We start from the raw sequence: 55,126 nt of genomic DNA, 5'->3' as shown, positions 1-55,126 counted from the left end.
CTGCGCATGGCTGAAGATGCTCTGAACGAGCAGCTCGAGAAGGCTCAGGCCTACATCGTTGATCGCCGCCGTCTGCTGGACGACAAGTTCGAAGACAAGAAGCGCAAACTGCAGCAGGGCGATGACCTGGCTCCGGGCGTGCTGAAAATCGTCAAGGTTTACCTGGCAATCCGTCGCCGCATCCAGCCGGGCGACAAGATGGCCGGTCGTCACGGTAACAAAGGTGTGGTCTCCGTGATCATGCCGGTTGAAGACATGCCGCACGATGCCAATGGCACCCCGGTCGACGTCGTCCTCAACCCGTTGGGCGTACCTTCGCGTATGAACGTTGGTCAGATCCTCGAAACCCACCTGGGCCTCGCGGCCAAAGGTCTGGGCGAGAAGATCAACCGTATGATCGAAGAGCAGCGCAAGGTCGCTGACCTGCGTAAGTTCCTGCACGAGATCTACAACGAGATCGGCGGTCGCAACGAAGAGCTGGACACCTTCACCGACCAGGAAATCCTGGATCTGGCGAAGAACCTGCGCGGCGGCGTTCCAATGGCTACCCCGGTGTTCGACGGTGCCAAGGAAAGCGAAATCAAGGCCATGCTGAAACTGGCAGACCTGCCGGAAAGCGGCCAGATGCAGCTGTTCGATGGCCGTACCGGCAACAAGTTCGAGCGCCCGGTTACTGTTGGCTACATGTACATGCTGAAGCTGAACCACTTGGTAGACGACAAGATGCACGCTCGTTCTACCGGTTCGTACAGCCTGGTTACCCAGCAGCCGCTGGGTGGTAAGGCTCAGTTCGGTGGTCAGCGTTTCGGGGAGATGGAGGTCTGGGCACTGGAAGCATACGGTGCTGCATACACTCTGCAAGAAATGCTCACAGTGAAGTCGGACGATGTGAACGGTCGTACCAAGATGTACAAAAACATCGTGGACGGCGATCACCGTATGGAGCCGGGCATGCCCGAGTCTTTCAACGTGTTGATCAAAGAAATTCGTTCCCTCGGCATCGATATCGATCTGGAAACCGAATAACACGTGACGCGAATCGAGAGCGAGGCCGTTTGGCCCGCTCTCTGCTCCGCCAGGAGGAAAGGCCTTGAAAGACCTACTGAATTTGCTGAAAAACCAGGGTCAAGTCGAAGAGTTCGACGCCATCCGTATTGGGTTGGCATCGCCTGAGATGATCCGTTCGTGGTCGTTCGGTGAAGTTAAAAAGCCGGAAACCATCAACTACCGTACGTTCAAACCTGAGCGTGACGGCCTGTTCTGCGCCAAGATCTTTGGCCCGGTAAAGGATTACGAGTGCCTGTGCGGTAAGTACAAGCGCTTGAAGCACCGTGGCGTGATCTGCGAGAAGTGCGGCGTTGAAGTTGCACTGGCCAAGGTTCGTCGTGAGCGCATGGCGCACATCGAACTGGCTTCGCCGGTTGCCCACATCTGGTTCCTGAAATCGCTGCCGTCCCGTATCGGCTTGCTGATGGACATGACCCTGCGTGATATCGAACGCGTTCTCTACTTCGAGAGCTACGTCGTTATCGATCCAGGCATGACCACCCTTGAAAAAGGTCAGCTGCTGAACGATGAGCAGTACTTCGAAGCGCTGGAAGAGTTCGGTGACGATTTCGATGCCCGCATGGGTGCCGAAGCTGTCCGCGAACTGCTGCACGCTATCGACCTGGAGCACGAGATTGGCCGTCTGCGCGAAGAAATTCCGCAAACCAACTCCGAAACCAAGATCAAGAAGCTGTCCAAGCGTCTGAAGTTGATGGAAGCCTTCCAGGGTTCCGGCAACCTGCCAGAGTGGATGGTGCTGACCGTTCTGCCGGTTCTGCCGCCAGACCTGCGTCCGCTGGTACCGTTGGACGGTGGTCGTTTCGCGACGTCCGACCTCAACGACCTGTACCGCCGCGTGATCAACCGTAACAACCGCTTGAAGCGCCTGCTTGATCTGTCCGCTCCGGACATCATCGTGCGCAACGAAAAGCGTATGTTGCAGGAAGCCGTCGACGCCTTGCTCGACAACGGTCGTCGTGGCCGTGCTATCACCGGTTCCAACAAGCGTCCTCTGAAATCCCTGGCTGACATGATCAAGGGTAAGCAGGGTCGTTTCCGTCAGAACTTGCTCGGTAAGCGTGTTGACTACTCCGGTCGTTCGGTAATTACCGTAGGCCCGACCCTGCGTCTGCACCAGTGCGGTCTGCCCAAGAAGATGGCACTCGAGCTGTTCAAGCCGTTCATCTTCGGCAAGCTGGAAATGCGCGGTCTGGCGACCACCATCAAAGCGGCCAAGAAAATGGTCGAGCGCGAACTGCCAGAGGTTTGGGACGTTCTCGCTGAAGTGATTCGCGAACACCCGGTTCTCCTCAACCGTGCACCGACCCTTCACCGTCTGGGTATCCAGGCGTTTGAACCGGTACTGATCGAAGGTAAGGCTATCCAGCTGCACCCTCTGGTCTGTGCTGCGTACAACGCCGACTTCGACGGCGACCAAATGGCCGTGCACGTACCGCTGACACTGGAAGCCCAGTTGGAAGCGCGCGCGTTGATGATGTCGACCAACAACATTCTGTCGCCAGCCAACGGTGAGCCAATCATCGTTCCGTCGCAGGACGTTGTATTGGGTCTGTACTACATGACCCGTGAAGCGATCAACGCCAAGGGCGAAGGTCGCGTATTCGCTGACCTGCAGGAAGTTGACCGTGTGTTCCGTGCCGGCGAAGCCGCACTGCACGCCAAGGTTAAAGTGCGGATCCACGAAACCGTCAACGACCGTGATGGCGGCAGCGTGAGCAATGTCCGTATTGTCGACACTACTGTCGGCCGTGCGCTGTTGTATCAAGTTGTGCCAAAAGGTCTGTCGTACGACGTCGTCAACCTGCCGATGAAGAAAAAGGCGATCTCCAAGCTGATCAACCAGTGCTACCGCGTGGTTGGTTTGAAAGAGACCGTTATCTTCGCTGACCAGTTGATGTACACAGGTTTCGCTTACTCGACTATCTCCGGCGTTTCCATCGGCGTTAACGACTTCGTTATCCCGGATGAAAAAGCTCGCATCATCAGTGCCGCCACTGACGAAGTGAAAGAGATCGAGAGCCAGTACGCCTCCGGCCTGGTAACCCAGGGCGAGAAGTACAACAAAGTGATCGACCTTTGGTCCAAGGCCAACGACGAAGTGTCCAAGGCGATGATGGCCAACCTCTCGAAAGAGAAAGTCATCGACCGTCATGGCGTCGAAGTCGATCAAGAGTCTTTCAACTCGATGTACATGATGGCCGACTCGGGCGCACGGGGTTCTGCTGCGCAGATCCGTCAGCTCGCCGGTATGCGTGGCCTGATGGCCAAGCCGGATGGCTCCATCATCGAAACGCCGATTACCGCGAACTTCCGTGAAGGTTTGAGCGTACTTCAGTACTTCATCTCCACTCACGGTGCTCGTAAAGGTCTGGCGGATACCGCGTTGAAAACCGCTAACTCCGGTTACCTGACGCGCCGTCTGGTAGACGTTGCACAAGATCTGGTTGTAACCGAGATCGATTGCGGCACCGAGCACGGCCTGCTGATGACTCCGCACATTGAAGGCGGTGACGTTGTAGAGCCACTGGGTGAGCGCGTATTGGGTCGTGTGATTGCCCGTGACGTGTTCAAGCCAGGTACCGAGGAAGTTATCGTTCCTGCCGGCACCCTGGTAGACGAGAAGTGGGTCGAGTTCATCGAACTCAACAGCATCGACGAAGTGATCGTTCGCTCGCCGATCAGCTGCGAAACCCGCTACGGCATCTGCGCCAAGTGCTACGGCCGTGACTTGGCTCGTGGTCACCAGGTGAACATCGGTGAAGCGGTCGGCGTTATCGCTGCCCAGTCCATCGGTGAGCCGGGTACCCAGCTGACCATGCGTACGTTCCACATCGGTGGTGCGGCAAGCCGGACCTCCGCAGCCGACAGTGTTCAGGTGAAGAATGGCGGTACCGTCCGCCTGCATAACCTCAAGCACGTTGAGCGAGTGGATGGCCACCTGGTCGCTGTGTCCCGTTCCGGTGAGCTGGCAATCGCTGATGACTACGGTCGTGAGCGTGAGCGTTACAAGCTGCCGTACGGTGCTGTGATTTCGGTCAAGGAAGGTGACAAGGTCGACGCTGGCGCAATCGTGGCCAAGTGGGACCCGCACACCCACCCAATCGTTACCGAAATGAAAGGTACCGTGACCTACGTGGGCATGGAAGAAGGCATCACGATCAAGCGTCAGACTGACGAATTGACCGGTATGACCAACATTGAAGTACTCGACGCCAAAGACCGTCCAGCTGCCGGCAAAGACATCCGTCCTGCCGTGAAGATGGTCGACGACAACGGCAAGGATCTGTTGCTGCCAGGCACTGACGTAATCGCTCAGTACTTCCTGCCAGCCAACGCCCTGGTCGGTGTAGCGGATGGTGCGAAGATCGCGATCGGTGATGTTATCGCGCGTATCCCGCAAGAAACGTCGAAAACTCGCGACATCACCGGTGGTCTGCCGCGTGTTGCCGACTTGTTCGAAGCGCGTCGCCCGAAAGAAGCGTCGATTCTGGCTGAAGTCAGCGGCACCATCGCGTTCGGTAAAGAGACCAAGGGCAAGCGCCGTCTGGTCATTACCCCGAACGACGGTAGCGATCCGTACGAAGAGCTGATTCCGAAGTGGCGTCACCTGAACGTCTTCGAAGGCGAACAGGTAAACCGCGGCGAAGTTATCTCCGACGGCCCGAGCGATCCACACGACATCCTGCGTCTGCTGGGTGTGAGTGCGCTGGCCAAGTACATCGTTAACGAGATCCAGGACGTTTACCGCCTGCAAGGCGTGAAGATCAACGACAAGCATATCGAGACCATCCTGCGTCAGATGTTGCGTAAAGTTGAAATCGCTGAATCCGGCGATTCCAGTTTCATCAAGGGCGACCAGATGGAACTGACTCACGTACTGGTGGAAAACGAGCGCCTGGCGAACGACGAGAAATTCGTTTCCAAGTTCACTCGCGTGCTGCTGGGTATCACTAAGGCGTCGTTGTCCACTGAGTCGTTCATCTCGGCGGCCTCCTTCCAGGAGACCACTCGTGTACTGACCGAAGCAGCGGTAACCGGCAAGCGCGATTACCTGCGCGGCCTGAAAGAAAACGTAGTCGTGGGTCGTTTGATCCCGGCCGGTACCGGTTTGGCTTACCACAGCGAGCGCAAGCGCCGCCGTGATGCTGACAAGCCGTTGCGCGTGAGCGCCAGTGAAGTGGAAGCTGCACTGACCGAAGCGCTGAACTCAAGCGGTAACTGAGTTCTGCGATAGATGAGGCCGGGCCCTGACACCCCCATTCGTCGGATCGAGGCATATATGCCCCGATTCGACGAGAGGGGAGGTCGGGGCCTTGCCTTGACTGGGGACAAGATCCTCTTTAGACTCTTGTACCCCTAAATTTGGCGGGAATTCGTTCCTGCCATTTTGCTTTTCTTGCAAGACAATAGCGTCGCAAGACAACAGTGGAGCTAGTAGATGGCAACTATCAACCAGCTGGTACGTCAGCCGCGTAAGCGTATCGTCGAGAAATCCGACGTGCCTGCGCTGCAGAACTGCCCGCAACGTCGTGGCGTATGCACCCGTGTGTATACCACCACGCCGAAAAAACCTAACTCGGCACTGCGTAAAGTATGCCGTGTGCGCCTGACCAACGGTTTCGAGGTTTCCTCGTACATCGGCGGTGAAGGCCACAACCTGCAAGAGCACAGCGTGGTACTGATCCGCGGCGGTCGTGTAAAAGACTTGCCAGGTGTTCGTTACCACACCGTACGCGGCTCCTTGGATACTTCCGGCGTTAAAGGTCGTAACCAGGGTCGTTCGAAGTACGGTACCAAGAAGCCTAAGTAGTAGCGGCTTTTTGTAAAAAAACTGAATCATCTTATTTTCTGAGTCGATAAGAGTAAGGTCGGACGCGTCCCGAAAGGGCACCGATTCCGAGCGAACCTGAAGACCGTTTGAGGGCTTATCCATGCCAAGAAGACGCGTAGCAGCCAAGCGCGAAGTGCTTGACGATCCAAAATACGGAAGCCAAATTCTGGCCAAGTTCATGAACCACGTGATGGAAAGCGGCAAGAAAGCCGTTGCCGAGCGTATCGTTTATGGCGCGCTGGAAAAGGTTAAAGAACGCAAGAACAGCGACCCCCTGGAAATCTTCGAGAAAGCTCTCGACGCCATCGCTCCGCTGGTCGAAGTGAAGTCGCGCCGTGTAGGCGGTGCTACTTACCAGGTTCCGGTTGAAGTTCGTCCGTCCCGTCGTAACGCCCTGGCAATGCGCTGGTTGGTAGACTTCGCCCGTAAGCGCGGCGAGAAGTCTATGGCTCTGCGTTTGGCCGGCGAACTGTTGGACGCTGCTGAAGGTAAAGGTGCTGCTGTTAAGAAGCGTGAAGACGTGCACCGTATGGCTGAAGCCAACAAAGCTTTCTCGCACTACCGCTTCTAATTTTAGCTTCACTAATTTTGCGAGGGCTTTATGGCTCGTACTACTCCGATTAGCCGCTACCGTAACATCGGTATCGTCGCTCACGTGGATGCTGGTAAAACCACCACCACCGAGCGCGTACTGTTTTACACCGGCAAAAGTCACAAGATGGGCGAGGTGCATGATGGCGCCGCGACCACAGACTGGATGGTTCAGGAGCAGGAGCGTGGTATTACCATTACTTCTGCTGCCATTACCGCCTTCTGGAAGGGTTCCGAGAAGCAGTACAAAGATGAGCACCGCTTCAACGTAATCGATACCCCGGGCCACGTAGACTTCACCATTGAAGTTGAGCGTTCCCTGCGCGTACTCGACGGCGCTGTCGTTGTGTTCTGCGGTACCTCGGGTGTTGAGCCACAGTCGGAAACCGTATGGCGTCAAGCCAACAAATACGGCGTTCCACGTCTTGTTTACGTAAACAAGATGGACCGTGCCGGTGCGAACTTCCTGCGCGTGATCGGTCAGATCAAGCAGCGCTTGGGTCACACCCCGGTGCCAATCCAGTTGGCTATCGGTTCCGAAGATAATTTCCAGGGTCAGATCGATCTGTTGACCATGGAAGCTGTCTACTGGAACGATGCCGACAAAGGTATGGTTCCTGTTCGCAAGCCTATCCCTGCTGAACTGCAGGAACTGGCTGACGAATGGCGTAACAACATGGTTGAAGCTGCGGCCGAAGCCAACGAAGAGCTGATGAACAAGTACCTCGAAGGTGAAGAACTCACCAACGTGGAAATCAAGGCCGCTCTGCGTCAGCGTACTATCGCTGGCGAAATCGTCCTGGCTGTTTGCGGTTCCTCGTTCAAGAACAAGGGCGTTCCCCTGGTTCTCGATGCTGTGATCGACTACCTGCCGGCACCGGTTGATATTCCTGCCATCAAGGGTACTGACCCGGATGACGAGACTATCGAGCTGGAGCGTCATGCAGACGACGCAGAACCGTTCTCCGCTCTGGCATTTAAAATTGCCACCGACCCATTCGTGGGTACCTTGACCTTCGTCCGCGTTTACTCGGGCGTGTTGAACTCCGGCGACGGCGTGATCAACTCGGTTAAAGGCAAGAAAGAGCGCGTGGGTCGTATGGTGCAAATGCACGCAAACGCCCGTGAAGAGATCAAGGAAGTACGCGCTGGTGACATCGCGGCCTTGATCGGCATGAAGGACGTCACCACCGGTGAAACCTTGTGCAACGCTGACAAGCCAATCATCCTGGTTCGCATGGACTTCCCGGAGCCGGTTATTTCGGTTGCCGTTGAGCCAAAGACCAAGGATGACCAGGAAAAAATGGGTATCGCTCTGGGCAAGCTTGCTCAGGAAGATCCATCTTTCCGCGTCAAGACTGATGAAGAGACTGGTCAAACGATCATCTCCGGCATGGGCGAGCTGCACCTGGACATCCTGGTTGACCGGATGCGCCGTGAGTTCAACGTCGAAGCCAACATCGGTAAGCCTCAGGTTTCCTATCGTGAGCGCATCACGAAGAACTGTGAAATCGAAGGCAAGTTCGTTCGTCAGTCCGGCGGTCGTGGTCAGTTCGGTCACTGCTGGATCCGTTTTGCTCCTGCTGACGAAGGTCAGGAAGGTCTGCAATTCGTGAACGAAGTAGTAGGTGGTGTTGTTCCTAAGGAATACATCCCTGCTATCCAGAAGGGTATCGAAGAGCAGATGAAGAACGGTGTTGTTGCCGGCTATCCGCTGATCGGCCTGAAAGCAACCGTTTTTGACGGTTCTTACCACGACGTCGACTCCAACGAGATGGCGTTTAAGGTGGCTGCCTCCATGGCAACCAAGCAACTGGCCCAGAAGGGCGGTGGTGAGTTGCTTGAGCCAATCATGGCGGTAGAAGTTGTTACACCTGAAGACTATATGGGTGATGTCATGGGCGACCTTAACCGTCGTCGCGGCATGATCTTGGGTATGGAAGACACGGTTTCCGGCAAAGTGATTCGCGCCGAGGTTCCGTTGGGTGAGATGTTCGGTTATGCGACCGACGTTCGCTCCATGTCCCAGGGTCGCGCAAGCTACTCTATGGAATTCAAAAAATACAACACAGCTCCGGCGCACATCGCTGAAACTGTATCCAAAAAACAAGGCTGATTCAGTCCTTTAGGCAAGGAGTTAATTGTCGTGGCTAAAGAAAAATTTGATCGTTCCCTACCGCACGTCAACGTTGGCACCATCGGTCACGTTGACCACGGTAAAACCACTCTGACTGCTGCTCTGACTCGCGTTTGCTCCGAAGTATTCGGTTCCGCAATCGTTGATTTCGATAAAATCGACAGCGCACCAGAAGAGAAAGCTCGTGGTATCACCATCAACACCGCGCACGTTGAATACAACTCGCTGATCCGTCACTACGCTCACGTTGACTGCCCAGGTCACGCTGACTATGTGAAGAACATGATCACCGGTGCTGCCCAGATGGACGGCGCAATCCTGGTTTGCTCGGCCGCTGATGGTCCGATGCCACAAACCCGTGAGCACATCCTGCTGTCCCGTCAGGTTGGCGTTCCGTACATCGTGGTTTACCTGAACAAGGCTGACCTGGTAGACGACGCTGAGCTGCTGGAACTGGTTGAGATGGAAGTGCGCGACCTGCTGAGCACTTACGACTTCCCAGGTGACGACACTCCGATCATCATCGGTTCTGCTCGTATGGCTCTGGAAGGCAAAGACGATAACGAAATGGGCACCACGTCCGTTCGTAAACTGGTTGAGACTCTGGACAGCTACATCCCAGATCCAGTCCGTGTTATCGACAAGCCGTTCCTGATGCCAATCGAAGACGTATTCTCGATCTCCGGTCGCGGTACTGTTGTAACTGGTCGTATCGAGCGCGGTATCGTCAAGGTTCAAGATCCACTGGAAATCGTTGGTCTGCGTGACACTACCGTCACCACCTGCACCGGTGTTGAAATGTTCCGTAAGCTGCTCGACGAAGGTCGTGCTGGTGAGAACTGCGGCGTTCTGCTGCGTGGTACCAAGCGTGACGACGTTGAGCGTGGCCAGGTTCTGGTCAAGCCAGGTTCGGTTAAGCCGCACACCAAGTTCGAAGCTGAAGTGTACGTGCTGAGCAAAGAAGAAGGCGGCCGTCACACTCCGTTCTTCAAAGGCTACCGTCCACAGTTCTACTTCCGTACTACCGACGTAACTGGTAACTGCGAACTGCCGGAAGGCGTAGAAATGGTAATGCCAGGCGACAACATCAAAATGGTTGTCACCCTGATCAAAACCATCGCTATGGAAGACGGTCTGCGTTTCGCAATCCGTGAAGGCGGCCGTACCGTTGGTGCTGGCGTTGTAGCTAAAATCATCGAGTAATTATCTCTTCTGAGATAGCTCTGATGTTTTGAAAAGGCCCCCGCTCAGCGGGGGCCTTTTTTATTGGGTTGACACCTATCAGGGCCGTCTATAGAATTGCGCCTCCTTTTAACGGGCGTATTGCGCTCGCTGGGAATAGCAGCCGGAGTCTGAAATCCAATGCAAAATCAGCAAATCCGTATCAGGTTGAAGGCTTTTGACCATCGCCTGATCGACCAATCCACCCAGGAAATCGTGGAAACCGCGAAACGTACTGGTGCTCAAGTGCGTGGTCCAATTCCACTGCCTACCCGTAAAGAGCGGTTCACCGTTCTGGTCTCCCCGCACGTCAACAAAGACGCGCGTGACCAGTACGAGATCCGCACTCATAAGCGCGTACTGGACATCGTCCAGCCAACGGATAAAACCGTTGATGCACTTATGAAGCTTGATCTGGCGGCCGGTGTGGAAGTACAGATCAGCCTCGGCTAAGACTTGGGTCTTAGTCGTGTAACGCTCTGAAATGGGCGGCCATAGCGGGTGAAAGCCCCGTACACTCATGAGGTTTACAACATGACTATTGGTGTAGTCGGTCGTAAATGCGGTATGACCCGTATTTTCACCGAAGAAGGTGTCTCCATTCCGGTCACGGTCATTGAGATCGAACCGAATCGCGTCACCCAGTTCAAAACTGAAGAAACCGATGGCTATCGTGCAGTGCAAGTCACTGTCGGCGAGCGTCGTGCTTCGCGCGTGACTGCTGCTCAAGCAGGTCACTTCGCTAAAGCAAACGTTGCAGCTGGTCGCACCGTCATGGAGTTCCGTCTTGAAGACGGCGACTACCAGGCTGGCGATCTGATCAACGCTGAAATCTTCGCCGCTGGTCAACTGGTTGATGTAACCGGTCAGTCCAAGGGTAAAGGCTTCCAGGGTACGATCAAGCGTTGGAATTTCCGTGGTCAAGACAACACTCACGGTAACTCCGTTTCCCACCGCGTCCCGGGCTCTATTGGCCAGTGCCAGACTCCTGGTCGTGTATTCAAGGGCAAAAAAATGTCCGGTCATATGGGCGCTGAGCGCGTGACCGTGCAGTCCCTCGAAGTAGTGCGCGTCGACGCTGAACGCAATCTGTTGTTGGTCAAGGGTGCTGTTCCTGGCGCTACTGGCGGCAACCTGGTTGTACGTCCAGCGGCCAAGGCTCGCGGTTAAGGGGAAGCTGACATGCAATTAAATGTAAATGACGCTCAAGCGATCGAAGTTTCCGAACTGACATTTGGCGGCGAATTCAACGAGACGCTCGTTCACCAAGCAGTCGTGGCCTACATGGCCGGCGGCCGTCAAGGTAGCAAGCAGCAAAAGACCCGTTCCGACGTACGTGGTGGCGGTAAGCGCCCTTGGCGTCAGAAAGGCACTGGCCGTGCTCGTGCCGGTACTATCCGTAGCCCAATCTGGCGTGGCGGCGGTACCACTTTCGCAGCTCGTCCACAGGATCACTCGCAGAAGCTCAACAAGAAGATGTACCGCGCAGCACTGCGCTCCATCCTTGCTGAACTCGTGCGTACCGATCGTCTGGTCGTGGTTCAGGACTTCGCTGTTGAAAGTCCAAAAACCAAAGAACTGCTGGGCAAACTGACCAACATGAGCCTGACCGACGTTTTGATCGTGTCCGAAGCTGTTGATCAGAACCTGTACCTGGCTGCTCGCAACCTGCCACACGTTGATGTACGTGACGTGCAAGGTTCCGATCCAGTTAGTCTGATCGCATACGACAAGGTGTTGATCACCGTGTCGGCCGTGAAGAAATTCGAGGAGCTGCTGGGATGAACCAGGAACGCGTATTTAAAGTTCTGCTTGGCCCGCACGTTTCCGAAAAGGCTACGGTTCTGGCTGACAAGAAAGGCCAGTTCGTTTTCAAGGTTGCAACTGACGCAACCAAGCTGGAAATCAAGAAGGCCGTCGAAAGCCTGTTCAGCGTGAAAGTAGAGCGTGTTACTACCCTGAATGTTCTGGGTAAGAGCAAGCGCACTGCTCGCGGTCTGGGCAAGCGTAATGACTGGAAGAAGGCGGTTATCTCCCTTCAGCCAGGCCAAGATCTCGATTTCAGCAGCAGTGCTGAGTAAGGAAGGGGTGCATCATGGCAATCGTTAAATGCAAACCGACTTCCCCTGGCCGCCGTTTTGTGGTCAAGGTGGTCAACCAGGAGCTGCATAAAGGCGCTCCTCACGCACCGCTGCTCGAGAAAAAATCGAAGACTGGTGGTCGTAACAACAATGGTCGCATTACCACTCGTCACATCGGTGGTGGCCATAAGCAGCATTATCGTCTGGTCGATTTCCGTCGCAACGACAAAGATGGCATCTCCGCCACTGTCGAGCGTATTGAATACGATCCAAACCGTACTGCTCACATCGCTCTGCTGCTGTACGCAGATGGCGAGCGTCGCTACATCATCGCCCCTAAAGGCGTGAGTGCTGGCGACCAGCTGATCGCAGGTGCCTTGGCACCGATCAAGCCGGGCAACGCTCTGCAACTGCGCAACATTCCAGTTGGTAGCACCGTACACGGCATCGAATTGAAGCCAGGTAAAGGCGCGCAAATCGCTCGTTCCGCTGGTGCTTCGGCTCAGCTGATCGCCCGTGAAGGTGTCTACGTGACCCTGCGTCTGCGTTCTGGTGAGATGCGTAAAGTGCTGGCTGAATGCCGTGCGACCCTGGGCGAAGTCTCGAACTCCGAGCACAGCCTGCGTTCGCTGGGTAAAGCTGGTGCCAAACGCTGGCGTGGCGTTCGCCCAACCGTTCGTGGTGTTGCCATGAACCCGGTTGACCACCCACACGGTGGTGGTGAAGGTCGTACCTCTGGTGGTCGTCATCCGGTATCGCCATGGGGCTTCCCGACTAAGGGCGCGAAGACTCGTGGTAATAAGCGTACCGACAAAATGATCGTCCGTCGTCGCAAGTAAATAGAGGGATACGACAGTGCCACGTTCTCTGAAAAAAGGTCCTTTTATTGATCTTCACCTACTGAAGAAGATCGAAGTGGCGGCGGAAAAGAACGATCGCAAACCAGTTAAAACCTGGTCGCGTCGTTCGATGATCCTGCCACAAATGGTCGGTTTGACCATCGCAGTACACAACGGTCGTCAACACGTCCCAGTTCTCGTTAACGAAGACATGGTCGGCCACAAACTGGGCGAGTTTGCCGGTACCCGCACTTATCGTGGGCACGTGGCAGACAAGAAAGCCAAGCGTTAAGGGGTTAGGAAATGGAAGTAGCCGCTAAGTTGTCGGGCGCTCGAATCTCCGCCCAGAAAGCCCGCTTGGTCGCCGACCAGATCCGCGGGAAGAAGGTGGGCGAAGCGCTCAACCTGTTGGCTTTCAGCAGTAAGAAAGCCGCCGAGATCATGAAGAAAGTGCTGGAGTCGGCCGTAGCCAACGCCGAGCATAACGAAGGCGCAGACGTTGATGACCTTAAAGTCAGCACCGTTTTCGTCAACGAAGGGCGTTCGCTGAAGCGAATCATGCCACGTGCCAAAGGCCGTGCTGATCGCATCGTCAAGCGGTCTTGCCATATCACTGTCAAGGTTGCTGACAAGTAACGGAGTCGAAGAGATGGGTCAGAAAGTACATCCCATTGGCATTCGCCTGGGAATCGTCAAGGAACACACCTCCGTCTGGTACGCAGACGGCCGGACTTATGCGGACTATTTGTTCGCTGATCTGAAGGTGCGTGAGTATCTCCAAGACAAACTAAAAAGCGCGTCCGTAAGCCGTATCGATATCCATCGCCCGGCGCAAACCGCACGTATCACCATCCACACCGCTCGTCCAGGTATCGTTATCGGGAAGAAAGGTGAAGATGTTGAGAAACTGCGTCAGGACCTGACCAAGCAAATGGGTGTGCCTGTGCACATCAATATCGAAGAGATCCGCAAGCCGGAGCTCGACGGTATGCTGGTTGCGCAGAGCGTAGCTCAGCAGCTGGAGCGTCGTGTAATGTTCCGTCGCGCTATGAAGCGCGCTGTACAGAACGCTATGCGCATTGGTGCCAAAGGCATCAAAATCCAAGTGAGCGGTCGTCTCGGCGGTGCTGAAATCGCACGTACTGAATGGTATCGCGAAGGTCGTGTGCCACTGCACACCCTGCGTGCCGACATCGACTATGCCAACTACGAAGCTCACACCACTTACGGTGTGATCGGTGTAAAGGTTTGGATCTTCAAAGGCGAAGTAATTGGTGGTCGCCAAGAAGAACTGAAACCACAAGCACCAGCGCCTCGTAAAAAAGCTGCTAAGTAAGGGGTACGCCAAATGTTGCAACCTAAGCGTACGAAGTTCCGCAAGCAGATGACAGGCCACAACCGTGGTCTGGCTCAGCGCGGTAGCAAAGTCAGCTTCGGCGAGTTCGCGCTGAAGTCTGTAGCTCGTGGTCGTCTCACCGCTCGTCAGATCGAGTCAGCGCGTCGTGCTCTGACCCGTCACGTAAAACGTGGCGGCAAGATCTGGATCCGTGTATTCCCGGACAAGCCGATCTCCAAAAAACCTCTCGAGGTTCGTATGGGTAAAGGTAAGGGTAACGTGGAATACTGGGTAGCCCAGATTCAGCCAGGCAAAGTCCTGTATGAAATCGAGGGTGTAACTGAAGAGCTGGCGCGTGAGGCTTTTGCCCTGGCTGCTGCAAAGCTGCCGCTCGCCACCGCCTTTGTTAAACGGACGGTGATGTGATGAAAGCGAATGAACTTCGTGAAAAATCCGCACAGCAGCTGAACGAGCAACTGCTCGGCCTGCTGCGCGACCAGTTCAATCTGCGTATGCAGAAAGCAACTGGCCAGTTGGGGCAGTCTCATCTGCTCTCGCAAGTTAAGCGTGACATCGCTCGCGTGAAGACTGTGCTCAACCAGCAGGCAGGTAAGTGATCATGGCTGAAGCCGAAAAGACTGTCCGTACGCTGACTGGCCGTGTTGTCAGCGACAAGATGGACAAAACCATCACCGTTTTGATCGAGCGTCGCGTTAAGCACCCGATCTACGGTAAATATGTTAAGCGTTCGACTAAGCTGCACGCGCACGACGAAACCAATCAGTGCCACATCGGCGACAAAGTCACTATTCGTGAAACTCGTCCGCTGGCCAAGACCAAGTCTTGGGCACTGGTTGATGTTCTCGAACGCGCTGTGGAAGTCTAAGGACTAGGGGTCGGAGAAATTATATGATTCAGACTCAATCCATGCTCGATGTGGCCGATAACAGCGGCGCTCGCCGCGTTATGTGCATCAAGGTGCTGGGTGGCTCCCATCGTCGTTACGCTGGTATCGGTGACATCATCAAGGTTACCGTCAAGGAAGCAATTCCTCGCGGTAAAGTGAAAAAAGGCCAAGTGATGACTGCTGTTGTAGTCCGCACTCGTCACGGCGTACGCCGTGCTGATGGCTCCATTATCCGCTTTGATGGCAACGCTGCTGTTCTTCTGAACAACAAGCAAGAGCCTATCGGCACCCGTATCTTTGGGCCAGTGACCCGTGAACTTCGTACTGAGAAGTTCATGAAGATCGTCTCGCTCGCCCCAGAAGTGCTGTAAGGAGATCCGACATGCAAAAGATTCGTCGTGACGACGAGATCATCGTGATCGCCGGCAAAGACAAAGGTAAGCGCGGTAAGGTGCTTAAGGTTCTCGCTAATAACCGTCTGGTTATCGGTGGTCTGAACCTGGTCAAGCGTCATACCAAGCCTAACCCGATGTCGGGCGTGCAAGGCGGTATCGTCGAAAAAGAAGCTCCATTGGACGCTTCTAACGTCGCCATTTTCAACGGCGAAACCAACAAGGCTGACCGCGTTGGTTTCAAAGTAGAAGATGGCAAGAAAATTCGTGTCTTCAAGTCGACCCAAAAAGCGGTTGATGCTTGAACACTGCTAGGTAGAAGACCATGGCACGACTAAAAGAGATTTACTGGAAAGAAATCGCACCGAAACTTAAGGAAGAACTTAAGCTTTCGAACGTGATGGAAGTTCCACGCGTTACCAAAATCACCCTGAACATGGGTTTGGGCGAAGCGGTCGGTGACAAAAAAGTCATCGAGCACGCTGTTGCTGACCTGGAAAAGATCACCGGTCAAAAAGTCGTTGTGACTTACGCTCGGAAATCCATCGCAGGCTTTAAAGTCCGCGAAGGCTGGCCGATCGGCGTCAAAGTGACTCTGCGCCGTGAGCGTATGTACGAATTCCTGGATCGTCTGCTGTCGATCTCCCTGCCTCGGGTCCGCGACTTCCGCGGCCTGAATGCCAAGTCCTTCGATGGTCGTGGTAACTACAGCATGGGCGTGAAAGAGCAGATCATTTTCCCGGAAATCGACTACGACAAGATCGATGCTCTCCGCGGTCTGGACATCACCCTGACCACCACTGCCAAGAACGATGATGAAGGTCGCGCCCTGTTGCGTGCTTTCAAATTCCCGTTCCGCAACTGATTGGAGTAGGACCATGGCCAAGATGAGCATGAAAAACCGCGAGCTGAAACGTCAGCTCACGGTTGCCAAGTACGCCAAGAAGCGTGCAGCACTGAAAGCAATCATCGTTGATCTGAACGCAAGTCCAGAAGCGCGTTGGGAAGCTACAGTTGCTCTGCAGAAGCAGCCACGTGACGCAAGCGCTTCGCGCATGCGTAACCGCTGCCGCCTGACCGGTCGTCCACACGGCGTTTACCGCAAGTTTGGCCTCGGCCGTAACAAACTGCGTGAAGCGGCAATGCGTGGTGACGTACCAGGTCTGGTTAAAGCCAGCTGGTAAGTACTTTCAACGTCAAGGTGGTCGGTTTCGCAAGATACTGACCGCCGGTGGCCTTGAATCTGGAACAAGCCCCTTTTGGGGCTTGTTTCATTTCCGGACTGTGTCTAAAATACGCGGCTCGCCTGAGCCCGTGTTTTTTACGCTCGGAAGATTCTCGGCGACATATGTAGCCGCAAGGCTAATTTTTTTGTATTAGGAGCGTCTAGCCCATGAGTATGCAGGACCCGTTAGCGGACATGCTAACTCGTATCCGTAATGCCCAGATGGCTGAAAAGTCCGTCGTAAGCATGCCATCTTCCAAGTTGAAGGTAGCTGTTGCCAAAGTCCTGAAAGACGAAGGCTACATTGCGGGTTATCAGATCAGCAGCGAAATCAAGCCACTGCTGTCCATCGAGCTGAAGTACTTCGAAGGCCGTTCGGTCATCGAGGAAGTGAAGCGCGTTAGCCGTCCAGGCCTGCGTCAGTACAAGTCCGCTGAAGATCTGCCGAAAGTTCGTGGCGGTCTGGGCGTGTCTATCGTCTCCACCAACAAAGGTGTGATGACGGATCGTGCTGCGCGCGCTGCCGGTGTCGGCGGCGAAGTTCTTTGCACTGTGTTCTAAGGGGGGATAAGCATGTCTCGCGTCGCTAAGAACCCCGTTAAGCTGCCAGCCGGTGTCGAAGTCAAATTCGCAGGCCAACAGCTTTCGGTGAAGGGTGCCAAGGGCACTCTTGAACTGAACATCCATTCGTCCGTTGAGATCGTTGAAGAAGCTGGTGAGCTGCGTTTCGCTGCTCGCAATGGCGATCAACAAACTCGCGCAATGGCCGGTACCACGCGTGCGTTGGTAAACAATATGGTCCAAGGCGTAAGCCAAGGCTTCGAGCGTAAGCTCCAGCTGGTCGGTGTTGGTTACAAAGCGCAAGCAAAAGGCACGGTTTTGAACCTGGCCCTTGGCTTCTCGCACCCAGTGGATTACGAACTGCCGGAAGGCATCACCGCTGAGACCCCTAGCCAAACCGATATCCTGATCAAGGGCATCGATAAGCAGCTGGTAGGTCAGGTGGCCGCTGAGATCCGCGACTTCCGTCCACCAGAGCCGTACAAAGGCAAAGGTGTGCGCTACGCGGACGAAGTCGTCCGTCGTAAAGAAGCCAAGAAGAAGTAGGGCATAGCAAATGACCGACAAAAAAGTTACTCGACTGCGTCGCGCTCGCAAAGCACGCCTGAAAATGCACGAACTCGAAGTCGTGCGTCTCTGCGTGTATCGCTCGTCGCAGCACATCTACGCCCAGGTCATCTCGGCCGACGGCAACAAAGTCCTGGCAAGCGCCTCGACTTTGGATAAAGAACTGCGTGATGGTGCCACCGGCAACATCGACGCGGCCACAAAGGTTGGCCAGCTGGTCGCTACACGTGCTAAGGCCGTGGGCGTCTCGCAAGTGGCTTTCGACCGCTCTGGCTTCAAGTACCACGGCCGCGTTAAAGCGCTGGCTGATGCTGCTCGTGAAGCTGGGCTGGAGTTCTAAGTTATGTCAAATAACGACCAAAAGCGCGACGAAGGCTACATTGAGAAGCTGGTTCAAGTTAACCGCGTAGCCAAAACCGTTAAAGGCGGCCGTATCTTCACTTTCACCGCGTTGACCGTGGTGGGTGATGGTAAAGGGCGTGTTGGCTTCGGCCGTGGCAAGTCACGTGAAGTGCCTGCTGCGATCCAGAAGGCAATGGAAGCTGCTCGTCGCAACATGATCCAGGTTGATCTGAACGGCACTACCCTGCAGTACGCAATGAAGTCTGCCCATGGCGCTTCGAAGGTGTACATGCAGCCTGCTTCTGAAGGTACCGGTATCATCGCTGGCGGCGCTATGCGTGCTGTCCTCGAGGTTGCTGGCGTTCAGAACGTTCTGGCCAAGTGCTACGGCTCGACTAACCCGGTAAACGTGGTTCACGCCACTTTCAAGGGTTTGAAAGCTATGCAATCTCCTGAGTCCATCGCTGCCAAGCGTGGCCTGACTGTGAAGGAGATCTTCTGATCATGGCTACCGTTAAAGTAACGCTGATCAAAAGCATGACCGGCCGCATTCCTAACCACAAACTGTGCGTTAAGGGTTTGGGTCTGCGTCGCATCGGTCACACTGTAGAAGTCCAGGATACTCCCGAGAATCGCGGGATGATCAACAAGGCTTACTACATGCTGCGTGTAGAGGGTTAATCGATGAAACTCAATGATCTGAGTCCAGCGCCGGGTTCCCGTCGCGAAAAGCATCGTCCGGGCCGTGGTATCGGTAGCGGTTTGGGTAAGACTGGTGGCCGTGGCCACAAAGGTCAGACCTCCCGCTCCGGTGGCACCATCGCTCCAGGCTTTGAAGGCGGTCAACAGCCGCTGCATCGTCGCCTGCCTAAGTTCGGTTTCGTATCCCTGAAAGCCATGGACCGCGCAGAAGTGCGTCTGTCCGAGCTGGCTAAAGTGGAAGGCGACATCGTTACTGTGCAGACCCTGAAAGATGCCAACGTGATCAACGTCAACGTACAGCGTGTGAAAATCATGCTGTCCGGTGAAGTGACTCGCGCTGTCACTATCGGCAAGGGAATCGGCGCCACCAAAGGTGCGCGTTCGGCTATCGAAGCAGCTGGCGGCAAGTTCGAGGAATAAATGGCTAAGCAAGGTGCTCTCTCAGCGCTCGGCAAAGGCGGTATGTCTGAACTTTGGGCTCGTCTGCGTTTTCTGTTCCTGGCGATTATCGTCTACCGAATAGGCGCACACATCCCGGTTCCAGGTATCAACCCGGACCGACTCGCAGACCTGTTTCGACAGAATGAGGGGACCATTCTTAGCTTGTTCAACATGTTTTCCGGCGGCGCGCTGGAACGGATGAGCATCTTTGCACTGGGGATCATGCCGTACATTTCGGCATCGATCATCATGCAACTGATGACCGCCGTCAGCCCGCAGCTGGAGCAGTTGAAGAAGGAAGGTGAAGCTGGCCGTCGCAAGATTAGCCAGTACACCCGCTACGGCACTGTCGTCCTCGCTCTGGTTCAAGCTATCGGCATGTCCGTTGGCCTGGCAGGGCAGGGCGTTGCGTTCACTGGTGACTTTGGCTTCCATTTCGTCGCGGTATCCACGTTTGTGGCTGGTGCGATGTTCATGATGTGGCTGGGTGAGCAGATTACTGAGCGTGGTGTTGGTAACGGTATCTCGATGTTGATTTTCGCAGGTATCGTCGCCGGTCTTCCGAGAGCAATTGGGCAGTCTTTCGAGTCTGCGCGTCAGGGGGATATCAATATCTTCGCCCTGGTTGCTATCGGTTTGCTGGCAGTAGCGATTATCGGTTTTGTGGTGTTCATTGAGCGTGGTCAGCGTCGTATTGCTGTTCACTACGCCAAGCGTCAGCAGGGCCGTAAGGTGTTTGCTGCGCAGACCAGCCACTTGCCGCTGAAGGTGAATATGGCCGGCGTTATTCCGGCAATTTTCGCGAGCAGCATCTTGCTGTTTCCGGCTTCGTTGGGTACCTGGTTTGGTCAGTCTGAAAATATGGGCTGGCTGCAGGACCTCTCTCAGTCGATCGCTCCTGGTCAGCCGTTGAATATTCTGCTGTTTAGTGCAGGGATTATTTTCTTCTGCTTCTTCTATACGGCGTTGATGTTCAATCCGAAAGACGTAGCGGAAAACCTGAAGAAGTCCGGTGCCTTTATTCCGGGTATTCGTCCGGGTGAGCAGTCTGCGCGCTACATTGATGGCGTTCTGACTCGTTTGACCCTGTTCGGTGCTCTATATATGACGGCCGTCTGTTTGCTTCCCCAGTTCCTGGTGGTTGCGGCAAACGTTCCGTTCTACCTTGGCGGGACCTCGTTGCTGATCGTGGTCGTGGTTGTGATGGACTTCATGTCCCAAGTACAATCGCACCTCGTTTCGCACCAGTACGAATCCCTGATGAAGAAAGCCAACCTGAAGGGCTACGGCAGCGGCATGTTGCGCTGAGTACCCCATAAGGTTCGAGGAGTTGGTGATGAAAGTTCGTGCATCGGTGAAAAAGCTGTGCCGTAACTGCAAGATTATTCGCCGCGAAGGTGTTGTTCGAGTAATTTGCAGCGCGGAACCGCGTCACAAACAGCGCCAAGGCTGAGTGTGATCCGCTTGAAGCCCGGCAGCTAGTGCGCTGCCGGGTTGATTATTTGTTATTACAGCGATATTATCTCGCGCCCTATTTCTTGGCTTCCGGGGCGTAGGTAGCTGTCAATTGGAGTCCCACTGAATGGCCCGTATTGCAGGCGTTAACATTCCAGATAACAAGCACACTGTTATCTCGCTGACCTACATCTATGGTGTTGGTCGCACTACTGCGCAGAAAATTTGCGCAGACACTGGGGTAAACCCAGCCGCAAAGATCAAGGATCTGAGCGACGAGCAGATTGAGCTGTTGCGTGGCGAAGTGGCGAAGTTCACCACTGAAGGTGACCTGCGTCGCGAAATCAACATGAAAATCAAGCGTTTGATGGACCTCGGTTGCTACCGTGGTCTGCGTCATCGTCGTGGTCTTCCAGTGCGCGGTCAGCGTACCAAGACTAACGCGCGTACCCGTAAAGGTCCGCGTAAGCCGATCCGCAAGTAATCGCCCACGCGAATCGACAGGAAAATTATCATGGCAAAACCTGCTGCTCGTCCTCGTAAAAAAGTTAAAAAGACAGTGGTTGATGGCATCGCCCACATCCATGCTTCTTTTAACAACACAATCGTGACCATCACCGACCGTCAAGGTAACGCGCTTTCTTGGGCTACCTCCGGTGGTTCGGGTTTCCGCGGTTCCCGCAAGTCCACCCCGTTTGCTGCTCAAGTAGCTGCTGAACGTGCTGGCCAAGCTGCGCTGGAATACGGCCTGAAAAACCTCGACGTTAACGTCAAAGGTCCAGGTCCAGGTCGTGAGTCTGCTGTCCGTGCTTTGAACGGCTGTGGCTATAAGATCGCCAGCATCACCGACGTGACGCCAATCCCGCACAACGGGTGCCGTCCGCCGAAGAAGCGCCGCGTGTAATCCAGGAGATTGTAAAGAATGGCTCGTTACATTGGTCCAAAATGCAAACTCGCTCGTCGTGAAGGCACCGATCTCTTCTTGAAGAGCGGCGTGCGCGCGATCGAATCGAAGTGCAACATTGAAGCAGCACCTGGTATCCACGGCCAACGCCGCGGTCGCCAGTCCGATTACGGCACCCAACTGCGTGAAAAGCAGAAGGTCCGTCGTATCTACGGCGTTCTCGAGCGTCAGTTCAGCGGCTACTACAAAGAAGCTGCTGGCAAGAAAGGTGCAACCGGTGAAAACCTGCTGCAACTGCTCGAATGCCGTCTGGACAACGTTGTATACCGTATGGGCTTTGGTTCGACTCGCGCCGAATCCCGTCAGCTGGTATCGCACAAATCCGTCAGCGTAAACGGCCAAACCGTTAACGTACCGTCTTACCAGGTTCGTGCTGGTGATGTGGTCGCGATTCGCGAGAAAGCAAAAAACCAACTTCGCATTGTCCAAGCTCTCGATCTGTGTGCCCAACGTGGCCGCGTAGAATGGGTAGAAGTAGACACTGAGAAGAAGTCGGGCGTTTTCAAGAACGTTCCTGCTCGCAGTGATCTGTCCGCCGACATCAACGAAAGCCTGATTGTCGAGCTCTACTCCAAGTAAGGGCTAGAAAATAGGTGCATCCATGCAGATTTCGGTAAATGAGTTCCTGACACCCCGCCACATTGATGTGCAGGTTGTCAGTCCAACCCGCGCTAAAATTACTCTCGAGCCTCTCGAGCGTGGTTTTGGCCACACCCTGGGCAACGCGCTGCGCCGCATCCTGTTGTCCTCAATGCCCGGCTGTGCAGTAGTCGAGGCCGAGATTGACGGTGTGCTCCACGAGTACAGCGCCATCGAAGGTGTACAGGAAGACGTAATTGAAATCCTGTTGAACCTTAAAGGTCTGGCTATCAAGCTGCACGGCCGTGACGAAGTTACGCTGACCTTGTCGAAGAAGGGTTCGGGGGTGGTTACCGCTGCCGATATTCAGCTGGATCATGATGTCGAGATCGTTAATCCCGATCACGTAATCGCTAACCTGGCGTCTAACGGCGCCCTGAACATGAAGCTCACCGTAGCTCGTGGTCGTGGTTATGAACCGGCCGACTCGCGTCAGAGCGATGAAGACGAAAGCCGCAGCATTGGTCGCTTGCAGCTTGACTCTTCGTTCAGCCCGGTTCGCCGTATCGCATACGTGGTGGAAAACGCCCGTGTCGAGCAGCGTACTAACCTGGACAAGCTGGTTATTGATCTGGAAACCAACGGTACTCTGGATCCTGAAGAGGCTATCCGCCGCGCTGCAACCATTCTGCAACAGCAGTTGGCTGCGTTCGTCGACCTCAAGGGTGACAGCGAACCAGTGGTAATCGAGCAGGAAGACGAGATCGATCCGATCCTGCTTCGCCCGGTTGACGATCTGGAACTGACTGTACGTTCGGCTAACTGCCTTAAGGCGGAAAACATCTACTACATCGGCGACCTGATTCAGCGTACCGAAGTAGAGCTGTTGAAGACTCCGAACCTTGGCAAGAAATCCTTGACTGAAATCAAGGACGTTCTGGCCTCCCGCGGTCTGTCCCTCGGCATGCGCCTCGACAACTGGCCGCCTGCAAGTCTTAAGAAGGACGACAAGGCGACTGCCTGATCGTCGTAATCACCGAACGTGAGTTTGGTAAGGAATGAACCATGCGTCATCGTAAAAGTGGTCGTCACCTGAGCCGTACCAGCTCGCACCGCAAGGCCATGTTCCAAAACATGGCGGTGTCGCTGTTCGAGCACGAGCTGATCAAAACTACACTGCCGAAAGCTAAAGAACTGCGTCGCGTTGCTGAGCCGCTGATCACTTTGGCCAAGACAGACAGCCTGGCTAACCGCCGTTTGGCTTTCGACCGTACTCGTTCGAAAGCTATCGTTGGTAAGCTCTTCAACGACCTGGGCAAGCGTTATGCTACCCGTGAGGGTGGCTACCTGCGCATCCTCAAGTGCGGCTTCCGCACTGGCGACAACGCGCCTATGGCGTACGTCGAGTTGGTTGATCGTGCTACTGCCGGCGAAGCTGTAAGCGCCGAGTAACACGACAGTCTGCAACGAAGAACCGGGCCTGGCGCCCGGTTTTTTGTGCGCGTAATAAAAGCGCATTAGGTCCAGGTTTCCCGGGGACGCTGGGCGAGATGGACGTTGGCTCGGTTGGTAGTAATTTTCTATTGAAGCCTACAATTTAATAAATTTGTAGGTGTCATGTTGTTGATTGATACTCCCTCCAAGCCGATTAGCCGGCAGTTCCAAGCCAGACCTGAGGAAATTGCGCATGAGCCAGAATAAAGTCCTTACCACCGCCAGCGGTGCACCCGTTGCGGATAATCAGAATTCCCGTTCTGCCGGCCCCCGTGGCCCGCTGCTGCTCGACGACTTCCACCTGATCGAGAAGCTCGCTCACTTCAACCGTGAAAATATTCCGGAGCGCCGTGTACACGCCAAAGGTTCGGGCGCCTACGGTACGTTCACCGTCACCCGAGACATCACTCAATACACCAGCGCCAAGCTGTTCGAGTCAGTGGGTAAGCAAACCCCAACGTTCCTGCGGTTCTCCACTGTAGGTGGTGAGCGCGGTTCGGCTGACACTGAGCGCGACCCACGCGGCTTCGCCTTGAAGTTCTATACCGAGGAAGGCAACTGGGACATCGTTGGCAACAATACGCCTGTGTTCTTCATCCGTGACCCGCTGAAATTCCCGGATTTCATCCACACCCAAAAGCGTCTGCCGCAGAGCAACCTGAAAAGCGCACAGATGATGTGGGACTTCTGGTCGCACTCCCCAGAGGCGCTGCACCAGGTCACCATCCTGTTCTCGGACCGTGGCATCCCTGATGGCTACCGCCACATGCACGGCTTCGGCAGTCACACCTACAGCCTGATCAACGCCAACGGCGAGCGTCACTGGGTGAAATGGCACTACAAGACCAAGCAAGGCATCAAGAACCTGGCGCCGGCTGAAGCTGCGCGCCTGGCGGGTACCGATCCTGACTATGCCCAGCGCGATCTGTTTGGCGCCATTGAACGTGGTGATTTCCCAAAATGGCGCGTTTGCATCCAGATCATGACCGAGGCTCAAGCGAACGCTCACTACGAAAACCCGTTTGACGTCACCAAGACCTGGTCGCAAAAAGAATTCCCACTGATCGAGGTGGGCGAGCTGGAACTCAACCGCAACCCGCAGAACTACTTCGCCGAAGTGGAACAGGCCGCGTTCGGCCCAAGCAATATGGTCCCAGGCGTTGGCCTGTCGCCGGACCGTATGCTGCAAGGTCGCGTCTTTGCCTACGCAGATGCTCACCGGTACCGTGTTGGCACCAATCACCAGCAACTGCCGGTGAATGCTCCACGTAACCCGGTCAACAGCTACCAGCGTGACGGTTCGATGGCCTTTGGCAGTAATGGTGGGGCTGCGCCTAACTACGAGCCAAACAGCTACGGCGATGCGCCAAAGCAGGCGCCACAGTACGCGGAGCCTGCACTGGCCTTGAGCGGCGCAGCTGATCGTTACGATCACCGCGAAGACACTGATTACTACAGCCACGCCGGTGCACTGTTCCGCTTGATGAATGACGAGCAGAAAGCGCTGCTGACCAGCAACATCGCCGGTGCGATGGGCGGTGTTTCCAGTGATGTGGTCCAGCGTCAGTTGCAGCATTTTTACAAAGCGGATCCCGCTTATGGAGAAGCAATCGCAAATGCACTGGGTGTATCGCTTAACTGACTCTAAACGATAAGCAGAACCGCCCTCATTTGGGCGGTTTTTGCGTTATTTCAGCTACTTTTCTCCGGAAATCTTCGCTTTTCTGCCGTTGATCCCGTGACCTTCAGGTCAGCATGGTTCAAACTACAGACTTTCAAGCAGGGAGATGTAGGGCGATGCAAGGTCACCCCGACGTAATCGATTACCTCAACACGTTGCTGACGGGCGAACTGGCAGCTCGTGACCAATATTTCATCCATTCGCGTATGTACGAAGACTGGGGCTTTACCGAGCTCTATGAACGTATTAACCATGAGATGGAAGAAGAGGCGCAGCACGCTGACGCACTGATGCGTCGTATCCTCATGCTCGAAGGCACGCCGCGCATGCGTCCCGACGACCTGGATGTGGGCACCACAGTGCCGGATATGCTCGCTGCCGACCTTCGTCTCGAATACAAGGTCCGTGCCGCGCTCTGCAAGGGCATTGAGCTGTGCGAGCAGCACAACGACTATGTCACTCGCGAGATCCTGCGCGTGCAGTTGAATGACACCGAAGAAGATCATACCTACTGGCTGGAAAAGCAGTTGGGTCTGATCAAGCTGATTGGCCTGGAAAACTACCTGCAATCGCAGTTCTGATTCCGGCTACGAAAAAGCCCCTGCCACCGATGAGGTGACAGGGGCTTTTTATCGGGCCCGGTAAATCAGGCCCGGTCGCGCTCCAGCAACGGCTTCAGATAGTAGCCAGTATGGGATTGCGACATCTCGGCAACTTGCTCCGGTGTACCCACAGCAATGATCTGCCCGCCCTTGGAACCGCCTTCCGGCCCCAGGTCCACCAGCCAGTCCGCGGTCTTGATCACATCCAGGTTGTGTTCAATCACCACCACCGTATTACCGTGATCGCGCAAGCGATGCAGCACGTCCAGCAGTTGCTGAATATCGGCAAAGTGCAGGCCAGTGGTTGGCTCATCAAGGATATACAAGGTTTTGCCTGTATCCCGTTTGGACAACTCACGCGACAACTTCACCCGCTGGGCTTCACCACCCGACAGCGTGGTCGCCGACTGCCCCAGCTTGATATAAGACAGGCCGACATCCATCAATGTCTGCAGCTTGCGCGCCAACGCCGGAACCGCGTCGAAGAACACCCGAGCTTCCTCGATGGTCATCTCCAGGGTTTCGTGAATGTTCTTGCCCTTGTATTTGATTTCCAAGGTTTCACGGTTATAGCGCTTGCTCTTGCACACATCGCACGGCACATAGATATCCGGCAGGAAGTGCATCTCGACCTTGATCAAGCCATCGCCCTGGCAGGCTTCACAGCGACCGCCCTTGACGTTGAACGAGAACCGGCCCGGCCCGTAGCCGCGAGAGCGGGATTCCGGAACACCGGCGAACAACTCGCGAATCGGCGTGAACAGCCCGGTGTAAGTCGCCGGGTTGGACCGCGGCGTACGGCCAATCGGGCTCTGGTCGATGTCGACCACCTTGTCCAGATGCTCCAGGCCCTTGATGCTGTCGTGGGCCGCCGCTTCCAGGGTGGTAGCGCCGTTCAGGGCGGTGGCACTGAGTGGGAACAACGTGTTGTTGATCAGCGTCGACTTGCCCGAGCCGGAAACCCCGGTCACACAGGTCAGCAGGCCCAGGGGGATTTCCAGATCCACATTGCGCAAGTTGTTGCCACGAGCACCCTTGAGGTGCAACGCCATCTTCTTGTTGCGCGGCGTGCGCTTGGCCGGCACCGCAATTTTCACGCGGCCCGACAGGTACTTGCCGGTCAGTGAATCCGGATGCGCCATGACTTCGGCAGGCGTGCCCTCGGCGACAATATGTCCGCCATGCACACCCGCGCCAGGGCCGATATCGACCACGTAATCCGCCAGGCGAATCGCGTCCTCGTCGTGCTCGACCACAATCACCGTGTTGCCGATATCCCGCAGGTGTTTCAACGTACCCAGCAAGCGATCGTTGTCGCGTTGATGCAAGCCGATCGACGGCTCATCGAGGATGTACAACACGCCCACCAGTCCCGCGCCGATCTGGCTGGCCAGGCGAATCCGCTGGGCCTCGCCGCCCGACAGGGTATCGGCACTGCGGTCCAGCGACAGATAGTCCAGGCCAACGTTGACCAGGAACTGCAGGCGCTCGCGGATTTCCTTGAGGATCTTGTCGGCAATCTCCCCACGGCGGCCGGTCAGCTTGAGCACACCAAAGTACTCACAGGCATCGCCGATTGGCAAGTTGGTCACCGCCGGCAACGTCTTCTCGCCAACCCACACATGCCGCGCTTCGCGGCGCAGGCGAGTGCCACGGCAATCAGGGCAAGGTTGGGTGCTGAGGAATTTCGCCAGCTCTTCGCGCACGCTGGCCGATTCGGTCTCGCGGTAACGGCGCTCAAGGTTCGGCACGATGCCTTCGAACGGGTGGGAGCGCTTGACGATGTCACCACGGTCGTTCAGATACTTGAAGTCGACGTTCTGCGAGCCGCTGCCATTGAGGATGACCTTCTGCTGGTCCGCCGGCAGTTGGTTGAACGGCACTTCGAGGCTGAACTTGTAGTGCGACGCCAACGACCCCAGCATCTGGAAGTAGTAGACGTTGCGCCTGTCCCAGCCACGAATCGCCCCCTCCGCCAACGTCAGGTCGCCGTTGACCAGGCGCTTGATGTCGAAGAACTGCTTGACGCCCAGGCCGTCACAGGTCGGGCAGGCGCCGGCCGGGTTGTTGAAGGAAAACAGCTTGGGTTCCAGTTCGCTGATGGCATGGCCGCAGATCGGGCAGGCAAAGCGCGCGGAGAAGATGATCTCTTCGCCCGGCTCGTCGTCCATGGGCGCGACCAGGGCAATACCGTCGGCCAGCTTCAACGCGGTCTCGAAGGATTCCGCCAGGCGCTGCTGCAGGTCGGCACGCACCTTGAAACGGTCGACCACCACGTCGATGGAGTGCTTCTTCTGCTTGTCGAGCTTGGGCGCTTCATCCAGCTCATAAAGCTTGCCGTTGATGCGGGCGCGCACGAAACCTTGCGCCCGCAGCTCTTCAAAGACCGAGAGATGCTCGCCCTTGCGCTCGCGGATGACGGGCGCCAGCAGCATCAGCTTGGCGCCCTCCGGCTGGGCCAGCACCAGGTCAACCATCTGGCTGACGGTCTGGGCTTCCAGCGGAATATCGTGGTCCGGGCAGCGTGGAATACCCACGCGTGCATACAGCAGACGCAGGTAATCGTAGATTTCGGTAATGGTGCCCACGGTGGAGCGCGGGTTATGGGACGTCGATTTCTGCTCGATGGAAATGGCCGGCGACAAACCTTCGATGGTGTCGACGTCGGGCTTTTCCATCATGGACAGGAACTGGCGGGCATAGGCCGACAGCGATTCCACATAGCGGCGCTGGCCTTCGGCATACAGCGTGTCGAACGCCAGGGACGATTTGCCCGAACCGGACAGGCCGGTGATGACGATCAGTTTGTCCCGGGGCAGGGTCAGGTCGATGTTCTTCAGGTTGTGGGTTCTAGCCCCACGAATCAGGATCTTGTCCAAGATGGCCTCGCACGGCGGGCGTAAATAATGCCGGAGTATACGGCTAAAGACTGGATGAATATACACTGTCAAAAGGCCGCTTGCAGCCTTACATGAAAGCTGCGCGGCAAAGCGCCGCATATACCCTCTCAATCGATGGGACTGGTAGAATCGCCGCCGGTTCACACGAGGTTTTTCCATGCACGATCCCCACAGCGAACGCATGAGTAGCGGCGAGACCCGAGCGGCAAGCGGTCTGGCCCTGGTGTTCGCCTTCCGTATGCTGGGCATGTTTATGGTGTTGCCGGTGCTGGCGACCTATGGAATGGATCTCGCAGGCGCGACCCCCGCATTGATCGGCCTGGCGATTGGCGCCTATGGCCTGACCCAGGCCATCTTCCAGATACCGTTCGGTATCATTTCCGACCGTATAGGCCGTCGCCCGGTGATTTACCTGGGGCTGATCGTGTTCGCCCTCGGCAGTGTGCTCGCGGCGCAGTCCGATTCGATCTGGGGCGTGATCGCCGGACGTATCCTGCAAGGCGCCGGGGCGATTTCGGCTGCGGTGATGGCGTTGCTGTCGGACCTGACCCGCGAACAGCATCGCACCAAGGCCATGGCCATGATCGGCATGACCATCGGTTTGTCATTTGCCGTGGCGATGGTGGTCGGCCCGCTGCTGACTCGCGCTTTCGGCCTGCACGGGTTGTTCCTGGCCACCGGCGGCATGGCGTTGATCGGTATCGTGATCGTGGCCTTCATGGTGCCGCGCTCGACCGGCACGCTGCAGCACCGTGAGTCCGGCGTCGCGCGCAAGGCGCTGTTGCCGACGCTCAAGCACCCGGACCTGCTGCGCCTGGATTTAGGTATCTTCGTGTTGCACGCAATGCTGATGTGCAGCTTCGTCGCCTTGCCCCTGGCGCTGGTGCAGAAAGCCGGTTTGCCCAAGGAGCAGCACTGGTGGGTCTACCTGACCGCCCTGTTGGTTTCGTTCTTCGCCATGATCCCGTTCATCATCTACGGCGAGAAGAAACGCAAAATGAAACGAGTTCTGCTCGGCGCCGTCGCGACATTGATGCTCACTGAACTATTCTTCTGGCAGTTCGGCGACAGCCTGCGGGCGCTGGTGATCGGCACGGTGGTGTTCTTCACCGCGTTCAACTTGCTGGAAGCGTCATTGCCGTCGCTGATCAGCAAGGTTTCACCGGCCGGCGGCAAGGGCACGGCGATGGGCGTGTATTCCACCAGCCAGTTCCTCGGTTCGGCGCTGGGCGGGATCATGGGCGGCTGGATGTTCCAGCATGGCGGTTTGTCGGTTGTGTTCCTCGGATGCGCCGGGCTGGCTGCACTTTGGCTGGTCTTTGCTGTTACCATGCGCGAACCTCCGTATGTCACGAGCCTACGCCTGCCGTTATCGCCTGAAGCGATGCGCGAAGCCGGCTTGGCCGAGCGCCTGAAGGCCGTCGTTGGAGTAACGGACGCAGTAGTGGTCGCAGAAGAAACTGCGATTTACATCAAATTGGACACCGAATTATTGGATCGCGCGACGCTCGAGCACCTGGTCAACCCAGTGCCGACAGCGCGCCCAGCCTAGGAGAACGTTATGGCCCGTGGGGTTAACAAAGTCATATTGGTCGGTACATGCGGCCAGGATCCCGAAGTTCGCTACCTGCCTAACGGTAACGCCGTGACGAACCTGAGTCTGGCGACCAGCGAACAGTGGACCGACAAGCAGACAGGCCAGAAGGTCGAGAAAACCGAATGGCACCGCGTGTCGATGTTCGGCAAAGTGGCCGAGATCGCCGGTGAGTACCTGCGCAAAGGTTCGCAGGTCTACATCGAAGGCAAACTGCAAACCCGCGAGTGGGAAAAAGACGGCATCAAGCGTTACACCACTGAAATCGTGGTCGACATGCAAGGCACCATGCAATTGCTGGGCGGCCGTCCACAGGGCGACCAACAGGGCCAGGGCGGCATGTCCAACTCGGCACCGCGTCCACAGCAATCGCGTCCGCAGCCAAGCCAGCAGCCTCAGCGCGAGTCGCGCCCGGCGCCACAACAGGCCGCTCCGCAGCCGGCTCCGGATTTCGACAGCTTTGATGACGATATCCCGTTCTGAGGCCTAAACCTCCAGACACAACAAAACCCCCGATAGCCCTGGCGTCGGGGGTTTTTTATGGGCGATGCTTAATCACCAAGAGAGGAGAACCCGATGACCTGGTCCGCCAAGCAGTACACGATGTTCGAGCAGCAGCGCACGCGCCCCGTCCGCGACCTGGTGGCCGCGATTCCCAATACCGATGTGGGCACGGCCGTTGATCTGGGCTGTGGTCCCGGCAATTCCACCCAGGTGTTGGCCGAACGCTTTCCACACGCCCACATTACCGGCATGGACAGCTCCGATGACATGCTGCGCGACGCGCGCAAGCGCCTGCCGGCCTTGAGCTTCGAACTGGCGGATATCGGCGCCTGGCGTCCGGCGCAGCCCTTCGACGTGATTCTCGCCAATGCGTCTCTGCAATGGCTGCCTGACCACGCCTCGCTCTATCCGCACCTGGTCAACCAACTGACCCCCGGCGGCACGCTGGCGGTGCAGACGCCGGACAACCTCGACGAGCCTGCCCACCGGCTCGCCCGTGAGGTCGCAGCGCAGGGGCCATGGGCCGCGAAGATCGGCGCGGTCAAGCATAACGAGCGGCATTCGGCGAGCTATTACTTCGAACTGCTGAACCGGCATTGCAGCACCGTCGATGTCTGGCGTACCACCTACCACCATCCGTTGGCAGACCACGGGGCAGTGGTGGAGTGGTTCAAGGGTTCAGCGCTGCGGCCTTTCCTGACGCCACTGAACGATGACGAAAAAGCCGCTTTCCTGCAGGCGTACCAAGCTCGGATTACCCAGGCTTATCCAGCCCTGGCGGATGGCACGGTACTGCTGCCATTCCCACGCCTGTTTATCATCGCCACGCGCTGAACGCGCCAAGCGGCGGTCAAGCCACCGCCGCTTGGGCTTTCAAATAGTCTTGCGTCGACACCACACTCGCATAGCCGAAGGCCAGCGCGGCCATGTAGGCGCCATGCACCTGCGCGGCGGGAATCACCTGCCCATTGAAATTCTGGTCACAGGTAGCGCAGGCGTCATGAATGACCGTGACCTTGTAGCCCAAGTCTGCCGCCGCCCGCACTACAGCGTCGATGCACATATGGCTCATGCTGCCGACCACCACCACGTCGGTAATGCTGCGCCGTTCCAGCAACTCGCGCAGGTTGGTCTGGCGAAAGGCATTCACAAAGTGCTTGAGCACCACCGGCTCGTTACCCTGGTTCAGCACGTTGGCATGCAACTGCGCGCCTTCGGAGCCCGGCGTGAAGAACGGCGCGTCATCGTCCGCGAACTCGTGACGCACGTGGATCACCGCATCGCCGGTCTGACGAAAGGCCTTCAGCACCTGCGCGGCGTTGTCCGCAGCGGCCTCCACACCGTCAAGCGGCCACTTGCCCTGGGGGAAGTAGTCGTTCTGGATATCGATCAGGATGAGTGCTTGCTTGGCCATGTGGGTTGCCTCGTGATGGGTTGATAGGTCCAGTATCTTAGCTGGCGCCGCCGTCGGATATCGGCTGCCGTACACGTGAATCGTGCAGAACGCCGCGTGCCCGAGGCCGCATCGTGCAGAATGGCGCGGGCTAACTGATATTGCGTGCCCGCCAACTGATTGATTTTCAAGCGCTCCTGCTCAACGCGAGCTTGGCCTGATCCCTGCTACGCTTCTTTTACACACATGGCCGGATGCCAAGGGGGATGCATGACCCCGATTTCACGTAAAAAGCTGGCGCTCTCTCATTCAACGCGCAGCGGCGCACCCCAGCATGAAGTGGAGACCAATCGCGCCCTGGCGCGCTGGCTCGCGCAGATACTGGGGCTAAAATTCGGCGGCAGCTACGACCCGCTCAAGCACGCCGGCCACGATCTGTACCTGCTTCCCACACAAACGCTGGTGGGGGCCGCCCAGGCACAAGCGCTCAATATCAAGGGCCCGCAAGACCTGTGGGGCGGTTATGTCGATCATGCGTTCATCTGTACCAAAGCCATCACTCATGGCCTGCTGAGCCCGCAAGCCCAGGCGCCCGAGGGCTGGTCGCCGCTGTTTTGTGAGCGCGTGCGCGACGTAGTCCTTGATGGCTTGAGTGTCTTCGCGCTGGAAGATGCACGGCCAGCCGCGACCCATTTGCTCTACAGCGGGCCGATTCGCTTGAAGCCCGTAAACGCCTGCGCGGGACGCGGGCAAGAGGTGATCCGCAGCCTCGACGAATTCGATGCCCTGCTGGCGCGTCCCGAAGCCGCCGCAATGTTTAATGATGGGGTGGTGCTGGAACAAGACCTGCAGGACGTAGTCACTCACAGTGTGGGCCAAAGCTTTATCGGCGATCACGTCATCAGTTACTGCGGCGAGCAATACCTGACCCGGGACGGGCAGGGCGAAGAGGTCTACGGCGGCTCCAAACTGCTGGTGGTGCCCGGCGGTTACGACGACTTGCTCGCTCTGGCTCTGCCGGACGATGTACGCGAAGCCGTCAGGCAAGCGCAGGTCTTCGACAAGGCTGCCGATGAAGCCTACCCCGGCTTCTATGCCTCGCGGCGCAACTACGACATCGCCCAGGGGCTGGACAGCGACGGCCAACGCCGCAGTGGCGTGCTCGAACAGTCCTGGCGCATGGGCGGGGCCAGCAGCGCGGAAGTCGCGGCGCTGCAAAGCTTCGTCAACCACCCCGGCTTGCGCGCGATCCGAGTGGCCTCGGTGGAAACCTATGTGGACCGGACGTTACCGGCAGACGCCATCGAGGTGTACCGCGGCCCGGCTGAAAACAGCGACTTTCTCCTCAAATATGTGACGGTTAACGCTTATGACGGCTAGAAGCGAGAGCATCGCAATCGACATTGACGACGAACAGATGAGCGGGACCTTCCTCAGCCCCAAATCCAAAGTGCCGGGCGTGTTGTTCGTGCACGGCTGGGGCGGCAGCCAGGAGCGCGACCTGGAGCGCGCCAAAGGCATCGCGGGGCTCGGTTGCGTGTGTTTGACTTTCGACCTGCGCGGCCATGCAGGCACGGGTATCCCGCTTTCGCGCGTAACCCGTGAAGACAACCTGCGCGACCTGTTGGCCGCCTACGACCGCCTGCTGTCTCACCCGGCCATCGATACCTCGGCGGTGGCGGTCGTGGGCACCAGCTATGGGGGCTACCTGGCGGCGATCCTCACCTCATTGCGCCCGGTGCGCTGGCTGGCGTTGCGGGTGCCTGCGCTGTACCGCGATCAGGAATGGCTCAAGCCCAAGCGTGACCTGGATAAAGCCGACCTGATGGATTACCGCAGTACGCTGGTGCAGGCCGAAACCAACCGGGCCCTGCATGCCTGCGCAAAATTCAGCGGTGATGTGCTGATCGTCGAATCGGAGACCGACGACCACGTGCCCCACGCCACCATCATGAGTTATCGCGCGGCCTGCCAGCACACCCATTCCCTGACCCACCGCATCATCGATGGCGCCGACCATTCGTTGAGCGACCCGGTGTCGCAACAGGCCTACACCTCGATCCTGGTGGACTGGATCACCGAGATGGTGGTGGGTGAACGTTTGAGCATCATCCAGTCTCGCTAACACGCTAAGCGGGTGTTTTCTTCACCCGCAACGCCTTGGCCTTCGCTTCCACCCCCAAATACATCACCAGCGCGATCAACAACGGGCAAATGAAATAGATTGCCCGATAGGCAATCAATCCGGCCAGCAGACTGCCGCGCGACGCCTCATGCTGCAGCAGCCCGATAAACACCGCTTCCAGCACCCCAAGGCCCGCTGGAATATGCGTGAGCACCCCGGCAATCGCGCTGATCAGCAGCACCCCCAGCACCAGCGGATAATCCAGTTTCGCCGGCAACAGCGTGAAAATCACCGCCGCCATCAGCGACCAGTTCAGCGCGCCCAACATCAATTGCAAGCACGCCATGCGCAGCGACGGCAGGTTGATTTCCATGCCGCGAATCGTCCACGCACGTTTTTTCGAAAACTGGCAGGCCACCAGGTAACCGAGGCTCGCCAGCACCAACAGCGCACCGATGCCTTGCAATGCCGTAGTGCTGACCTTCCAGCCCGGCGGCATGGTGACCAGGCCGCTGCTGAAGATCACGCCCGAGATCGCCATATAGCCGAACCAGTTGGTGGCCAGGCTCAGCCCCAGGATCTTGGCGATATTGCCGGTGCTCACCCCCAGTCGCGAATACAGCCGATAACGCATGGCGATGCCGCCCACCCACGCGCTCAGGTTGAGGTTGAACGCGTAGCTGATGATGCCCACCGGCAGGATCTGCTTCCAGCGCAAGGGCTGGCGAATGTAGGTGCGGCCGATCAGGTCGAAGCAGGCATACACAATAAAGCTGCACACGGTCAGCGCGCCGGCGATCAGCAGGGTACGCACCTTGAATTCGCTCAACGTCTGCAGCACTTCGCTCCAGTCGATGCGTCGCGCAAGCAAGGTGAACAACACGATCAGCAGCACAAAGAACGCAAGGGTCAGGGGCTTCTTCCAGCGCTGGAACCGCGAGCCGTTTTTTTCAGAGGTCATGGGCCGGACTCTCGATGGGTTTCAAACGCGGCTTGTGTGCCGGCAGCCAGCCGGTCAGGGCGGGGAAGTGACGCATCACATGAAAGACCAGAAAGCCCACGGTCAGGCGCCACAACCACAGGCGCGGTTTGCGTTTTGCCGGCATGGTCTGGCAATGGTCCCTGGCGAGCGCTTCCAGGCTTTCGTACAACTGCTGATTGAACGCCCGGTCGCGAATCAGCACATTGGCTTCAAGGTTCAATGCCAGGCTCAACGGGTCCAGGTTGCTTGAGCCTACGGTGCTCCAGTTATCGTCTATCAACGCCACCTTGCCGTGCAGCGGGCGCTGGCAGTACTCGTGAATGACCACGCCGTCCTTGAGCAGATAGTCATACAGCATGCGCGCCGCCAGCTTGGCGAGCAGCACATCCGGTTGGCCCTGCATGATCAATTGCACGTGCACGCCACGGCGCGCGGCGTTGCGGATTTCACGCAGCAGGCGGTAACCGGGGAAGAAATACGCGTTGGCAATCACGGCGCGCGTACGCGCTTTGCTCAAGGCGTGAATATAGGCTTCTTCGATGTCATCGCGATGCTGCACGTTGTCGCGATAAATCAGGCGTACCAGACCGTCTTCGTCAGACGTTGCCCATGGCGTAGGATGTTGCTGGCGCCGCCGCCATCCACGCCGCGTGCGCACCTGGCGACCACTTTGCGCCAGGGCGAAGTGGTGCAGGTCGGCCACCGCCGGGCCAACGATTTGCACCGCATAGTCCTGCTTGGCTTCAGGGCCGAAGTCACCCAGATGGTCGGCGGAAAAGTTGATACCGCCGATGAACGCCACGCTGGCATCCACCACCACGATTTTGCGGTGCAGGCGACGGAACCAGTTGGTGCGGATACCCAGCGTCTTCGAGGCCGGATCGAACATCTGCACCACCACTCCGGCCTCGGCCAGCTCGCGCAAAAATGCCGTGCTCAATTCGCCGCAACCAAAGCCATCCAGGCTGGCCACCACCTTCACTCCGCGCTGCGCGGCGTCGATCAGGATGGCTTTGAGCTCAAAGCCGACCTTGTCTTCGAAGAGGATAAACGTCTCCAGCAGAATCTCGCGCTGCGCCACGCGCATGGCCTCGAACACCTTGGGAAAGTAGGCCTCGCCATTTTCCAGCAACTCGATGCGGTTGCCGCTCTGCCAGCCGTAATCGAGGTCGCGCGCCTTGGCATCATCCGGCGGCTGGTCGGTGGCGATATGTTCTACAGCAACGTTCATAGCTCAATCTCCACCGACAGCGGCACATGGTCAGACAAATGGGACCAGGGCCGCGTGGTCAGCACCCGGGGGTTATGCACCTTCAGATTGCGCACGTAGATGCGGTCCAGCGGCAACAACGGCAGGCGCGCGGGAAAGGTGCGTGCCGGTTTGCCCAATGTCTGCACGAAGACTTCCTCGAGGCCGCTTTGGCTCAGGTCGGCACGCTGGCGCCAGTCGTTGAAATCGCCGGCGACCACCACCGGCGCGTCGGCCGGGATCTCGCTGATGCGTTGCTCCAGCAGGCGCAATTGCTGCTGGCGATGCACTTCACGCAGGCCCAGGTGGATGCAGATCGCATGCACTTCCTGCCCGCTGCCCGGCAGGCGCAGGACGCAATGCAGCAGGCCGCGGTTTTCGTGGCCGCTCTGGGAGATGTCGAGGTTGTCGTGGCGGATGATCTGGAATTTCGACAGCAACGCGTTGCCGTGGTCGCCATGGGGGTAGACCGCGTTGCGCCCGTAGGCGAACTGCGGCCAGATGCTGTCGGCGAGGAACTCGTACTGCGGCATCTTCGGCCAGTCGCTGTAGCGCTGCGGATGCTGCTCGTGGGTGCCATGGATTTCCTGCAGGAACACCATGTCGGCGCCCACGCTGCGCACGGCTTCGCGCAATTCGGGCAGGATGAAACGCCGATTCAAGGCGGTGAAACCCTTGTGGATATTGACCGTCAGCACGGTAAAGCGAGTAATGGGGGCAGTGGGTGTGATGGGAATCAACTCCGGCTGTGTCATGGCAGCACTCCAGGTTCCGGCAGTTGCCCCGGCGCTGTCGCCAGGTGCTCATCCAGACCCAAAAGCTGTAACAATTGACGGGCATCGAAAGGCGCACGCACCTTGATGTCGTTATCGAAAAAGCAGAACACGTCGCGCTGTTTGCGCGCGCGTGGTTTGTGTTGTGGGTCGATCAAGTGCGCATCCGCAGGCTGTTTGCCGTGCCGCCAACGCTCGATGCGCTCGCTCCAGCGCGCGAGGGCGTCGTCGGTGTAGCCACTGGCGTACAACTGCTTGTCGCCATGCAGGCGCAGGTACAGGAAGTTGGCGGTGACGTCTTCGGCATACGGCCACTTGCCAGCAGTGTCCGCCACCACCAGGGCGACGCCGTACTTGTCCAGTAACTGCACAAACTCAGGCACCGCAAAGCTCTTGTGGCGAATTTCCACCGCATGGCGCAACGGCTGCTTGCCGTAGGCCTTCATGCTCGCCTTGCCATTGAGGCGTGGCTCATGCTGATGGGCGAGGGCGGCGGCCTGCAAGGTGGTGGTCGGCAGTTCGGCCAGAAAGGCTTCGAACAGGGGCGGGTCGAACTTGAAACTGGGCGGGAACTGCCAGAGGATCGGCCCAAGCTTGTCCTTGAGCTCCAATACCCCGGAGGCGAAGAAATTCGCCATGGGCTTGTGTACATCGCGCAGGCGCAGGATGTGGGTGATATAGCGCGGGGCCTTGACGCTGAACATGAACCCTTCGGGCGTGTCGGCATACCACTCGGCGTAGCGCTTGGGGGTTTGCAGCGCGTAGAACGAACCGTTGATTTCGATCGCATTGACGGCGCGTGAGGCAAACTGCAACTCGCGTTTCTGGGTCAAGCCTTCGGGGTAGAAGTCGCCCCGCCAAGGCGTATAGCGCCAGCCGGAAATGCCGATGTGAATCGCCGCCATGCTTACTCCCGTTGATCCAGGGTCGATTGCCCCGCGTTTTGGGATGACTACGATCTTTGGCCGAAAGTTTCCACATTCCTACAGGCGGTAGAGGGGCAGGAGGTGGGGCAGGGGCCGGGCGAATCAGGGGAACGATCACGGCTCAAACCCGTCAGTTCCTTACAGACCCCCAGAAGGAGCCCGGTGTTTTGCTGAATTTAAAGACTGCATTACTGCTCGTCGCGCTGCTGCTATGCGGCAACGGCGCACTGCAAGCCGCGGCCACCGCGCCTGAACCCGAAGCCCCGGCCAAGCCGGAATTGCTGGTGGAGGGCGGGCTGCTCGGGGCCATCAGCTCCAGCATCGATGATGTGCAACAGAAGCTGGACCTCAACCAAAATTTCATCGACGAGTGGCGCCTGCGTGCCGACCGGGCCGCGAATGAAGTCGGGCGTCTGGTCGACCAGACGGCGGCGCGCTCGCCATGGAGCGTGGCCGGAGATTTCCTGCTGCTGTCGGCCGTGTGGATCGGTGCCTTTGCAGTGCTGACGCTGGTGGGCCGCCTTATCGTGCGGCGCTTGGGCCTGCGGGGTTTTTTCCAGCGCCGGGCGCGCCTGCTGGCGGTGCTGGGGTATGTGGTGCCCTACACCCTCCCGGCCATTATCTGCCTGCCGTTGACGCTGTATGTCAGCCACTTTTTAGCCACCTCCGTGGGCCGGGCGCTGGCGCTGTGTTTTGCCTACGCCACCAGCAGCGGCATCTTCTCCACCTCGATGCTGCTGTGCGTCATCGTCATGTTCAACCTCGGCCACAAGCGCCCGGCGGTGCGGTTGATCCGCGACTATTGCCCCAAACCGCTGTTCCTGATCGGCTTCCTCGCCGCCCTCAGTGACGCGTTGACCAGCCCGCAGATCGCCCGTCAGCTCGGCGGCAATATTACCAGCAGTATCGCGGTGTTTACCGGCCTGTTCGCGACGGTGATCTTTGGCGTGCTGGTGGTGCGTCTGCGCCGTCCGGTGGCGCACCTGATCCGTAATCGGCCGCTGGCCCAGCGTCTCAAGCATCCGGCGTTGCAGCAGTCGTTGCGGGTATTTTCCGGGCTCTGGTACTGGCCGATTCTGCTGATGGTGCTGGTCTCGGCAATCAACCTGATCGGTGCCGGCGACGACAATCAAAAGGCCCTGCGCTGCGCCTTGTTCACCACCATCCTGCTGATCGGCACGGTGTTTCTCAGCACCGTGCTGCAACACCTGTTCAAGTCTCGCAGCCAAGTGGCGATCCAGCGCAGCAGCGCCTACAAGGAGCGCTTCCTCAGCCTGCTGCACGCGATATTGCGCATCGTCATGGCGGTGGCCTTTATCGAAATCCTCGGGCGTATCTGGGGCGTGTCGTTGTTCGAGTTTGCCCAGCGCAACTCGGTGGGCCGGGCGATCAGCGATTCCCTCAGCAGCATCGGCTTGATCCTGCTGATGACCTGGCTGTTCTGGGTGGTGCTCGATACGGCGATCCAGGAAGCGCTCAAACCCCCGGTGAACAAGCGCTCCAGCCGCCAGCCCAGCACCCGTGTGAAAACCATCCTGCCGCTGTTGCGCAACGCCGTGAAAATCATCCTGGTGGTGATTTGTGCGATCACCACCATGGCCAACCTGGGCATCAACGTCGCGCCGCTGCTGGCGGGTGCGGGTGTGGTCGGCCTGGCCATCGGTTTCGGCTCGCAGCAACTGGTGCAGGACGTGATCACCGGCCTCTTCATCATCATCGAAGACACCCTGTCGATCGGCGACTGGGTGGTACTCGACTCCGGCCACGCCGGCACGGTCGAGGGCCTGACTATTCGCACCCTGCGCCTGCGCGACGGCAAGGGCTTTGTGCATTCGGTGCCGTTCGGGCAGATCAAGGCGGTTACCAACCAGTCGCGTCAGTTTGCGTATGCGTTTTTCTCAGTGCAGTTCACCTACGACACCGATGTGGACAAAGCCGTGGAGCTGATCCGCGAAGCCGGCCAGTCGATCCGCGACGACGTGTTCCTCAAGTACAACCTGCAAGGGCCACTGGAGGTGTTCGGTGTCGACAAGATGGACCTCAATGGCGTGGTACTGACGGCGCAGTTCCGTACCGTGTCGGGTGGGCAATATGCGGTGAGCCGCGCGTTTAACCAGCGCTTGAAGAAGCTTGTGGATAACTGCGACGAAGTGCATTTCGCGCAGACTTATCCACAGCAGGTTGTGTTGCCCAAGCGGGTGGGGCAGGAGCATGAGGTGGAGATGACCGAGCAGCCGCGTGCCGAATGAATGATTGGGGTGCCTGAGCTGGCGCGATCGGGGGCAAGCCCCCTCCCACATTTGAACGGTGTTCGCAGATCCAGTGTGGGAGGGGGCTTGCCCCCGATGAGGCCCTCAAACTCACCGCCTGAGCAACTTCTCCTGAATCGCCTGCTGATCCACCTCCAGCAACACCTGCTGCTTACCCCCCACCATCACCCCCGCCGGCACGCCATCCTTGTACACAATCCGATTGCCACTCACCGCCGGCACCTTGCTTCCCGGCAGCAGTGTGCCGACAAGGTTCAGCGGGTCGGCCCCGCACACTGCGATCAAGCTGCCGTCATGGGGCCGGCGCCGTACTTCACGCAGCAACGGGATCGCCTCCGGCAGTGCGAACTGTTCCCCCGCCAGGCCACTGACAAACCGCCCGCCGCGAATCTCGCCCCGCGCTTCGAGGCGGTGGTAGGTGCGCAGCAATTCGCGCCAGCTCGGCAACCAGTCCGCTTCGCGCTCCAGCAGGCGCCAGAACACTACGCCATAGCGGCGCAGCAGGGTCATCGCGACATGCTCCAGCGTCTCGGCCGAATGCGCACCGGGCTCGGCTGGCGCGCGGCGTAACAATGCCCAGCGCCCGGCATCGTCCATGCCGCCGATAAAGGCGCCGCGTCCACGCCGGCTGCTGCGCGCCTGGCGTTTGCTGGCGGGCGTGGTCAGGGCGCGCAGCCCGGCAAAGCTGTCGGCATTCACCAATCCCGCGCCGACCAGCTCCTGCAACGCGGTTTCCAATTCGCTGCGCAGCAGATGGGCTTCATGTACCAGTTCATCGAAAAACAACGCGCCTTGTTCGCGCAGGGCCAAATGGACTTTCTGCGCCTTGGGCGACAGCGTCGTGCTGTCGGTCTGTTCGGTCAGCCCGCTCCACAACGGCACCTGGCTGCGCGGTAACAGCACGATTGGCGTGCTGCGCAAGGCGATGGCGCCGGCTTTGTGGCTCAGGCGCGTCCATACCAGCTTGCCACTGCGGCACAGGTCGTCGAGCCAGGTCGAGGCGTAATCCTTGATACGCGCACTGAGCAGGTCACTGTCCCAGGCCGACGTGGCGGCGGCGTAGCCTTCGAACTGGGCGACTATCTGCGGCAACACCGCGCTGCCCTGGCCGCGCGTGCTGTCGGACAAGTGCTGCCAGTCGAACAGAAAACGCATGAAATCCTGCAGCGCCACCGGTTCGATCTCCCGGCGCAGGCGCTTGACTGTGTAGCGATGAATACGCGCCAGCAGGTGCCGCTCGCACCATTGCTCAGCGCTACAGCCTGGGCTGAAGTGCCCGCGCAGCACGTAGCCTTCCTGCTCCAGCCGCGCCAACCCCTGGGCCACGGTAGCGGGGAGCAGCGCCAGGGGCGCGGCAATCTCGGGCAGCGTCAATGGGCCGAAACCGCCCAGGCGCGCGCGCAGCACTTCCACCAAGGCCTCATCGGATGTCCACGGCTCATCGAAACCGGGCAGCAGCGGCAGGTTGTGCGGGTAGATTGCCTGTAAACAACTCAAGCGTTCCACGGCCACCCACAAGCCGTTGGGCAACGGATAAGCGCGTCCGGCCTTGTGCAAAGCCCGCAGCCACTTGGCCCATTCTGGCGTGACCTCCTGCTCTGCAATACAGGCCAGGCTCATCAGCGCTTCGTGCATTTCATCCGGCCCCTGGGGCGCGGGCCAGGCCTCCTCGCGTACCCCGGCGATTGCCTCGGCATCCAGTGCGCCGAGGTCGTCGGTACTCTGCGGGTCGCTCCAGCGGCGGTTGAGCACCGCCTGGGTGCGGCGTTCTTCCAGTGGCGCGTCATCGAGAAAGGTGTAGGGGCGCGCGCTGAGAATTTCGGCGGCCATCGGCGAGGGCGCGGGCAGGTCGCGGCTGACCATGCGCACGTCGCCTGCTTCCATGCGTCGCAACAGGGCCAGCCAGCCTTCGCTGTCCATGGCTTCGTGCAGGCAGTCATCGAGGGTTTGTTCCACCAGCGGGTGGTCGGGCACTTCGCGCTCGCCGGCGAGGTTTTCCAGGCAGGCAATCTGGTCGGGAAACACACTCGCGATCAGGTCTTCGCTTTTCATGCGCTGGATCTGCGGCGCCACCTTGCGCCCGCCGGTGTAGCGCGGCAATGCCAGGGCCACGCCGGCGTTCCAGCGCCAGCGCACGCCGAACAGCGGCGCATCCAGCACGGCCTGGATCAGCAGGTGTTCGGCGCTGTTGCTGTTGAGGTAGCGCCACACGTCATCCAGCGCAAAGCTGTGGCTGGTGGACAGCGACAGCACAATCGCATTTTCGCTGGCCGCCGCTTGCAGCTCGAAGTTGAAGGTGCGGCAAAAGCGCTTGCGCAGGGCCAGGCCCCAGGCGCGGTTGATACGGCTGCCAAAGGGCGTGTGGATGATCAACTGGGTGCCCCCGGACGCGTCGAAAAACCGCTCCATGATCAAGGTGTCCTGCGACGGCAATGCGCTGAGGGCCAGGCGCGTGCGGGCCAGGTAATCCAGCAGTTGTTCGGCGCTGGCGCGGTCCAGGCCGAGGGTGTCGGTGAGCCACGCTTGCGCCGGTTGCAGGTCACCGGGGCTGGCGCCGAGCAGGTGGTCCAACTGCCCCTGCAGACGGGCCACCGCCGCCGACAACTCGTTGCTGCGCCCCGGCGCTTCGCCTATCCAGAACGGAATGGTCGGCGGCTGACCGTGGGCGTCCTCGACGCGCACCTTGCCGGCGTCCACCCGCAGGATGCGGTAGGACGTATTGCCGAGCTGGAAAATATCGCCGGCGATGCTTTCCACCGCAAAGTCTTCGTTGACGCTGCCGATGTTCAGGCTCTGGGGCTCGAGCAGCACGCTGTAGTCGGCGTTGTCGGGGATGGTGCCGCCGCTGGTCACGGCCGTGAGCCGGGCGCCACGGCGGCCGCGCAGGGTGTGAGTCACGGCGTCCCGATGCAGATAAGCGCTGCGCATGCCCTGGCGGCCGTTGTAGCCGTCGGCGAGCATGTGCAACAGCGCCTGGTAATGGCGCTCGTCCAGCGTGGCATAGGGCGCGGCGCGGCGGACAAGCGTCAGCAGGGCAGCTTCCGACCATTCGCGCGCGCTGACCTCGGCGATGATCTGCTGGGCCAGCACGTCCAGCGGCGCCACGGGGATGTGCAAGGTGTCGAGCTCGCCACGGCGCACGCAGTCGAGGAGGGCGGCGCATTCGATCAAGTCGTCGCGGGTGGTGGCAAACAGGCGGCCCTTGGGCGTACCGCCGACCTGGTGCCCGGAGCGGCCGACCCGTTGCAGAAACCCGTTGATCGAGCCGGGCGAGCCGATCTGGCAGACCAGGTCCACATCGCCGATATCAATGCCCAGCTCCAGCGACGCGGTGGCGATCAGCACTTGCAGCGCACCGGCCTTGAGGCGTTGCTCGGCGTCCAGGCGCATTTCCTTGGCCAGGCTGCCGTGGTGGGCGGCCACCGCCGTCTTGCCCAAACGCTCGCTCAGATGCCGCGCCAAGCGTTCGGCCAGGCGCCGGGTGTTCACGAATATCAGCGTGGTGCGGTGTTCGCGCGCCAGCTCGGCGAGGCGGTCGTAGACCAGCTCCCACACATCATTGGCCATCACCGCGGAGAGCGGCACTGGCGGCACTTCGATAGCCAGGTCGCGCGGGCGGGCGTGGCCGATGTCGACAATGGCGCACTCGCGGCCGCTACCGACCAAAAACCGCGACACCGCATCGATAGGCTTTTGCGTGGCCGACAGGCCGATGCGCGTCAGCGCCTCGGCGCACAAGGCTTGCAGGCGCTCCAGGCTTAACGCCAGGTGGCTGCCGCGCTTGCCGGCGGCAATCGCGTGGATCTCATCGACGATCACCGTGCGCGTGCTGGCGAGCATCTGCCTGCCCGAGTCCGAGCCCAGCAGCACATACAGCGATTCCGGGGTGGTGACCAGGATGTGCGGCGCACGCTTGCGCATCTGCGCGCGGTCTTTTTGCGGAGTGTCGCCGGTGCGCACTGCGGTGCGGATCACCAACGGCGGCAGGCCGGATTTTTCAAGATGCTCGGTGATGCCGGCCAGCGGGTTTTGCAGGTTGAGTTGAATGTCGTTGGACAGCGCCTTGAGCGGCGAAATGTAGACCACCAGGGTTTCATCGGGCAGTTGGCCGCCGTTGGCCAGACCCTGGTGGACCAGGTCGTCCAGCACCGCGAGAAAGGCGGTCAGGGTCTTGCCCGAACCGGTCGGCGCGGCGATCAGCGTCGAACGGCGCTGACGGATCAGCGGCCACGCCCGGGCCTGCGCGTCGGTCACCGAGGGGAAGGTGCTGCGAAACCAGGTACTGACGGCGGGGTGGAAGCCGTCCAGTGCCCTGTCTGTTGAGTCGGGAAGGTTCATGTAGTGATTGATACCCGTCGCTCCAACAAGTTGCAAACACCTACTTTGTCCGTGACGGTTGCGCTACAAACCCGCAAAATGCAACGATTCTGGAATAAACCTACGGCAAGGCTCACGCGCCTGCCGACAACAACCATCGTTCCAAACAGACCGGGCCTGCTCAATCTATGCGAATGCGCCTTATGTTACTGGGCGGCGGGAATGCCCTCGGGCAGGCGCTGATTCGCCTCGGTGCAGAGGAAGACATCGGTTTCCTCGCCCCCAAACCGCCCCAAGACGGCTGGGATGCCGCGAGCCTCACCCAATTGCTCGACGACACCCGTCCCGATGCATTGATCAACCTCGCCTACTATTTCGACTGGTTCCAGGCCGAAGCCGTCAGCGAAACCCGCCTGGCTTCCCAGGAATTCGCCATCGAACGCCTGGCCGAACTGTGCCAGCACCACAGCATTACCCTGGTGCAACCGTCCAGCTACCGCGTGTTCGATGGTTCCCGCGCCACCGCCTACAGCGAAAAAGACGAGCCGGTGCCCCTGGGCCTGCGCGGCCAGGCGTTGTGGCGTATCGAGCAAAGCGTACGCGCCACCTGCCCGCAGCATGTGCTGCTGCGGTTTGGCTGGTTGCTGGATGACAGCGTCGACGGCACCCTCGGCCGCTTCCTCGCCCGGGCCGAACAGCCGGATGAGTTGTTGATGGCCGACGACCGTCGCGGCAACCCGACGCCGGTGGACGATGCGGCGCGGGTGATCATTTCCGTGCTCAAGCAACTCGATTGCGCGGCGCCGCTGTGGGGCACCTACCACTACGCCGGTCACGAGGCGACCACACCGCTGGCGCTGGGCCAGGCGATTATCACCGAAGCCCGCAACTTCCACGCGCTGGCCATCGAGTCGCCCACCGCCCAGGCCCACGCCGCGCGGCCGGATGCGGCGGACGAGCCACAGCACGCGGTGCTGGCCTGCAAGAAAATCCTGCATACCTTTGGCATCAAGCCACGGGCATGGCGGGCAGGCTTGCCGGCGTTGCTAGACCGGTTCTACCGCCACTTCTGAAAACAACACAGAACCCAATGTGGGAGGGGGCTTGCCCCCGATAGCAGAGTGTCAGTCAAAGATTTATTGACTGGTCCACCGCTATCGGGGGCAAGCCCCCTCCCACATTGTTATGCCGTGTTATTTAGAACTTGTAGCCAATACCCACCATGTAGACCATCGGGTCGACATCCACATTGACCTTGGCCCGAGTGCCCTGGCCCAGCGCGTTGTTATCCACAGTCGCCTTAGTGCTGATGTCGATGTAGCGCGCCTGGGCGTTGATCATCCATTTGTCGTTGATCATGTAGTCGGCGCCGATCTGCGCGGCCCAGCCCCAGGAGTTCTCGGCCTTGAAGTTGCTGAAGCCGGCTTGCTCGGCGCGGCTGCCGACGTGCTCGTCATAGATCCAGGTGTAGTTGATACCGGCGCCCACATAGGGTTGAAAGGCGGACTGGTGGTCCAGCGGGTAGTACACGACGCTCAGGGTCGGCGGCAGGTGTTTGAGTGTGCCGAGCTTGCCGTTGGCGGCGCCGAGGGCGGTGTTCTTGATCTTGACATCGTGCTCGAACGGCGTGGCGGCCAGCAGTTCGATACCGACGTGATCGGTGATCATGTAGGCGAAGTTCAAGCCCAGTTGGGTGTCGCTGCTCATGGTCGCCTTGCCGCCCAGGTTGGCGCCGGCCAATGGGCCCTGGTCAACCTTGACGCTGCTGCTGTCGGCCTTCGGGTTCACGGTGATTGCACCGGCGCGAACCAGAATGTCGCCCGCCTGGTGGGCGTGAGCGACAGGGACGACGAGGGCGAGCGCGAAGAGGGACGCGCCGAGCAGAGACTTGTTCATGGGAGCTCCAAAAGGACGTTAAAAGTTGTACGTCCAATGGTAAAGATCGTTCCGCACGATCTTTTGACTCAGCTCAATGAAAGGCTAACCACGCCGCAAAAAACTGTGGGAGGGGGGGCTTGCCCCAGTACCGGTCAGTTAGCGCAGATCCCCTGTGGGAGGGGCGGTGCGACGATTCGACTTGCCCCCGATAGCGGTGGGTCAACCAACATCAGTGTTTGCTGGGCCGACGTCGTCGCGGGCAAGCCCCCTCCCACATTTGATCTTCGGTGTGTTCGCAGGTGGTGATTATTCCTCCAGCTCGTACATATAAATCTTCTCGGCATCCATCTGGTAACCGGCGTCAGCCAACTCACTGGACGACGGCTTGACCTGCATCGCGCCTTCGATCCAGTACGGCTGGTACAGCTCGTCGAGTTTCACCCCGACTTCGCTTTTCACATGCACGATCTGGTTCGACGGCGGTGGCGGCACATGGATGCACGCGCCGAAATACGGCACCAACAGGAACTCGGTGGTGCGGCCCTCTTCGCTCACTTCCAGCGGCACGATGTACCCCGGCAAACGAATGTGCCGGCCGTTGAGGCTTTGCACCACCGGCGCGTTGGGCAAGTCCTGTTTAGCGGCGGGCGCGGCCTCGACGGACAAGGCATCGGCCATGTTCGACAGGTCGTGCAGCGGTTTCATATTGGGCACTTCCGGCGGCGCATCCGCTGGGATCATTTCCTGCCACGACAAATCCCGGGGCTGCTCCTCGGCCCAGGCAGGTACGGCCACCAGCAGCAACAGGGCAAACAGGGCACGACGCATCGACAGCTTCCTCATAAACGAATGGACAGGCCATCGGCCAACGACTGGCGATAGGCACGCCAGGCAGGCACGCTGCCCATCAACAGCGCCGCCGCCAGGATACCGGCGAGCAACGTCCATTCATATTCGCTCGGCCATGCCATCGGCAGGTCCAGCCCGTAGTTGGCCTGCAAATAACCGCGCGATACGCCGATGCACAGGTACAGTAAACCAAGACCTGCCACCACGCCGGACAGCGCCAGCGCGAAGGCCTCGAAGATCAAAAGCGTGGCGATATGCCACGGCCTTGCGCCCACCGAGCGCAGGATCGCCATCTCGCGGCGGCGTTCGTTGAGGCTGGTGAGGATCGCCGTGAGCATGCCGATCAACCCGGTCAGCACCACGAACAACGAGATCACGAACAAGGCTTTTTCCGCCGTGCCCATCATGCTCCACAGCTCTTGCAACGCCACGCCCGGCAGGATCGCCAGCATCGGTTCGCCACGGAACTCATTGATTTCCCGTTGCAGGGCGAAGGTGGAAATCTTGTTATTCAAACCGAGCATGAACGCGGTGATGGCTTGCGGGGTCAGGTCCATATTGCGCGCCTGATCGGCGCTGATACGGCCTTTGCCCTGGGCCGGGACACCGTTGTGCCAGTCGATGTGGATCGCCTCCATGCCGCCGAGGCTGATATGCAGCGTGCGGTCCACCGGCGTGCCGGTGCGCTTGAGGATGCCGACCACGGTGAAGGGCTTGTCATCGTGCTTGACCAGGCTGACCACCGCCACGCCATGGGCCAGCACCAGCTTGTCGCCGAGCGTGTAGTGCAGGGCCTCGGCGACCTCGGCGCCGAGCACCACTTCGAACGGGTCGGTGGCAAACGCGCGGCCGCTGGCCAGTTCAAGGTTCTGTTTGCGACCGTACTGGTAATGCTCGAAGTAGGATTCGTTGGTGCCCATCACCCGGTAACCGCGATGGGAGTCGCCGAGGGAAATCGGAATCGCCCATTTCACTTGGGGGTTGGCGGCGAAGTGCTCGTAGCTGTCCCAGCGGATGTTATTGGTGGCGTTGCCGATGCGAAACACCGAGTACAGCAGCAGGTTTACCGAGCCCGAGCGTGCCCCGACGATCAGGTCGGTGCCGCTGATGGTACTGGCGAAGCTGTTGCGCGCTTCAACGCGCACGCGCTCCACCGCCAGTAACAGGCAGACGGAAAGCGCGATGGCGAAGGCGGTGAGGATCGCGGTAAAGCGGCGGTTGGCCAGGCTGGCCATGGCCAGACGAAACAAATACATCTCAAACCTCTGCAGGCGTGGCGGCGCGATTGAGTTCGGCCAGCGACAGGTTGCGGTCGAACAGCGGGGCCAGGCTTTGGTCGTGGCTGACAAACAACAGGCTGGCGCCCGCTTCGCGGCATTCGGCGAACAGCAACTGAATGAATGCTTCGCGGGCGTCGTAGTCGAGGGCCGAGGTGGGCTCGTCGGCGATCACCAGTTCCGGTTGACCGATCAGCGCACGGGCGGCGGCCACCCGTTGTTGCTGGCCGATGGACAGCGCGTCGGCGCGGCGCTCGAGCAAGTCCGGGTCTTTCAAACCCAGGTGCGCGAGCAAGGTCGCTGCGGCCTGGTCGACACTGCCGTGGCGCTGGGCCGCGCGCCGGGCCCGCAGCTTGGAAAAGTGGCAAGGCAGCTCGACGTTTTCGCGTACCGACAAAAACGGCAGCAGGTTGAACTGCTGGAAGATGTAGCCGGTGTGGTCCACACGAAAACGGTCGCGGGCACCGGCAGACAGTTCGGTCAGCTCCTGGCCGAGCAGGCGGATACTGCCTCGGCTGGGTTTGTGCACACCGCCAAGCAACCCGAGCAAGGTGGTTTTGCCACTGCCGCTGGGGCCCTTGAGGAACAGGGTTTGCCCCGGCTCCAGGCGAAACGCGGGGATGTCCAGCAACTGGGGGTGACCGGGCCAGTTGAAGCCCAGGTCGGACAGTTCGATCAATGCAGGGGTCATGTGAACTCAGAACTTCAGGGTGGCTGCAGTGGCGGTCGCGTCAGCACCTTGCTGGCCGCTCGGGCCGATCAGTTGTACCTGAATTTTCCGGGTGGCGGGGAAGGTCTTGAACACTTGGCTCAGGTCCAGGTTGCTCAGTGCCTCTGGCTTGGCGCAGGTGAACTGGTAGTGGGCATGGATTTCGCTGTGGTCATGATGATGCTCATGGGCGGCAGCGCCTTTGCCGTCGGTGGCATGGTCATTGTTATCGTCATCGTCATCATCGTGATCGGCTTCGGGCTTGTCGCCGAACAGCGGGCTGTTGAGTTCCTGGGTGCTGACGACGCAACCGGCGGCCTTGGGTACGTTGAACAGCGCCAGCGGACTTTCCAGCTGTTTGCGCGCGGCGGCGACTTTGGCTTTGTCGGCCGCACTGGTCGCGACGTGTTCGAAACCCACCAGGTTCATCGCCGGGCTGTCCAGCTCAAGCTCCAGGCTCTGGCCGTCCAGCACTGCATTGAGACGGCCCACACCGTGTTCGTGAGCGCCGAGGCTGCCATGCTCATGATCGTGATCTTCATGGGCGTGAGCGACAGCCAGAGGCAGCAGGGCAAACGGCAAAGCAAGCAGCAGACGGCGCATGACAGGACTCCACAGATGAAAGTTTTGTTATGTGATCTTATAACAATAGTGCCGAGAGTTTGACCGTCCGCTTGGCGTTGCGCAAGCTGCATGGGAGCATGTCCGTCAGAAAAAATGCGGGAGTAAAGACGATGTTGCGAATTCGTGGAACCGTCGGCGACCTGCCGGTGGACTTGACCCTGGAACTGGACGACGGCGATTGGGCGCGACTGGGCGCACACTTGCAGGCCGCCCCGGTGCCGGCCGAGTCGACGGCGGTACCGGTCAGGCAAAGTGAGGATCTATGGCAGAACGCCCAGGATCTGTTGCGCAACGCCGGGCAGCTCAGCGGCCTGGAATTGCTCGATCAACTGGAAGGGTTGGCCGGCGATGCCGCCGCGGGCAAGCGCCTGCTGGTGCGCCTGCGCCACAGCGCCAAAGTGAAGGTGACCAGCGGCGCAGACACGCCGCTGTACACCTGGATCGACGCGTCGTAGGAGCGAGCTCGCTCGCGAAAAACGCATAGGCGCCGCGTTCATTCAGGATGCCCGCGTTATCGTTGACGGCCTTCGCGAGCAAGCTCGCTCCTACAGGGTGAGGGTCAGTACAGCGCGGCAAACAATTTGCGGCGGTACACCGTGACCAGCGGGTGATCGTTGCCCAGCAGTTCGAACACCTGCAGCAAGGTCTTGTGTGGCAAGCCCTCGCTGTAGCTGCGATTGCGCACGAACAGCTTGAGCAGGCCTTCCAGCGCGGCGTCGTATTGCTGGCGCGCCAGTTGTTGAATGCTCAACTGATAGGCCGCTTCGTCATCCTGCGGGTTCTGCGCCAGGCGGCTTTTCAGGTCGGCGCTGTCCGGCAGGTCGGCAGCCTGGCGCAGGAAGGTGATTTGCGCCTTAGCCCCGGCGAGGGCGGCCTTGTGGTCGTCGCCTTTTACGGCGTCCAGCACGGTTTGGGCTTCATCCAGTTCACCGCGCTCGGCCAGGCAACGCGCGTACAGGATCAGCGCGGCGGCGTTGGTGTTGTCTTCGCCCAGCAGCGCAACCAAAATGGCCTCGGCATCGCTGATGCGGCCCTCGGCAAACAACGCTTGTGCCTGCTCCAGCGGATCGGCCGCAGCCGGTGGCGGCATCTGCACATGGGGCTCGAGCATCGCCCGCACCGCCGACTCCGGCTGCGCCCCGGCAAACCCATCCACCGGCTGACCGTCCTTGAACAACACCACCGTCGGCAGGCTCTGGATACCGAAACGCGCAACGATGTCCTGCTCGGCTTCGCAATCGACCTTGGCCAGCAGCAACTCACCGCGATAACTCTCGGCAATCTGCGCCAGCATCGGCATCAGCGCCTTGCACGGCGCGCACCACTCGGCCCAGAAGTCCACCAGCACAGGTTTTTCGAAAGAGTTCTGAATCACTGCCTGCTCGAAGTTGGCGGCAGTGACGTCGAAGATGTACGGCGTGGGCTCACTCATGAGGCGTCTCGAATAAAGCGGGAATGGGGGCAACTATAAGGGCTGGCGCTGGCTATCGGAAGCCGTATGGGGATTAGTGTTCAGGCGCATGCCAAAACGGATCGAGGTACCAGTCTTGAGGAAAACCCATTGCTTTGAGACTGACCTCGGGAAATTCACGGATAAGCACATGCAGGCTGTGGCCCCAGGGAGTCTGTGGACTCACTTGGCGCATCAGATGATTGAGCATGCAAAGAACCGCGAACATTCGACTATGTGGCCCTGGTTCAAGCAAATGCCCGGGCCATGCAAAGGTGGCCTTCCTGGGTAATTCGGGTCGAACACCCAATTGCCGGTTCCACATTCGCGAATGGTGGGCGCACATATTTCGGATGGTGGTCAGCGTGTGCAGCCAGGACTGCATCAGTGGCGCCGGGAGCAGCAAGCGCTTGGCGACGGCTTTTTTATCGGCGTCCCTGGCCGAGCCTTTGTACAGGTGGGACAGGTCCCCCAGCGTAAGTTCTTCGAGCATCGCCCAGCCAGGCATCAGCGTTGGGTGGTCATAGGTCGCGGGGTAATGGCGGGCGTAGCTCTCTTTTGACCGTTGGCGTTTGAGCAGCGCCTTTCTCGCATCGCTCGCGTGCGACCTGTCGATCCGGTCACATTCGCGCATGTACTCACGCGTTGCCGTGTCTTGTTTGCCGCAGAGTGTTGTCAGCAGGCGCTGATGATCAAAGGTGGGGTGAAACAGCAGCGGGTTGGTATACCAATGACTGCCATGCGTGGGTCCCATGTGGTTGCTGATAACGCAACGCGAGGCAATTTCGACGCGTTCGATGGCATCCATAGTCAGTAAACGAAGCCGCCGGTCGAAGTCGTAAAGGCGGGTCAACTGACCAAACTGGCTGCCTTCACGAAAGCGATGATCGATATCTTCCGGCTGCTGGAAGGGTCGCATATGAGGGCTAAGTCGAAAGAAACTGACGGCCTGCAGGAAGCGCTCAGCGCGAGCTTCATTGTGAATGATCAGTCCGCGTAGCTTGAGCAGTTCCAGTTGAGCAGGAACATCTATGGCTGGCTTGCTGAATGACCTCATGCCCCAAAAGCGCCGGGCATAAAAAACCCGCACAATTTGTGCTTGGTTACTGAAGTAACCAGAGGCATGGCGGGTGTATTAGCGCAAAGGTTAGGCAGATGCCCAGCGTTTGGCAAGGCCTGCGCTTCGTTGGACATCAGTGAGTTTGAATACGAAGACATTGCAGTCGATTGTCAGAGATGCGGGCGAGGACTGGCATTTTCCATACCGCGGCTTTTCTTGTCTCAATCAATATATTGCCGGGAATTTGTAACGTGGACGGTTATCGCCGCGAATGGTACAGGCTCACCTTGCGAAACTCCCACGGCTCGGCCAGGTCCGGCAGGGTCAGTGCCTCGAGGATGTCCAGCCGCTGATAATCCGGATGCTGGAAGTCGCGCACCCGCGAGTCCGCCACCAGCGCTTCGCGGGCTCGGGTCAGGAAGTGATCCAGCAGCGGCAGGTTGGCGCGATCGTAAAGCACGTCGGCCACCAGGATCAGGTCGAAGCGATCGGCCTCTGCAAAGAAGTCGGTTGAATAACCCAGCTGCACGTCGTTGAGTTCGGCATTCGCCCGGCAAGCCGCCAGCGCCAGCGGATCAAGGTCGCACGCCACCACCTCCAATGCCCCAGCCTTGGCGGCTGCAATCGCGGCCACGCCGGAGCCGGTACCGAAATCCAGCACGCGCTTGCCCGCTACCCACGCGGGGTTCGCCGCCAGATAGCGCGCCAGCGCCAGGCCGCTGGCCCAGCAGAAGCTCCAGTAGGGCGGCTCATGCAAGATGCGCCGGGTTTCTTCCTGGCTGAAGGCACGGTCCATGTTGTCGGCGTCGAGCAACCACAACCACAGCTCGGTGCCCGGCAGCGGGCAGGGCACCAGGTGTGCGTCGCCAATCAGTTCACTCAGGGCGCGTTGCAGGTGCAGCGGTGGTGTCATGGCGCCTTGACGAGTTGCAGCGGGCCGGTGGTCTGGGTAATCGCCTGGGTGATGCGCACGGCGGGCAGGTGCAGGATCAACTGGCCGGACTGGCTGGCGCGACCGCGCAATTCAACCCGCGCACCGGCCGGGAACGCTTCGGGGTTGAAGCGCAGGCGAAAGGCCAGGGGCTTGCCGTTGCCGGTCAATACGCTGCTGGCGAGCAGTTGCTGCGGGCGCGAGCGCTCGTCGATCACCAGTAGCGCCAACTCGACTTCGGCGCCGGCCGGCACATTGGTCAGGTTGCCGCTGATTTCCCGCTGGTAGGCAGGCAGGGGGCCGAGGTCTTCGATGCCGGGGACTTTTTTCTCTTGTGCCGGCGTTGGCTGAGGTGCGGCCGGCTTGGGGGCTTCGCTGCTGCAGGCGACCAGAAAACTGAACAGGGTGAGTAGAACGAGTGGTCGTAACTGCATGTACGGCTCCAGAAAGGACAAAATCCGTGGCTTAAAAAATAGAAACATATAAGCCTGCCTATATACCGTAAAGGCTATGGCTTGTCTTGCGACGGGGATGCGCTACCATGGCCCTCCCTATTATTTGTTGCCTGCCAACCATGCACTGTCCCTTCTGCGGTGCCAACGACACCAAGGTCATTGACTCGCGTCTGGTCGCCGAGGGCGATCAAGTGCGTCGCCGGCGCGAATGCCTGGCCTCTGGCTGCGGTGAACGTTTCACCACCTTCGAAACCGCCGAACTGGTATTGCCGCGCCTGATAAAATCCGACGGCAGCCGCCAGCCCTTCGACGAAGAAAAACTGCGCGCCGGTATGCAGCGCGCCCTGGAAAAACGCCCGGTGAGTGTCGAGCGTCTGGAGGCGGCGCTGGCGCATATCAAGCACAAGTTGCGCGCGACCGGCGAGCGCGAGGTCAAGAGCCTGGTGGTCGGCGAGCTGGTGATGGGCGAGCTGCAAAAGCTCGACGAAGTCGCCTATATCCGTTTCGCCTCGGTGTATCGACGCTTCCAGGACCTCAATGAGTTCCGTGAAGAGATCGACCGCCTGGCCCGTGAGCCTTCCAAGCAATGACGTCTGAACAGGCAGTCCTCGACGCCCACTACATGGCGCGCGCCCTCGAGTTGGCGCGCAAGGGCCTGTACACCACCCACCCCAACCCACGGGTAGGCTGCGTGATCGTGCGTGACGGGCAGATTGTCGGCGAAGGCTGGCACGAACGCACCGGCGAGCCCCACGCCGAACCCAACGCCTTGCGCGCCGCCGGTGACAAGGCCCGTGGCGCGACGGTCTACGTCACCCTCGAACCCTGCAGCCACCATGGCCAT

Annotated in this window: 62 protein-coding genes (1 of these 62 cut by a window edge); 46 read left to right on the top strand and 16 right to left on the bottom strand. The window is 58.9% G+C overall.

What is annotated here, in order from left to right; translation table 11 throughout:
* From rpoB to bfr, 36 genes are all read left to right on the top strand, one after another.
* Positions 1-1,026 carry the end of a DNA-directed RNA polymerase subunit beta gene (rpoB, locus tag BFP96_RS03100; RefSeq protein ID WP_057724824.1) on the top strand. The gene continues 3,048 nt to the left of window position 1, outside the view, so the window shows 1,026 of its 4,074 coding nt (coding positions 3,049-4,074); the start codon falls outside the window, past its left edge; it ends in the stop codon at positions 1,024-1,026.
* A 64-nt stretch (positions 1,027-1,090) separates the two neighbouring features.
* Positions 1,091-5,290, top strand: a complete 4,200-nt coding sequence (gene rpoC, locus BFP96_RS03095; RefSeq protein ID WP_065888415.1) for a DNA-directed RNA polymerase subunit beta' — start codon at positions 1,091-1,093, stop codon at positions 5,288-5,290.
* Positions 5,291-5,506: 216 nt separating this feature from the next.
* A complete protein-coding gene (gene rpsL / locus BFP96_RS03090; protein WP_002555494.1) occupies positions 5,507-5,878 on the top strand; it encodes a 30S ribosomal protein S12 in 372 nt (123 codons plus the stop codon).
* A 121-nt stretch (positions 5,879-5,999) separates the two neighbouring features.
* Positions 6,000-6,470, top strand: a complete 471-nt coding sequence (gene rpsG / locus BFP96_RS03085; protein WP_002555493.1) for a 30S ribosomal protein S7 — start codon at positions 6,000-6,002, stop codon at positions 6,468-6,470.
* Between the two features lie 30 nt (positions 6,471-6,500).
* On the top strand, positions 6,501-8,606 hold the full coding sequence (fusA, locus tag BFP96_RS03080) for an elongation factor G (protein WP_015886136.1): 2,106 nt from the start codon (positions 6,501-6,503) through the stop codon (positions 8,604-8,606).
* A 30-nt stretch (positions 8,607-8,636) separates the two neighbouring features.
* A complete protein-coding gene (gene tuf / locus BFP96_RS03075) occupies positions 8,637-9,830 on the top strand; it encodes an elongation factor Tu (RefSeq protein ID WP_003176426.1) in 1,194 nt (397 codons plus the stop codon).
* Between the two features lie 159 nt (positions 9,831-9,989).
* Positions 9,990-10,301, top strand: coding sequence for a 30S ribosomal protein S10 (gene rpsJ / locus BFP96_RS03070; protein ID WP_003186070.1), 312 nt, complete (start codon positions 9,990-9,992; stop codon positions 10,299-10,301).
* An 81-nt stretch (positions 10,302-10,382) separates the two neighbouring features.
* Positions 10,383-11,018 carry a 50S ribosomal protein L3 gene (rplC, locus tag BFP96_RS03065; RefSeq protein WP_003194649.1) on the top strand — a complete coding sequence of 212 codons (636 nt, stop codon included), beginning with the start codon at positions 10,383-10,385 and terminating at the stop codon, positions 11,016-11,018.
* Positions 11,019-11,030: 12 nt separating this feature from the next.
* Complete coding sequence (rplD, locus tag BFP96_RS03060) at positions 11,031-11,633, top strand: 50S ribosomal protein L4 (protein ID WP_057014518.1); 603 nt, start codon at positions 11,031-11,033, stop codon at positions 11,631-11,633.
* Positions 11,630-11,929, top strand: a complete 300-nt coding sequence (gene rplW, locus BFP96_RS03055) for a 50S ribosomal protein L23 (protein WP_002555488.1) — start codon at positions 11,630-11,632, stop codon at positions 11,927-11,929. The genes rplD and rplW overlap by 4 nt, the downstream gene beginning before the upstream one ends.
* Positions 11,930-11,943: 14 nt before the next feature.
* Positions 11,944-12,768 (top strand): 50S ribosomal protein L2, encoded by an 825-nt coding sequence (gene rplB, locus BFP96_RS03050; protein ID WP_003176423.1) that lies wholly within the window; start codon positions 11,944-11,946, stop codon positions 12,766-12,768.
* 16 nt (positions 12,769-12,784) lie between these two features.
* Entirely contained in the window at positions 12,785-13,060 is a 276-nt protein-coding gene (gene rpsS, locus BFP96_RS03045) for a 30S ribosomal protein S19 (RefSeq protein WP_002555486.1), read from the top strand.
* 11 nt (positions 13,061-13,071) lie between these two features.
* Positions 13,072-13,404 carry a 50S ribosomal protein L22 gene (gene rplV / locus BFP96_RS03040; RefSeq protein WP_003103908.1) on the top strand — a complete coding sequence of 111 codons (333 nt, stop codon included), beginning with the start codon at positions 13,072-13,074 and terminating at the stop codon, positions 13,402-13,404.
* A 13-nt stretch (positions 13,405-13,417) separates the two neighbouring features.
* Complete coding sequence (gene rpsC / locus BFP96_RS03035; RefSeq protein ID WP_003176422.1) at positions 13,418-14,104, top strand: 30S ribosomal protein S3; 687 nt, start codon at positions 13,418-13,420, stop codon at positions 14,102-14,104.
* 12 nt (positions 14,105-14,116) lie between these two features.
* The gene (rplP, locus tag BFP96_RS03030) at positions 14,117-14,530 is read left to right on the top strand and encodes a 50S ribosomal protein L16 (protein WP_003232424.1); all 414 of its coding nucleotides are present in this window, start codon (positions 14,117-14,119) and stop codon (positions 14,528-14,530) included.
* A complete protein-coding gene (gene rpmC / locus BFP96_RS03025; RefSeq protein WP_002555481.1) occupies positions 14,530-14,721 on the top strand; it encodes a 50S ribosomal protein L29 in 192 nt (63 codons plus the stop codon). The genes rplP and rpmC overlap by 1 nt, the downstream gene beginning before the upstream one ends.
* A gap of 2 nt (positions 14,722-14,723) precedes the next feature.
* Positions 14,724-14,990, top strand: coding sequence for a 30S ribosomal protein S17 (gene rpsQ, locus BFP96_RS03020; RefSeq protein ID WP_003176419.1), 267 nt, complete (start codon positions 14,724-14,726; stop codon positions 14,988-14,990).
* A 23-nt stretch (positions 14,991-15,013) separates the two neighbouring features.
* Positions 15,014-15,382 carry a 50S ribosomal protein L14 gene (gene rplN, locus BFP96_RS03015; RefSeq protein WP_002555479.1) on the top strand — a complete coding sequence of 123 codons (369 nt, stop codon included), beginning with the start codon at positions 15,014-15,016 and terminating at the stop codon, positions 15,380-15,382.
* Positions 15,383-15,393: 11 nt separating this feature from the next.
* On the top strand, positions 15,394-15,708 hold the full coding sequence (gene rplX, locus BFP96_RS03010; RefSeq protein WP_003176416.1) for a 50S ribosomal protein L24: 315 nt from the start codon (positions 15,394-15,396) through the stop codon (positions 15,706-15,708).
* 20 nt (positions 15,709-15,728) lie between these two features.
* Positions 15,729-16,268, top strand: coding sequence for a 50S ribosomal protein L5 (gene rplE, locus BFP96_RS03005; protein ID WP_003176415.1), 540 nt, complete (start codon positions 15,729-15,731; stop codon positions 16,266-16,268).
* 13 nt (positions 16,269-16,281) lie between these two features.
* Positions 16,282-16,587: a 30S ribosomal protein S14 gene (gene rpsN, locus BFP96_RS03000; RefSeq protein WP_003176414.1), complete on the top strand. Its 306-nt coding sequence runs from the start codon at positions 16,282-16,284 to the stop codon at positions 16,585-16,587.
* Positions 16,588-16,796: 209 nt separating this feature from the next.
* On the top strand, positions 16,797-17,189 hold the full coding sequence (rpsH, locus tag BFP96_RS02995; protein ID WP_003176413.1) for a 30S ribosomal protein S8: 393 nt from the start codon (positions 16,797-16,799) through the stop codon (positions 17,187-17,189).
* Positions 17,190-17,201: 12 nt separating this feature from the next.
* Positions 17,202-17,735, top strand: coding sequence for a 50S ribosomal protein L6 (gene rplF, locus BFP96_RS02990; RefSeq protein WP_003176412.1), 534 nt, complete (start codon positions 17,202-17,204; stop codon positions 17,733-17,735).
* A gap of 10 nt (positions 17,736-17,745) precedes the next feature.
* Positions 17,746-18,096, top strand: coding sequence for a 50S ribosomal protein L18 (rplR, locus tag BFP96_RS02985; protein ID WP_017135964.1), 351 nt, complete (start codon positions 17,746-17,748; stop codon positions 18,094-18,096).
* A 3-nt stretch (positions 18,097-18,099) separates the two neighbouring features.
* Entirely contained in the window at positions 18,100-18,600 is a 501-nt protein-coding gene (rpsE, locus tag BFP96_RS02980; RefSeq protein ID WP_003176409.1) for a 30S ribosomal protein S5, read from the top strand.
* Between the two features lie 2 nt (positions 18,601-18,602).
* Positions 18,603-18,779 carry a 50S ribosomal protein L30 gene (rpmD, locus tag BFP96_RS02975; protein ID WP_003176408.1) on the top strand — a complete coding sequence of 59 codons (177 nt, stop codon included), beginning with the start codon at positions 18,603-18,605 and terminating at the stop codon, positions 18,777-18,779.
* Positions 18,780-18,782: 3 nt separating this feature from the next.
* Positions 18,783-19,220: a 50S ribosomal protein L15 gene (gene rplO / locus BFP96_RS02970; RefSeq protein ID WP_003176407.1), complete on the top strand. Its 438-nt coding sequence runs from the start codon at positions 18,783-18,785 to the stop codon at positions 19,218-19,220.
* Complete coding sequence (gene secY, locus BFP96_RS02965) at positions 19,221-20,549, top strand: preprotein translocase subunit SecY (RefSeq protein ID WP_003194637.1); 1,329 nt, start codon at positions 19,221-19,223, stop codon at positions 20,547-20,549.
* 28 nt (positions 20,550-20,577) lie between these two features.
* A complete protein-coding gene (gene rpmJ / locus BFP96_RS28720; RefSeq protein ID WP_002555468.1) occupies positions 20,578-20,694 on the top strand; it encodes a 50S ribosomal protein L36 in 117 nt (38 codons plus the stop codon).
* A 129-nt stretch (positions 20,695-20,823) separates the two neighbouring features.
* Complete coding sequence (gene rpsM, locus BFP96_RS02960) at positions 20,824-21,180, top strand: 30S ribosomal protein S13 (protein WP_003210063.1); 357 nt, start codon at positions 20,824-20,826, stop codon at positions 21,178-21,180.
* Positions 21,181-21,210: 30 nt separating this feature from the next.
* Positions 21,211-21,600 (top strand): 30S ribosomal protein S11, encoded by a 390-nt coding sequence (gene rpsK, locus BFP96_RS02955; RefSeq protein WP_002555466.1) that lies wholly within the window; start codon positions 21,211-21,213, stop codon positions 21,598-21,600.
* 18 nt (positions 21,601-21,618) lie between these two features.
* Positions 21,619-22,239 carry a 30S ribosomal protein S4 gene (rpsD, locus tag BFP96_RS02950; RefSeq protein ID WP_003210056.1) on the top strand — a complete coding sequence of 207 codons (621 nt, stop codon included), beginning with the start codon at positions 21,619-21,621 and terminating at the stop codon, positions 22,237-22,239.
* A 22-nt stretch (positions 22,240-22,261) separates the two neighbouring features.
* The gene (gene rpoA, locus BFP96_RS02945) at positions 22,262-23,263 is read left to right on the top strand and encodes a DNA-directed RNA polymerase subunit alpha (protein ID WP_003176403.1); all 1,002 of its coding nucleotides are present in this window, start codon (positions 22,262-22,264) and stop codon (positions 23,261-23,263) included.
* A 41-nt stretch (positions 23,264-23,304) separates the two neighbouring features.
* The gene (rplQ, locus tag BFP96_RS02940; protein WP_007918448.1) at positions 23,305-23,691 is read left to right on the top strand and encodes a 50S ribosomal protein L17; all 387 of its coding nucleotides are present in this window, start codon (positions 23,305-23,307) and stop codon (positions 23,689-23,691) included.
* Between the two features lie 235 nt (positions 23,692-23,926).
* A complete protein-coding gene (locus BFP96_RS02935) occupies positions 23,927-25,375 on the top strand; it encodes a catalase (RefSeq protein ID WP_065935554.1) in 1,449 nt (482 codons plus the stop codon).
* A 155-nt stretch (positions 25,376-25,530) separates the two neighbouring features.
* The gene (gene bfr, locus BFP96_RS02930) at positions 25,531-25,995 is read left to right on the top strand and encodes a bacterioferritin (RefSeq protein WP_003176400.1); all 465 of its coding nucleotides are present in this window, start codon (positions 25,531-25,533) and stop codon (positions 25,993-25,995) included.
* 65 nt (positions 25,996-26,060) lie between these two features.
* Here bfr and uvrA read toward each other — a convergent pair whose 3' ends face one another.
* Positions 26,061-28,895 carry an excinuclease ABC subunit UvrA gene (uvrA, locus tag BFP96_RS02925; RefSeq protein WP_065888412.1) on the bottom strand — a complete coding sequence of 945 codons (2,835 nt, stop codon included), beginning with the start codon at positions 28,893-28,895 and terminating at the stop codon, positions 26,061-26,063.
* 178 nt (positions 28,896-29,073) lie between these two features.
* Here uvrA and BFP96_RS02920 point away from each other — a divergent pair, with 178 nt between their 5' ends.
* From BFP96_RS02920 to tam, 3 genes are all read left to right on the top strand, one after another.
* On the top strand, positions 29,074-30,468 hold the full coding sequence (locus tag BFP96_RS02920) for an MFS transporter (protein WP_065935553.1): 1,395 nt from the start codon (positions 29,074-29,076) through the stop codon (positions 30,466-30,468).
* Positions 30,469-30,477: 9 nt separating this feature from the next.
* Positions 30,478-30,993 carry a single-stranded DNA-binding protein gene (locus BFP96_RS02915; protein ID WP_003232445.1) on the top strand — a complete coding sequence of 172 codons (516 nt, stop codon included), beginning with the start codon at positions 30,478-30,480 and terminating at the stop codon, positions 30,991-30,993.
* Between the two features lie 93 nt (positions 30,994-31,086).
* Positions 31,087-31,848, top strand: a complete 762-nt coding sequence (gene tam, locus BFP96_RS02910) for a trans-aconitate 2-methyltransferase (RefSeq protein ID WP_065935552.1) — start codon at positions 31,087-31,089, stop codon at positions 31,846-31,848.
* 16 nt (positions 31,849-31,864) lie between these two features.
* Here the strand turns inward: tam and BFP96_RS02905 are convergent, their stop codons facing one another.
* A complete protein-coding gene (locus BFP96_RS02905; RefSeq protein WP_065891607.1) occupies positions 31,865-32,428 on the bottom strand; it encodes a cysteine hydrolase family protein in 564 nt (187 codons plus the stop codon).
* A gap of 249 nt (positions 32,429-32,677) precedes the next feature.
* Here BFP96_RS02905 and BFP96_RS02900 point away from each other — a divergent pair, with 249 nt between their 5' ends.
* Together BFP96_RS02900 and BFP96_RS02895 are read left to right on the top strand one after the other, a co-directional pair.
* Positions 32,678-33,787: a DUF3182 family protein gene (locus BFP96_RS02900; protein WP_065935551.1), complete on the top strand. Its 1,110-nt coding sequence runs from the start codon at positions 32,678-32,680 to the stop codon at positions 33,785-33,787.
* Positions 33,777-34,532: an alpha/beta hydrolase family protein gene (locus BFP96_RS02895; RefSeq protein ID WP_065935550.1), complete on the top strand. Its 756-nt coding sequence runs from the start codon at positions 33,777-33,779 to the stop codon at positions 34,530-34,532. The genes BFP96_RS02900 and BFP96_RS02895 overlap by 11 nt, the downstream gene beginning before the upstream one ends.
* A 4-nt stretch (positions 34,533-34,536) precedes the next feature.
* On the opposite strand, the gene BFP96_RS02890 is transcribed toward BFP96_RS02895, so the two are convergent.
* From BFP96_RS02890 to BFP96_RS02875, 4 genes are read right to left on the bottom strand one after another with little or no spacing between them, the layout of a single operon-like run.
* A complete protein-coding gene (locus BFP96_RS02890; RefSeq protein WP_065888406.1) occupies positions 34,537-35,493 on the bottom strand; it encodes a lysylphosphatidylglycerol synthase domain-containing protein in 957 nt (318 codons plus the stop codon).
* The gene (gene clsB, locus BFP96_RS02885) at positions 35,483-36,745 is read right to left on the bottom strand and encodes a cardiolipin synthase ClsB (RefSeq protein WP_065935549.1); all 1,263 of its coding nucleotides are present in this window, start codon (positions 36,743-36,745) and stop codon (positions 35,483-35,485) included. Before clsB ends, BFP96_RS02890 begins: the two co-directional genes overlap by 11 nt.
* Positions 36,742-37,518, bottom strand: a complete 777-nt coding sequence (locus BFP96_RS02880) for an endonuclease/exonuclease/phosphatase family protein (RefSeq protein WP_065891611.1) — start codon at positions 37,516-37,518, stop codon at positions 36,742-36,744. Before BFP96_RS02880 ends, clsB begins: the two co-directional genes overlap by 4 nt.
* Positions 37,515-38,441, bottom strand: a complete 927-nt coding sequence (locus BFP96_RS02875; protein ID WP_065935548.1) for a DUF72 domain-containing protein — start codon at positions 38,439-38,441, stop codon at positions 37,515-37,517. The genes BFP96_RS02880 and BFP96_RS02875 overlap by 4 nt, the downstream gene beginning before the upstream one ends.
* Positions 38,442-38,629: 188 nt before the next feature.
* Here BFP96_RS02875 and BFP96_RS02870 point away from each other — a divergent pair, with 188 nt between their 5' ends.
* Positions 38,630-40,711, top strand: a complete 2,082-nt coding sequence (locus BFP96_RS02870; RefSeq protein WP_065891613.1) for a mechanosensitive ion channel family protein — start codon at positions 38,630-38,632, stop codon at positions 40,709-40,711.
* A gap of 111 nt (positions 40,712-40,822) precedes the next feature.
* Here the strand turns inward: BFP96_RS02870 and BFP96_RS02865 are convergent, their stop codons facing one another.
* The gene (locus tag BFP96_RS02865) at positions 40,823-45,070 is read right to left on the bottom strand and encodes a DEAD/DEAH box helicase (RefSeq protein WP_065935547.1); all 4,248 of its coding nucleotides are present in this window, start codon (positions 45,068-45,070) and stop codon (positions 40,823-40,825) included.
* 167 nt (positions 45,071-45,237) lie between these two features.
* Between BFP96_RS02865 and BFP96_RS02860 the strand changes: the two genes are divergently transcribed.
* On the top strand, positions 45,238-46,122 hold the full coding sequence (locus tag BFP96_RS02860; protein WP_083203146.1) for a sugar nucleotide-binding protein: 885 nt from the start codon (positions 45,238-45,240) through the stop codon (positions 46,120-46,122).
* A gap of 124 nt (positions 46,123-46,246) precedes the next feature.
* Here BFP96_RS02860 and BFP96_RS02855 read toward each other — a convergent pair whose 3' ends face one another.
* The 5 genes from BFP96_RS02855 to BFP96_RS02835 form a co-directional block, all read right to left on the bottom strand.
* Positions 46,247-46,945: an OmpW/AlkL family protein gene (locus BFP96_RS02855; RefSeq protein WP_065888399.1), complete on the bottom strand. Its 699-nt coding sequence runs from the start codon at positions 46,943-46,945 to the stop codon at positions 46,247-46,249.
* A gap of 288 nt (positions 46,946-47,233) precedes the next feature.
* Positions 47,234-47,755 carry a DUF3299 domain-containing protein gene (locus BFP96_RS02850; protein WP_065891616.1) on the bottom strand — a complete coding sequence of 174 codons (522 nt, stop codon included), beginning with the start codon at positions 47,753-47,755 and terminating at the stop codon, positions 47,234-47,236.
* Positions 47,756-47,766: 11 nt separating this feature from the next.
* Positions 47,767-49,032, bottom strand: coding sequence for an ABC transporter permease (locus BFP96_RS02845; RefSeq protein ID WP_065935546.1), 1,266 nt, complete (start codon positions 49,030-49,032; stop codon positions 47,767-47,769).
* A 1-nt stretch (position 49,033) separates the two neighbouring features.
* Entirely contained in the window at positions 49,034-49,744 is a 711-nt protein-coding gene (locus BFP96_RS02840; RefSeq protein WP_065935545.1) for an ABC transporter ATP-binding protein, read from the bottom strand.
* Positions 49,745-49,750: 6 nt separating this feature from the next.
* Positions 49,751-50,365, bottom strand: a complete 615-nt coding sequence (locus BFP96_RS02835; protein WP_065935544.1) for a DUF2796 domain-containing protein — start codon at positions 50,363-50,365, stop codon at positions 49,751-49,753.
* A 131-nt stretch (positions 50,366-50,496) separates the two neighbouring features.
* On the opposite strand from BFP96_RS02835, the gene BFP96_RS02830 reads away from it, so the two are divergent.
* A complete protein-coding gene (locus tag BFP96_RS02830) occupies positions 50,497-50,841 on the top strand; it encodes a hypothetical protein (RefSeq protein WP_065888394.1) in 345 nt (114 codons plus the stop codon).
* Between the two features lie 104 nt (positions 50,842-50,945).
* Here BFP96_RS02830 and trxA read toward each other — a convergent pair whose 3' ends face one another.
* The 4 genes from trxA to BFP96_RS02810 all read right to left on the bottom strand — a co-directional run bounded on the left by trxA (position 50,946) and on the right by BFP96_RS02810 (position 54,261).
* The gene (gene trxA / locus BFP96_RS02825) at positions 50,946-51,818 is read right to left on the bottom strand and encodes a thioredoxin (RefSeq protein WP_065935543.1); all 873 of its coding nucleotides are present in this window, start codon (positions 51,816-51,818) and stop codon (positions 50,946-50,948) included.
* 73 nt (positions 51,819-51,891) lie between these two features.
* Positions 51,892-52,893 (bottom strand): Abi family protein, encoded by a 1,002-nt coding sequence (locus BFP96_RS02820; protein ID WP_065935542.1) that lies wholly within the window; start codon positions 52,891-52,893, stop codon positions 51,892-51,894.
* 262 nt (positions 52,894-53,155) lie between these two features.
* Positions 53,156-53,809, bottom strand: coding sequence for a class I SAM-dependent methyltransferase (locus BFP96_RS02815; protein ID WP_065895969.1), 654 nt, complete (start codon positions 53,807-53,809; stop codon positions 53,156-53,158).
* On the bottom strand, positions 53,806-54,261 hold the full coding sequence (locus BFP96_RS02810) for a YbaY family lipoprotein (protein WP_065891623.1): 456 nt from the start codon (positions 54,259-54,261) through the stop codon (positions 53,806-53,808). Before BFP96_RS02810 ends, BFP96_RS02815 begins: the two co-directional genes overlap by 4 nt.
* A 140-nt stretch (positions 54,262-54,401) precedes the next feature.
* Here BFP96_RS02810 and nrdR point away from each other — a divergent pair, with 140 nt between their 5' ends.
* Together nrdR and BFP96_RS02800 are read left to right on the top strand one after the other, a co-directional pair.
* Complete coding sequence (nrdR, locus tag BFP96_RS02805) at positions 54,402-54,872, top strand: transcriptional regulator NrdR (protein ID WP_065888389.1); 471 nt, start codon at positions 54,402-54,404, stop codon at positions 54,870-54,872.
* On the top strand, positions 54,869-55,126 hold a 258-nt coding region (locus tag BFP96_RS02800; protein ID WP_256548738.1), incomplete at its 3' end, for a bifunctional diaminohydroxyphosphoribosylaminopyrimidine deaminase/5-amino-6-(5-phosphoribosylamino)uracil reductase RibD. The genes nrdR and BFP96_RS02800, both read left to right, overlap by 4 nt.

This window comes from Pseudomonas sp. 34 E 7 (assembly GCF_900005715.1).
GTDB classification, from domain to species: Bacteria; Pseudomonadota; Gammaproteobacteria; order Pseudomonadales; family Pseudomonadaceae; genus Aquipseudomonas; species Aquipseudomonas orientalis_A.
Note: the sequence above shows the minus strand (reverse complement) of the source record. Positions and strands in the feature narration are given on the sequence as shown.

Excerpts from the sequence above, each read along its gene's own strand:
- rpsL (WP_002555494.1), top strand. The coding sequence starts at position 5,507 with ATGGCAACTATCAACCAGCTGGTACGTCAGCCGCGTAAGCGTATCGTC.
- rpsG (WP_002555493.1), top strand. The coding sequence starts at position 6,000 with ATGCCAAGAAGACGCGTAGCAGCCAAGCGCGAAGTGCTTGACGATCCA.
- fusA (WP_015886136.1), top strand. The coding sequence starts at position 6,501 with ATGGCTCGTACTACTCCGATTAGCCGCTACCGTAACATCGGTATCGTC.
- rpsJ (WP_003186070.1), top strand. The coding sequence starts at position 9,990 with ATGCAAAATCAGCAAATCCGTATCAGGTTGAAGGCTTTTGACCATCGC.
- rplC (WP_003194649.1), top strand. The coding sequence starts at position 10,383 with ATGACTATTGGTGTAGTCGGTCGTAAATGCGGTATGACCCGTATTTTC.
- rplD (WP_057014518.1), top strand. The coding sequence starts at position 11,031 with ATGCAATTAAATGTAAATGACGCTCAAGCGATCGAAGTTTCCGAACTG.
- rplW (WP_002555488.1), top strand. The coding sequence starts at position 11,630 with ATGAACCAGGAACGCGTATTTAAAGTTCTGCTTGGCCCGCACGTTTCC.
- rplB (WP_003176423.1), top strand. The coding sequence starts at position 11,944 with ATGGCAATCGTTAAATGCAAACCGACTTCCCCTGGCCGCCGTTTTGTG.
- rplV (WP_003103908.1), top strand. The coding sequence starts at position 13,072 with ATGGAAGTAGCCGCTAAGTTGTCGGGCGCTCGAATCTCCGCCCAGAAA.
- rpsC (WP_003176422.1), top strand. The coding sequence starts at position 13,418 with ATGGGTCAGAAAGTACATCCCATTGGCATTCGCCTGGGAATCGTCAAG.
- rplP (WP_003232424.1), top strand. The coding sequence starts at position 14,117 with ATGTTGCAACCTAAGCGTACGAAGTTCCGCAAGCAGATGACAGGCCAC.
- rpmC (WP_002555481.1), top strand. The coding sequence starts at position 14,530 with ATGAAAGCGAATGAACTTCGTGAAAAATCCGCACAGCAGCTGAACGAG.
- rpsQ (WP_003176419.1), top strand. The coding sequence starts at position 14,724 with ATGGCTGAAGCCGAAAAGACTGTCCGTACGCTGACTGGCCGTGTTGTC.
- rplN (WP_002555479.1), top strand. The coding sequence starts at position 15,014 with ATGATTCAGACTCAATCCATGCTCGATGTGGCCGATAACAGCGGCGCT.
- rplX (WP_003176416.1), top strand. The coding sequence starts at position 15,394 with ATGCAAAAGATTCGTCGTGACGACGAGATCATCGTGATCGCCGGCAAA.
- rplE (WP_003176415.1), top strand. The coding sequence starts at position 15,729 with ATGGCACGACTAAAAGAGATTTACTGGAAAGAAATCGCACCGAAACTT.
- rpsN (WP_003176414.1), top strand. The coding sequence starts at position 16,282 with ATGGCCAAGATGAGCATGAAAAACCGCGAGCTGAAACGTCAGCTCACG.
- rpsH (WP_003176413.1), top strand. The coding sequence starts at position 16,797 with ATGAGTATGCAGGACCCGTTAGCGGACATGCTAACTCGTATCCGTAAT.
- rplF (WP_003176412.1), top strand. The coding sequence starts at position 17,202 with ATGTCTCGCGTCGCTAAGAACCCCGTTAAGCTGCCAGCCGGTGTCGAA.
- rplR (WP_017135964.1), top strand. The coding sequence starts at position 17,746 with ATGACCGACAAAAAAGTTACTCGACTGCGTCGCGCTCGCAAAGCACGC.
- rpsE (WP_003176409.1), top strand. The coding sequence starts at position 18,100 with ATGTCAAATAACGACCAAAAGCGCGACGAAGGCTACATTGAGAAGCTG.
- rpmD (WP_003176408.1), top strand. The coding sequence starts at position 18,603 with ATGGCTACCGTTAAAGTAACGCTGATCAAAAGCATGACCGGCCGCATT.
- rplO (WP_003176407.1), top strand. The coding sequence starts at position 18,783 with ATGAAACTCAATGATCTGAGTCCAGCGCCGGGTTCCCGTCGCGAAAAG.
- secY (WP_003194637.1), top strand. The coding sequence starts at position 19,221 with ATGGCTAAGCAAGGTGCTCTCTCAGCGCTCGGCAAAGGCGGTATGTCT.
- rpmJ (WP_002555468.1), top strand. The coding sequence starts at position 20,578 with ATGAAAGTTCGTGCATCGGTGAAAAAGCTGTGCCGTAACTGCAAGATT.
- rpsM (WP_003210063.1), top strand. The coding sequence starts at position 20,824 with ATGGCCCGTATTGCAGGCGTTAACATTCCAGATAACAAGCACACTGTT.
- rpsK (WP_002555466.1), top strand. The coding sequence starts at position 21,211 with ATGGCAAAACCTGCTGCTCGTCCTCGTAAAAAAGTTAAAAAGACAGTG.
- rpsD (WP_003210056.1), top strand. The coding sequence starts at position 21,619 with ATGGCTCGTTACATTGGTCCAAAATGCAAACTCGCTCGTCGTGAAGGC.
- rpoA (WP_003176403.1), top strand. The coding sequence starts at position 22,262 with ATGCAGATTTCGGTAAATGAGTTCCTGACACCCCGCCACATTGATGTG.
- rplQ (WP_007918448.1), top strand. The coding sequence starts at position 23,305 with ATGCGTCATCGTAAAAGTGGTCGTCACCTGAGCCGTACCAGCTCGCAC.
- BFP96_RS02935 (WP_065935554.1), top strand. The coding sequence starts at position 23,927 with ATGAGCCAGAATAAAGTCCTTACCACCGCCAGCGGTGCACCCGTTGCG.
- bfr (WP_003176400.1), top strand. The coding sequence starts at position 25,531 with ATGCAAGGTCACCCCGACGTAATCGATTACCTCAACACGTTGCTGACG.
- BFP96_RS02920 (WP_065935553.1), top strand. The coding sequence starts at position 29,074 with ATGCACGATCCCCACAGCGAACGCATGAGTAGCGGCGAGACCCGAGCG.
- BFP96_RS02915 (WP_003232445.1), top strand. The coding sequence starts at position 30,478 with ATGGCCCGTGGGGTTAACAAAGTCATATTGGTCGGTACATGCGGCCAG.
- tam (WP_065935552.1), top strand. The coding sequence starts at position 31,087 with ATGACCTGGTCCGCCAAGCAGTACACGATGTTCGAGCAGCAGCGCACG.
- BFP96_RS02905 (WP_065891607.1), bottom strand. The coding sequence starts at position 32,428 with ATGGCCAAGCAAGCACTCATCCTGATCGATATCCAGAACGACTACTTC.
- BFP96_RS02900 (WP_065935551.1), top strand. The coding sequence starts at position 32,678 with ATGACCCCGATTTCACGTAAAAAGCTGGCGCTCTCTCATTCAACGCGC.
- BFP96_RS02895 (WP_065935550.1), top strand. The coding sequence starts at position 33,777 with ATGACGGCTAGAAGCGAGAGCATCGCAATCGACATTGACGACGAACAG.
- BFP96_RS02890 (WP_065888406.1), bottom strand. The coding sequence starts at position 35,493 with ATGACCTCTGAAAAAAACGGCTCGCGGTTCCAGCGCTGGAAGAAGCCC.
- clsB (WP_065935549.1), bottom strand. The coding sequence starts at position 36,745 with ATGAACGTTGCTGTAGAACATATCGCCACCGACCAGCCGCCGGATGAT.
- BFP96_RS02880 (WP_065891611.1), bottom strand. The coding sequence starts at position 37,518 with ATGACACAGCCGGAGTTGATTCCCATCACACCCACTGCCCCCATTACT.
- BFP96_RS02875 (WP_065935548.1), bottom strand. The coding sequence starts at position 38,441 with ATGGCGGCGATTCACATCGGCATTTCCGGCTGGCGCTATACGCCTTGG.
- BFP96_RS02865 (WP_065935547.1), bottom strand. The coding sequence starts at position 45,070 with ATGAACCTTCCCGACTCAACAGACAGGGCACTGGACGGCTTCCACCCC.
- BFP96_RS02860 (WP_083203146.1), top strand. The coding sequence starts at position 45,238 with ATGCGAATGCGCCTTATGTTACTGGGCGGCGGGAATGCCCTCGGGCAG.
- BFP96_RS02855 (WP_065888399.1), bottom strand. The coding sequence starts at position 46,945 with ATGAACAAGTCTCTGCTCGGCGCGTCCCTCTTCGCGCTCGCCCTCGTC.
- BFP96_RS02850 (WP_065891616.1), bottom strand. The coding sequence starts at position 47,755 with ATGCGTCGTGCCCTGTTTGCCCTGTTGCTGCTGGTGGCCGTACCTGCC.
- BFP96_RS02845 (WP_065935546.1), bottom strand. The coding sequence starts at position 49,032 with ATGTATTTGTTTCGTCTGGCCATGGCCAGCCTGGCCAACCGCCGCTTT.
- BFP96_RS02840 (WP_065935545.1), bottom strand. The coding sequence starts at position 49,744 with ATGACCCCTGCATTGATCGAACTGTCCGACCTGGGCTTCAACTGGCCC.
- BFP96_RS02835 (WP_065935544.1), bottom strand. The coding sequence starts at position 50,365 with ATGCGCCGTCTGCTGCTTGCTTTGCCGTTTGCCCTGCTGCCTCTGGCT.
- BFP96_RS02830 (WP_065888394.1), top strand. The coding sequence starts at position 50,497 with ATGTTGCGAATTCGTGGAACCGTCGGCGACCTGCCGGTGGACTTGACC.
- trxA (WP_065935543.1), bottom strand. The coding sequence starts at position 51,818 with ATGAGTGAGCCCACGCCGTACATCTTCGACGTCACTGCCGCCAACTTC.
- BFP96_RS02820 (WP_065935542.1), bottom strand. The coding sequence starts at position 52,893 with ATGAGGTCATTCAGCAAGCCAGCCATAGATGTTCCTGCTCAACTGGAA.
- BFP96_RS02815 (WP_065895969.1), bottom strand. The coding sequence starts at position 53,809 with ATGACACCACCGCTGCACCTGCAACGCGCCCTGAGTGAACTGATTGGC.
- BFP96_RS02810 (WP_065891623.1), bottom strand. The coding sequence starts at position 54,261 with ATGCAGTTACGACCACTCGTTCTACTCACCCTGTTCAGTTTTCTGGTC.
- nrdR (WP_065888389.1), top strand. The coding sequence starts at position 54,402 with ATGCACTGTCCCTTCTGCGGTGCCAACGACACCAAGGTCATTGACTCG.